At 67.4% G+C, this 42,021-nt stretch carries 31 protein-coding genes and 1 pseudogene; 17 read left to right on the forward strand and 15 right to left on the reverse strand.

The window, feature by feature from the left end:
* The first annotated feature begins 386 nt into the window (after positions 1–386).
* The 3 genes from KBI52_RS13965 to KBI52_RS13975 all read left to right on the forward strand — a co-directional run bounded on the left by KBI52_RS13965 (position 387) and on the right by KBI52_RS13975 (position 5,948).
* Positions 387–2,654, forward strand: coding sequence for a PAS domain S-box protein (locus KBI52_RS13965; RefSeq protein WP_210808214.1), 2,268 nt, complete (start codon positions 387–389; stop codon positions 2,652–2,654).
* A 111-nt stretch (positions 2,655–2,765) separates the two neighbouring features.
* Positions 2,766–3,293 (forward strand): hypothetical protein, encoded by a 528-nt coding sequence (locus KBI52_RS13970; protein ID WP_210808216.1) that lies wholly within the window; start codon positions 2,766–2,768, stop codon positions 3,291–3,293.
* A gap of 231 nt (positions 3,294–3,524) precedes the next feature.
* On the forward strand, positions 3,525–5,948 hold the full coding sequence (locus KBI52_RS13975) for a penicillin acylase family protein (RefSeq protein WP_210808218.1): 2,424 nt from the start codon (positions 3,525–3,527) through the stop codon (positions 5,946–5,948).
* Here the strand turns inward: KBI52_RS13975 and KBI52_RS13980 are convergent.
* From KBI52_RS13980 to KBI52_RS13990, 3 genes and pseudogenes are all read right to left on the reverse strand, one after another.
* A pseudogene (locus KBI52_RS13980) lies at positions 5,887–7,387 on the reverse strand (sorbosone dehydrogenase family protein); the annotation flags it as partial. The gene KBI52_RS13975 and the pseudogene KBI52_RS13980 sit on opposite strands and share 62 nt — an antisense overlap.
* A complete protein-coding gene (locus KBI52_RS13985; protein ID WP_173945450.1) occupies positions 7,380–7,844 on the reverse strand; it encodes a DUF2231 domain-containing protein in 465 nt (154 codons plus the stop codon). The gene KBI52_RS13985 and the pseudogene KBI52_RS13980, both read right to left, overlap by 8 nt.
* Positions 7,845–8,136: 292 nt before the next feature.
* On the reverse strand, positions 8,137–9,369 hold the full coding sequence (locus KBI52_RS13990; protein WP_210808222.1) for an argininosuccinate synthase: 1,233 nt from the start codon (positions 9,367–9,369) through the stop codon (positions 8,137–8,139).
* A 225-nt stretch (positions 9,370–9,594) separates the two neighbouring features.
* On the opposite strand from KBI52_RS13990, the gene KBI52_RS13995 reads away from it, so the two are divergent.
* The 13 genes from KBI52_RS13995 (at position 9,595) to KBI52_RS14055 (ending at position 23,423) form a co-directional block, all read left to right on the forward strand.
* The gene (locus KBI52_RS13995) at positions 9,595–10,224 is read left to right on the forward strand and encodes a 2-hydroxychromene-2-carboxylate isomerase (protein ID WP_210808224.1); all 630 of its coding nucleotides are present in this window, start codon (positions 9,595–9,597) and stop codon (positions 10,222–10,224) included.
* Between the two features lie 155 nt (positions 10,225–10,379).
* Complete coding sequence (locus KBI52_RS14000) at positions 10,380–11,690, forward strand: MFS transporter (RefSeq protein WP_210808226.1); 1,311 nt, start codon at positions 10,380–10,382, stop codon at positions 11,688–11,690.
* Between the two features lie 213 nt (positions 11,691–11,903).
* Entirely contained in the window at positions 11,904–13,124 is a 1,221-nt protein-coding gene (locus KBI52_RS14005) for an SMP-30/gluconolactonase/LRE family protein (protein ID WP_210808228.1), read from the forward strand.
* Between the two features lie 325 nt (positions 13,125–13,449).
* Positions 13,450–15,150 (forward strand): 30S ribosomal protein S1, encoded by a 1,701-nt coding sequence (gene rpsA / locus KBI52_RS14010; protein WP_173945446.1) that lies wholly within the window; start codon positions 13,450–13,452, stop codon positions 15,148–15,150.
* A gap of 244 nt (positions 15,151–15,394) precedes the next feature.
* Positions 15,395–16,360, forward strand: coding sequence for a signal peptide peptidase SppA (gene sppA, locus KBI52_RS14015; RefSeq protein WP_173945445.1), 966 nt, complete (start codon positions 15,395–15,397; stop codon positions 16,358–16,360).
* A gap of 26 nt (positions 16,361–16,386) precedes the next feature.
* A complete protein-coding gene (gene ihfB, locus KBI52_RS14020; protein WP_173945444.1) occupies positions 16,387–16,701 on the forward strand; it encodes an integration host factor subunit beta in 315 nt (104 codons plus the stop codon).
* A gap of 54 nt (positions 16,702–16,755) precedes the next feature.
* Positions 16,756–17,109 carry a lipopolysaccharide assembly protein LapA domain-containing protein gene (locus KBI52_RS14025; protein WP_173945443.1) on the forward strand — a complete coding sequence of 118 codons (354 nt, stop codon included), beginning with the start codon at positions 16,756–16,758 and terminating at the stop codon, positions 17,107–17,109.
* 9 nt (positions 17,110–17,118) lie between these two features.
* On the forward strand, positions 17,119–18,069 hold the full coding sequence (locus KBI52_RS14030; protein ID WP_173945442.1) for an ornithine cyclodeaminase family protein: 951 nt from the start codon (positions 17,119–17,121) through the stop codon (positions 18,067–18,069).
* Between the two features lie 5 nt (positions 18,070–18,074).
* Entirely contained in the window at positions 18,075–18,737 is a 663-nt protein-coding gene (locus KBI52_RS14035; protein WP_210808230.1) for a phosphoribosylanthranilate isomerase, read from the forward strand.
* Between the two features lie 55 nt (positions 18,738–18,792).
* Complete coding sequence (trpB, locus tag KBI52_RS14040; protein WP_173945440.1) at positions 18,793–20,043, forward strand: tryptophan synthase subunit beta; 1,251 nt, start codon at positions 18,793–18,795, stop codon at positions 20,041–20,043.
* A gap of 150 nt (positions 20,044–20,193) precedes the next feature.
* The gene (trpA, locus tag KBI52_RS14045; RefSeq protein ID WP_210808232.1) at positions 20,194–21,033 is read left to right on the forward strand and encodes a tryptophan synthase subunit alpha; all 840 of its coding nucleotides are present in this window, start codon (positions 20,194–20,196) and stop codon (positions 21,031–21,033) included.
* Positions 21,034–21,192: 159 nt separating this feature from the next.
* Positions 21,193–22,083 (forward strand): acetyl-CoA carboxylase, carboxyltransferase subunit beta, encoded by an 891-nt coding sequence (accD, locus tag KBI52_RS14050; protein WP_210808234.1) that lies wholly within the window; start codon positions 21,193–21,195, stop codon positions 22,081–22,083.
* 14 nt (positions 22,084–22,097) lie between these two features.
* On the forward strand, positions 22,098–23,423 hold the full coding sequence (locus KBI52_RS14055) for a folylpolyglutamate synthase/dihydrofolate synthase family protein (RefSeq protein ID WP_210808236.1): 1,326 nt from the start codon (positions 22,098–22,100) through the stop codon (positions 23,421–23,423).
* A 103-nt stretch (positions 23,424–23,526) separates the two neighbouring features.
* On the opposite strand, the gene trxA is transcribed toward KBI52_RS14055, so the two are convergent.
* The 12 genes from trxA to KBI52_RS14115 all read right to left on the reverse strand — a co-directional run bounded on the left by trxA (position 23,527) and on the right by KBI52_RS14115 (position 41,283).
* On the reverse strand, positions 23,527–23,847 hold the full coding sequence (gene trxA / locus KBI52_RS14060) for a thioredoxin (protein ID WP_173946795.1): 321 nt from the start codon (positions 23,845–23,847) through the stop codon (positions 23,527–23,529).
* A gap of 102 nt (positions 23,848–23,949) precedes the next feature.
* Complete coding sequence (gene addA, locus KBI52_RS14065; protein WP_210808238.1) at positions 23,950–27,384, reverse strand: double-strand break repair helicase AddA; 3,435 nt, start codon at positions 27,382–27,384, stop codon at positions 23,950–23,952.
* A complete protein-coding gene (gene addB, locus KBI52_RS14070) occupies positions 27,381–30,557 on the reverse strand; it encodes a double-strand break repair protein AddB (RefSeq protein ID WP_210808240.1) in 3,177 nt (1,058 codons plus the stop codon). The genes addA and addB overlap by 4 nt, the downstream gene beginning before the upstream one ends.
* 57 nt (positions 30,558–30,614) lie before the next feature.
* Positions 30,615–31,352, reverse strand: coding sequence for a nucleotidyltransferase family protein (locus KBI52_RS14075; protein WP_371823171.1), 738 nt, complete (start codon positions 31,350–31,352; stop codon positions 30,615–30,617).
* 3 nt (positions 31,353–31,355) lie between these two features.
* Positions 31,356–32,942: a tRNA (adenosine(37)-N6)-threonylcarbamoyltransferase complex ATPase subunit type 1 TsaE gene (gene tsaE / locus KBI52_RS14080; protein WP_173946791.1), complete on the reverse strand. Its 1,587-nt coding sequence runs from the start codon at positions 32,940–32,942 to the stop codon at positions 31,356–31,358.
* A gap of 8 nt (positions 32,943–32,950) precedes the next feature.
* The gene (locus tag KBI52_RS14085; RefSeq protein ID WP_210808242.1) at positions 32,951–35,521 is read right to left on the reverse strand and encodes a PAS domain-containing sensor histidine kinase; all 2,571 of its coding nucleotides are present in this window, start codon (positions 35,519–35,521) and stop codon (positions 32,951–32,953) included.
* A gap of 361 nt (positions 35,522–35,882) precedes the next feature.
* Positions 35,883–37,283 carry an adenosylhomocysteinase gene (gene ahcY, locus KBI52_RS14090; protein WP_210808245.1) on the reverse strand — a complete coding sequence of 467 codons (1,401 nt, stop codon included), beginning with the start codon at positions 37,281–37,283 and terminating at the stop codon, positions 35,883–35,885.
* A 106-nt stretch (positions 37,284–37,389) separates the two neighbouring features.
* Positions 37,390–37,710, reverse strand: a complete 321-nt coding sequence (locus KBI52_RS14095; protein ID WP_173946788.1) for an HPr family phosphocarrier protein — start codon at positions 37,708–37,710, stop codon at positions 37,390–37,392.
* Positions 37,711–37,715: 5 nt separating this feature from the next.
* Entirely contained in the window at positions 37,716–38,117 is a 402-nt protein-coding gene (locus KBI52_RS14100) for a PTS sugar transporter subunit IIA (protein WP_036360951.1), read from the reverse strand.
* A gap of 88 nt (positions 38,118–38,205) precedes the next feature.
* Complete coding sequence (locus KBI52_RS14105) at positions 38,206–38,661, reverse strand: HPr kinase/phosphorylase (protein WP_173946787.1); 456 nt, start codon at positions 38,659–38,661, stop codon at positions 38,206–38,208.
* Entirely contained in the window at positions 38,658–40,505 is a 1,848-nt protein-coding gene (locus KBI52_RS14110) for a sensor histidine kinase (RefSeq protein WP_173946786.1), read from the reverse strand. Before KBI52_RS14110 ends, KBI52_RS14105 begins: the two co-directional genes overlap by 4 nt.
* Before the next feature lie 79 nt (positions 40,506–40,584).
* Positions 40,585–41,283, reverse strand: coding sequence for a response regulator transcription factor (locus KBI52_RS14115; RefSeq protein WP_099509738.1), 699 nt, complete (start codon positions 41,281–41,283; stop codon positions 40,585–40,587).
* 514 nt (positions 41,284–41,797) lie between these two features.
* On the opposite strand from KBI52_RS14115, the gene KBI52_RS14120 reads away from it, so the two are divergent.
* Positions 41,798–42,021: phosphoenolpyruvate carboxykinase (ATP) (locus tag KBI52_RS14120; RefSeq protein WP_210808247.1), on the forward strand; the 224-nt coding region annotated here is incomplete at its 3' end.

Genomic DNA, 42,021 nt, shown 5'->3' on the forward strand with positions numbered 1-42,021 from the left:
CCGCCGTCATGGCCGGGCTTGTCCCGGGCATCCCGATCGGAAGAGCGCCGCGCCTCACCGGATCGGGATCACCGGCACAAGGCCGGTGATGACGAGGAGGGTGTCGGGTCGGGCGGAGGGCGTCAGGACGGGCCGAGGGCGACCCAAGGGCCGCGGGAAGACGGGAGAGGTGCGGGAGCGGGATGGCCGGGACAATGTCTTTGCCGAGGTGCGCAGCCGTCCCGTCCCGTCAAGTTCTCCGCCTCACGGGCCGGAGATCATTGAACGAACGCTTTGACGGCCTAAATGGCAGGGAACTCCCTGCTTCCCGAAAGTCGGCATGTCGGCCAGCCTCATCTTGAACATTTCGCACCGGCCCGCGTCCACGGCTGCGACAGGCAGTCACGATGCACCATAGGCCTGCGCTCAATCTCGACTTCCTGAGCGGAGGCGGCGAGATGGGCGCGCTCATGCGGGCTCACGACTGGACCACGTCGCCCCTGGGTCAGCCGGAAGGCTGGCCGCAGAGCCTCCGGACCGTGGTGAGCCTGATGCTCACCTCCAAGTTCCCCATGTTCGTCGCCTGGGGGCCGCGCCTCGCCTTCCTGTACAACGACGGCTACAGGCCCATCTTCGGGGCGAAGCACCCGCATGCCCTCGGCCTGCCGTTCCGGGAGGTATGGTCGGAAATCTGGCCCGACATCGAGCCGCTGGTCACCAAGGCGCTCGCCGGCGAGGCGACGTTCCACGAGGACCTGCACCTGGTGATGGAGCGCCACGGCTACCCCGAGGATACCTGGTACACCTTCTCCTACTCGCCCGTGCGCGACGAGACGGGCGGCATCGCCGGCATGTTCTGCGCCTGCACGGAGACGACCGGTGAGGTCAAGCTGCGCGCCGCCCTGCGGGCCGAGCAGGACCGGCTGCGCGAACTCTTCCAGCAGGCCCCCGGCTTCATGGCGATGCTGAGCGGGCGCGACCATGTCTTCGAGCTGGCGAACGACGCCTATCTTCAGCTCGTGGGCCACCGTCGCGACATTATCGGCAAGACCGTCCGCGACGTTCTGCCCGAGGTCGCCGGCCAGGGTTTCTTCGAGCTGCTCGACAGGGTCTACACGAGCGGTGAGCCGTTCGTCGGCCGCAACCTTCGGGTCGGCCTCCAGCGGCGGCCTGGAAGCCCCGTCGAGGACCGCTTCGTCGACCTGGTCTACCAGCCGGTCACGGACAGAGACGGCAAGGTCACGGGCATCTTCGCCGAGGGATACGACGTCACCGAGCGGGTTCAGGCCGAGGAAAGCGTCCGCGAGAGCGAGGCGCGGTTCCGCAATCTCGCCGACAATGCCCCGGTGATGGTCTGGGTGACGGAAGTCGACGGGACCTGCTCCTACCTGTCCCGCACCTGGTACGAGTTCACCGGCCAGAGCCCGGAGACCGGGCTGGGTTTCGGCTGGCTCGACGCCGTTCATCCGGACGATCGCGGCTGGTCGGGCGAGATGTTCCGGACCGCCAATGCCCGCCAGGAGCCGTTCCGGCTGGAATACCGGCTCCGCCGGGCCGACGGCACCTATCGCTGGGCCATCGATGCCGCCGCGCCGCGCATCGGCGAGGACGGCACCTTCCTGGGCTATGTGGGCTCGGTGCTCGACATCACCGAGCGCAAGGAGATCGAGGAGCGCCTGCGGGCGAGCGTGGCGGAGTTCCAGACCGTCACCAACGCGGCGCCCGCCCTGGTCTGGGTCGGCGCGGAAGACGGCCGCATCCTCTACATGAACGAGCGCTGGCACGAATTCACCGGGCAGACCACCGAGGAGGCGCTCGGCTACGGCTGGGCCAGCACGATGCATCCCGAGGACGTGGAGCGCGTCCTGCCCTACTGGCAGCGCTGCCGCGAGACGGGTGAGATCTACGAGGGCGAGGCGCGCTATCGTGGCCGGGACGGGGAGTACCGCTGGCACGCCTTCCGGGCCATGCCGCATATCGGCCCGGAGGGCGCCATCGCGAAATGGTTCGGCGTCAGCGTGGACATCCACGAGCGCAAGGAATGGGAGGAGCATCGGGAGCTCCTCATCAACGAGCTGAACCACCGGGTGAAGAACACCCTGGCCATCGTGCAATCGATGGCCGCCCAGAGCCTGCGGCAGCTGAGCGAGGAGAGCCGCCCCAAGCTCCAGGCCTTCGAGGATCGCCTGTTCGCGCTCGCCCGCGCCCATGACGTGCTCACGCGCGAGAACTGGGAAGGCGCGGAGCTCCGGGAGATCATCGACGAGGTGGTCGAGCCCTATCTCCGGCAGAAGACGAGGCACCTCGACATCGAGGGCCCGCGCCTCCGCCTCATCCCGCGGACGGCCCTGGCGATCGCCATGGCGATTCACGAACTCGCCACCAACGCGGCCAAATACGGCGCGCTCTCCGTCCCGTCGGGATGCGTTCACATCACCTGGGCGGTCGAGCCGGGCGAGGTTCCGCGCCTGGTGCTGCAATGGCAGGAGCGCGACGGCCCGCGCGTCACCGCCCCGACCCGCCGCGGCTTCGGCACGCGGCTGATCGAGCGGAGCCTGGCGCAGGACATCGGCGGCGACGTCCGGCTGACCTATGCGCCCACCGGGGTCGTCTGCGTGATGAACGTTCCGTTGACCGAGACGGGCGGGACAGCGGAGCACCATTCAGCCTATTGAGAGCCCGACTGTGCTTGGCCTTCCGGTCGCGGTGCTGCGCCAGGAACCCTGGCGCAGCCTTGCGCGTCACCCTGCGGTGATCGTGCCATACCGATCGCAGGAGACGGGACCATGATCCGTGCCGTATCGGCTGCCTTGGCCCTTGTGGCGTCCATGCTGGCGTCCATGCTGGCGTCCTCCGCCCTGGCGGCAGAATGGGCCGACGACGAGGCGCAGGCCGATGCCTGCGAGCGGACGCTCGCGCTGTTGACGACCGGCAAGGTCGACGAGGCCGTCGATGCGATCTTCCTGGTGGCGCAGCCTTGGGACCCGAGGGCGGTCAGGGCGCGCCAGGAATACGCGAAGCTCGCCGATTCGATGCGCGGCTTCGTGCGCGCCGGCCTCGACGCGGTGCACAGGCAGAACGACTCCACGATCGTGCGCTCCCACCGGAGGGTGTCGCGCCCGACCCTCGGCGAGCGGGTGATTCATGTCGAGCAATGGGAGTTCGACAACGGACGCAAGGTCTATGCGGGCTGCGTGCGCTGGCCCAATGCGGCGCCGGGAAAAGGCTGGGTCACCGAGATGGAATTCGGGCCCGACGAGGCCGAGGTGGTCGAGCGGCTGGGCGAGAAGGTCAGGCGGATGGGCGCCAAATAGCAGAGCCTCGCGGCAGGGTTCGATCGATCCGATGCGCGATGCATTTCCCGCGTGCGCCAAAATAGCGGGGAAGCCCTGTGCGACAAGCTCTCCATCCGGACATCTGCCCCGTCAGGAATGCAATTGTCCGCAGCCCGGCAAAGGACCGAGCATCGCAGGTGATCGATTCCCGACGCCACTCCGATCCTGGAGAAAAAGGGACGGTCGATGTCGCTCAGGGAGGAGAACGCGATGGGAGCTTTGACCGGAACCGCACGCCTGATGCCGTATGTGGGCCTTCTGCTCGCCAGCACGGCCATTCCGGCCGTCGCCGACATGTCGAGCGCCGTCCGGACCACGTCGCAGCAGGTGAAGGGCCTGCAGGCGCCGGCGGAAATCATCGTCGATCACTGGGGCATCCCGCACATCTATACGGCCAACCAGCACGACGCCTTCTTCATGCAGGGCTACAATGCGGCCCGCGACCGGCTCTGGCAGATCGACCTGTGGCGCAAGCGCGGCCTCGGCCTGCTGGCGAAGGATTTCGGCCCCGATTATGCGGACCAGGACCGGGCCGCCCGCATGTTCCTCTATCGCGGCGACATGGACAAGGAATGGGCCGCCTACGGGCCCAACGCCAAGACCTACACGGAAGCCTTCGTGGCCGGCGTGAACGCGTTTGTCCAGGAGGTCCGGGACGGCACGCGGCCGGCGCCGGCGGAGTTCAGGATCGCCGGGACGCAGCCCGATCTGTGGAAGCCCGAGGACGTGGTCCGCATCCGCAGCCACGGCCTGACCCGCAACGTGGCCTCCGAGGTGCGGCGCGCGCAGGTCGCCTGCGCGGCCGGCCTCGACGCCGACCGCCTGCGCACCAAGTTCGAGCCCGAGTGGCAGACGAAGGTCCCGGCCGGCCTCGACCCGTGCTCCATCCCCAAGGACGTGCTGAAGGATTACGAGCTCGGCACCAAGGACGTCTCGTTCGTGGCCCCGCAGAAGAAGGCCTCCCTGGACACCCATGAGGACTTCCTCAACGAGGCGATGGCCAACATCGACCGGATCGGGTCGAACAACTGGGTCGTGTCGGGCTCCCGGACGGCCACGGGCCGGCCGATCCTGGCGAACGATCCGCACCGCGCCCACGGGGTGCCGTCCCTCCGCTACATCGTGCATCTGAACGCGCCCGGCATGTCGGTGATCGGTGCCGGCGAGCCGGCGCTGCCGGGCGTCTCCATCGGGCATAACGGGAAGATCGCCTTCGGGTTGACGATCTTCGCCATCGACCAGGAGGACCTCTACGTCTACGAGCTCAACCCGGCCAATGCCAACCAGTACAGGTTCCGCGACGGCTGGGAGGACATGAGGGTCGTGCGCGAGACCATCGAGGTGAAGGGCGAGCAGCCGCGCAATGTCGATCTGCTCTTCACGCGCCACGGGCCGGTTCTGTCGAAGGACGATGCCGGCCAGCGGGCCTTCGCCATGCGGTCGGTCTGGTTCGATCCCGGCACCTCGGCCTATTTCGGCTCGTCGGACTACATGACGGCGCAGGACTGGAACGGCTTCCTCGAGGCCATGAACCGCTGGGGCGCTCCGTCCGAGAACCAGGTCTACGCGGACACGGACGGCAATATCGGCTGGGTCCCGGGCGGCCTTACGCCGAAGCGCGTGAGCTATGACGGCCTGATGCCCGTGCCGGGCGACGGGCGCTACGAGTGGGAGGGCTTCATCCCCCTGTCCGACCTGCCCAAGGAGTACAACCCGGCCCAGGGCTTCTTCGCGACCGCCAACCAGAACAACCTGCCGCCGGATTACCCGGTCAACGAGCGACGGATCGGTTTCGACCAATGGGCCGATCCGGCGCGGTTCGAGCGCATCACGGAGGTGCTGAAGGCGAAGCCGAAATTCACCCTGGCCGACGCCATGGACCTGCAGAACGACGACACGAGCATGCTCGGCCGCAGGCTCGTCGCGCTGGTGAAGCCGCTCCGGTCCGAGGACCCGAAGCAGCGGGCCGCGCTCGAGCTGCTGCAGACCTGGGACGCCCGGGAGACGGCCGACAGCGCCGGCGCGGCGCTGTTCGAGGTCTGGACCAGCAAGCATCTCGGCCGCGCCACGGTGGCCGCGACCACGCCCGAGGCGGCGCGCGCCATCATCGGCAACGGCAGCCTCTCGGCGGTGGTCGACTACCTGGAGAAGCCCGACCAGGCTCTCGGGGCCGATCAGGCGGCGGCCCGGGACAGGGTTCTGCTCCAGAGCCTCACGGCGGCGGCCGACGAGGTCGGCAAGCTTCTCGGCGACGACATGGCGCAATGGAAGTGGGGCAACCTGCACCAGGCCGAGTTCAGCCACGCCCTGAAGCCGCTGGCCGACAAGGCCACCCAGGCGCAGATGACCGTCGGGCCGCTGGTGATGGGCGGCGGCAACAACGTGCCGCACGCGGCGGGCTACAGCACGTCCACGTTCAAGGTGACGTCCGGGGCCTCGTTCCGCATGGTGCTCGACGTGGGCAACTGGGACGCCAGCCGGGCCATCAACACGCCCGGCCAGTCGGGCAACCCCTACAGCCCGCATTACCGCGATCTCGCGCCACTCTGGGCAACCGGCGATTACGTGCCGCTGGTCTATTCCCGGGACGCGGTGGAGAAGGCCGCGAGCGAGCGCCTCCAGCTGACGCCTTAGGGTCCGGATTGCCAGGCTTGTGGGCTCTGAGAAGGACCGGCGCGCAGCCGGTCCTTTTTGACGACGATCCGCTCTTGCCGTTACTGGCTCGGAGCCGGGGCGCTCGCCGCCACGCGCCACACGACGTTGCCCGTGTCGTCGGCGACCAGGAGGGCGCCGGTCCCGTCGATGGTCACGCCCACGGGTCGGCCGCGGGCCTGGTCGCCCTCGATGAACCCGGTGACCACGTCCTGCGCCTTGCCGGACGGGCGGCCGTTCTCGAACGGCACGTAGACCACCTTGTAGCCGTTGAACGCGGTGCGGTTCCAGCTCCCATGCTCGCCGATGAACGCGCCTCTCCGGTAGGGCTCCGGCAGGGTGGAATTCATCGCGAAGGTCAGGCCGAGCGCCGCCACGTGGCTCGAGAGCGCGTAATCGGGCTTCACCGCCTTCTGCACCATGTCCGGGCGCGGCGGGTGCACGCGCTCGTCCACGTGGCTGCCGAAATAGCTCCACGGCCAGCCGTAGAAGGCGTTCTCCTGCACGGAGGTCAGGTAGTCCGGCACGAGGTTCGGGCCGAGCTCGTCGCGTTCGTTCACCACCGTCCAGAGAACGCCGGTCTCGGGATGGAACGTCAACCCGTTGGGATTGCGCAGGCCCGACGCGAAGACGCGGGACAGGCCGGTGGCGCGGTCCACCTGCCAGATGGCGGCCCGGCCCTTCTCGGCCTCGAGCCCGCGCTCGCCCGCATTCGAGTTGGAGCCCACCGACGCGTAGAGGAACCGGCCGTCGGGGCTCAGGGCCAGGTCCTTGGTCCAATGATGGTTGATCGGCCCGCCGGGCAACGGCGCCAGCACCCGGGGGGCGGCCGTGATCGCGGTCTCGCCGAGCCGGTAGGGATAGGCCAGGATCGCGTCGGCGGCGGCCACGTAGAGAATGTCCTCGTGCCAGACCACCCCGAAGGGCGAGTTCAGTCCCTTCAGCAGATCGTGGCGCTCGTCGACCGTGCCGTCGCGGTTGGTGTCGCGCAACAGCGTGATCAGGTTGCTCTCCTTCTTCGGCCCGCCGCTGTCGCCCTTGGCGATGGCCATGATCCATTGCCGGATGTAGTCCTTGGGCCGCGACAGCGGCTTGCCCTCCGGCGCCCGCGACTGGACGACGAGCACGTCGCCGTTCGGCAGGGTGCGCACCAGGCGCGGGCTGACCAGGTCCCGGGCGTAGGCCGTCACGGTCATCCCCTGGGGCGCCTTCGGCGCCTGTCCGTCCTTCCAGCCGACCACCTCGGCGACCTTCAGGTCGGGCAAGAGCTCCGTGCTGGGCTCCGGCAGGACCGGGTCGGGGCCGATCTGGCTCGCGACATCGAAGGATCCGTTGCCGTCGTTGCAGCCGGCGAGCGCCAGAACCAGGAGGCACGGTCCCGCGAGCGCGGAAACGGGCCGGACGCGGAATCGATCAGTCATAGGCGTGCTCTCCCAGGGCAGGTCCATAGGCGAACGACGTGCTGAGCCAGAGCGTGACGAGCAGGGCCAGCACCGTCAGGGCCGACAGGGTCAGGCCCCAGGGCACGACCGCCGTCCAGCCGTCGGCCGCATGGGCCAGGTTGTTGAAGAAGGCCAGGAGCAGGACCACGAGGGTGCCGATGGCGGCCGGCCAGCCGAACCGCACGGCCCGGGTCCGGAAGCGGACCAGATAATAGAGCGCCCCGAAGACGGCCGCCGCCACCCCGACGGTGATCCCCGCGAGCAGGAGCCAGGCGGAGAACTCCACCCACATCAGGTTCGACGTGCGCCAATAGGCGATGTCGGCGGCGAGCGCGAGGATGAAGCACGCAACGGGAAACGACGCCAGCAATCTCTGGATCGTATGCCCGGCAACCGCCGCTCGCGACGGCCGGGACGGAACATGGAACGACGGCATCGGGCCTCCCTCGCGCGATGAGACTTTTATCTCTACGGCTGAGTTTCCCTTAAGTTCCCCGCTCTCCCCAAAGGGCACTCTCACATCAACGCGACAGGACGGGGATTGGCTGCACGCGGACGCCGACACCCTCGCACCTCATGGCCGGGCTCATCATCGGGATCATCGGCACTGGGCCGGTGATGACGTCGAGGCGAGATGACGGACGGATTGTCGTGAAGCAACGCGGTGTCGGAAATGAAAATGGCCGGGACAGGCCCGGCCATTTTGCAGCATCCCGTCGTCTCGTCGCTTACAGCCCGAGCTTCTTCTTGCGCTGGGCCAGCGTGCGCAGGCGCAGAGCGTTGAGCTTGATGAAGCCGGCGGCGTCGCGGTGGTCGTAGGCGACGGCGCCTTCCTCGAAGGTGACGAGGTCCTGGTCGTAGAGCGTGTAGGGGCTCTGGCGGCCGATGATGTGGACGCCGCCCTTGTAAAGCTTGAGCGTCACCTCGCCGGTGACGAATTCCTGGCTCCTGTCGATGAGGGCCTGGAGCATCTCGCGCTCGGGCGAGAACCAGAAGCCGTTATAGATGAGCTCGGCGTATTTCGGCATCAGCTCGTCCTTCAGGTGCGCGGCGCCGCGGTCGAGGGTGATCGACTCGATGCCGCGATGGGCGAGGTGAAGGATCGTGCCGCCCGGGGTCTCATACATGCCGCGGCTCTTCATGCCGACGAAGCGGTTCTCGACCAGATCGAGGCGGCCGATGCCGTTGATCTTGCCGAGCTCGTTGAGCTTCGCGAGAAGATCGGCCGGGCCCAGCTTCTGGCCGTCGATGGCGACCGGGTCGCCTTTCTGGAACTCGATGCGGATCACGGTCGGCTTGTCGGGGGCGGATTCGGGATCATTGGTGCGCGAATAGACGTAGTCCGGCACGTCGAGCGCGGGATCCTCAAGCACCTTGCCCTCGGAGGAGGCGTGCAGGAGGTTGGCGTCGACGGAGAACGGGGCCTCGCCGCGCTTGTCCTTGGCGATCGGGATCTGATGCTGCTCGGCGAAGGCGATGAGCTGCTCGCGGGAACGCAGATCCCATTCGCGCCAGGGAGCGATCACGGTCACGTCGGGCTTGAGGGCGTAATAGCCGAGTTCGAAGCGCACCTGGTCGTTGCCCTTCCCGGTGGCCCCGTGGGACACGGCGTCCGCGCCCACCTTCTCGGCGATCTCGATCTGCTTCTTGGCGATCAGAGGCCGGGCGATGGAGGTGCCGAGCAGGTACAGGCCCTCGTACTGGGCATTGGCGCGGAACATCGGGAACACGTAGTCGCGCACGAACTCGTCGCGCAGGTCCTCGATGAAGATGTTTTCCGGCTTGATCCCTAAGAGCTCGGCTTTCTTGCGGGCGGGCTCCAGCTCCTCGCCCTGGCCGAGATCGGCGGTGAAGGTCACCACCTCGCAGCCATAGGTGGTCTGCAGCCACTTGAGGATGATGGAGGTGTCGAGGCCGCCGGAATAGGCGAGCACGACCTTGTTCACGCGCTTCTCAGCCATAGCAAAGGTTCCGATGATAAGGGTGCTCGCGACTTAGAACATCGGGCCTCAAAGGGAAAGCTCCTTGTTGGTCGGGGAAGGCGGTATGTGTCCGTTGCATTCCTGACCGGAAAGCCAGGGGCTGCCATAACTTCAGGGAATGCGATAGGCCGGATCCGGGAGCGAAAAGCCGGCTCCGGGAGGCGGCCCGTTCTTCCTCCAGGCATCCGGCAGTGAAAGGCGTCCATGATCCGTCAGCCGCAGCTCGAATTCTGGTACGAATTCGCCTCCACCTATTCCTATCTCGCGGCCATGCGCATCGAAAAGGCCGCCGCGGAGGCCGGCGTCGGGCTCCTGTGGCGCCCGTTCCTGCTGGGCCCCGTCTTCAAGGCTCAGGGCCTCGAGACCTCGCCCTTCGCGGCCTATCCGGTCAAGGGGCGCTACATGTGGCGGGACATGGAGCGGGAGGCGGCTCGGTACGGGCTGCCCTTCTACCGTCCCAAGACTTTTCCCCAGAACGGGCTCCTGGCGGCGCGCGTCGCGCTGGTCGGCGTCGAGCCCGGCTGGACGCCGGCCTTCACGAAGGCCGTGTACACGATGGAATTCGCCGAGGGCGGGAACATTGCCGATCCGCAGGATGTTATGGGCGTCCTGACCGGCCTGAACCTCGATGCCGAAGCCGTCCTGGCGGAAGCGCAGGGGGAGACCAACAAGATGCGCCTGCGCCGGATGGGCGACGAGGTGCAGTCCCGCGGCCTCTTCGGGGCTCCGACCTTCTTCACCGAGGATGGGGAGATGTTCTGGGGCAATGACCGGCTCGAACAGGCCCTCGACTGGGCGGTCGCCCAGGCCCGGCGCTCGGACTGGCCGGTTTGACCCACGGTCAAGCCGGCTCTATGTCGACCCTAACGAGATAAGGCCGCAGCGAGACGCCAATCGCCGGCACCGTCCGACAATCCTTCCATCCTCACCGCAAAGCCATGCGCTCCTTCGCCAGGAGTGCATGCCCCCGTTGGAAAACGAGACGCATGATGTTGATGAAAAACAGTGTCGCCGACCAGAAAGGCCGCCTCAAATCGATCCTCGGCGGATCGGCCGGCAACATGGTCGAGTGGTACGACTGGTACGTCTATTCCGCCTTCACGCTCTATTTCGCCCCGATCTTCTTTCCCAAGGGCGACCAGACCGCCCAGCTCCTGAACGCCGCCGCGGTCTTCGCGGTCGGGTTCCTCATGCGCCCCATCGGGGCCTGGATCATGGGCATCTATGCGGACCGGAAGGGCCGCAAGGCCGGCCTCACCCTGTCGGTGACGCTCATGTGCACGGGCTCGCTGATGATCGCCGTCACGCCCGGCTACGAGCGGATCGGCGTGTTCGCCCCGATCGTCCTGGTCCTGGCGCGCCTGCTCCAGGGCATCAGCGTCGGCGGCGAGTACGGCGCCAGCGCCACCTATCTCAGCGAGATGGCGGGCAAGAGCCGGCGCGGCTTCTTCTCCAGCTTCCAGTACGTGACGCTGATCTCGGGCCAGCTGATCGCCCTCGCCGTGCTGCTGGTCCTGCAGCAGGTGATGACCGAGCCGGCGCTCGAAGCCTGGGGCTGGCGCATCCCGTTCGCCATCGGGGGCGTGCTCGCGGTGATCGTGTTCTATCTCCGCCGCGGCCTGGCCGAGACGGAATCCTACAAGAACGCGCAGGGCGCGCAGGCGAACGACGCGAAGGCGCCCCGCTCCAGCGGCCTCGCGCTCTTCACCAAATATCCGCGCGAGGCTTTGACGGTGATCGCGCTCACCGCCGGCGGCACGCTCGCCTTCTATGCCTACACGACCTACCTGCAGAAGTTCCTGGTCAACACCTCGGGCTTCTCCCGCGAGGCGGCGAGCCAGATCACGGCCGCGGCCTTGTTCGTCTTCATGCTGCTCCAGCCGGCGGCCGGCGCCCTGTCGGACCGGATCGGCCGCAAGCCCCTGATGGTGGGCTTCGGCATCCTGGGCGTGCTGTTCACCTACCTGATCTTCTCGACGCTCGCCGGCACGAAGGACCCCTATGTGGCCTTCGCCCTCAGCCTGGCGGCCCTCGTGATCGTCACCGGCTACACGTCGATCAACGCGGTGGTGAAGGCCGAGATGTTCCCGGCCCATATCCGGGCGCTGGGCGTCGCGCTGCCCTATGCCATCGCCAACACGGTCTTCGGCGGCACGGCCGAATACGTGGCGCTCTGGTTCAAGCAAGCTGGGATCGAATACGGCTTCTTCTGGTACGTGACCGCCATGGTCGCCATCTCGCTCGTCGTGTATCTGCGCATGCGGGACACCCGCCAGCACAGCCTGATCCACGAGGATTGAGGGCCGGCTCCCCGGCGTCGGTCGTTCCCGTTCACACCCCCGCTTCCCCGAAGCGGGGGTGATTCGTTTCAGGCCCCGCCTGTCGCGGCGGGCTTGTCGATCCCTCCAAAGAGCAGTTTCAGCTTGGCGGAAATATGAGATTCTAATCCCCAAGCGAGACTCGCGGTCGGGCTGACCCGTGGGCGACAAGAACGCCGACAGAGGGAGGTATCCATGACTTCGCAACGCCATGCACCGGGCGGGGACCGTGCTGTCCTGTCCAGACGCAGTCTCATCACGGCCATGGGGGCAGGGGCCTTGGCAGTGAGCTCAGGCCGCGCCCTGGCTCAGGCTCCCGCCCAGCCGCCCAGCACGGTGACCAATCCCCCGCGCGATTTCAGCCCCAGGGGCGCGCCGACGACCTATTTCACCGACCCGGACGTGATCACGGTCGATCCGCTCTTCAACCAATACGCCCAGCCCAACAGCGCCATCACCCGCCTGTGGACGGGAACGCTCTGGGCCGAGGGGCCGGCCTGGAACGCCCAGGGGCGCTATCTCGTCTGGAGCGACATTCCCAACAACCGTCAGATGCGCTGGCTGGAGGACGACGGCCGCGTGAGCGTGTTCCGCATGCCGTCGAACAACTCCAACGGCAACAGCTTCGACTTCCAGGGCCGCCAGCTCTCCTGCGAGCATCTCACCCGGCGGGTCGTCCGCTACGAGCTCGACGGCTCCATCACGGTGCTGGCCGATTCCTTCGAGGGCAAGCGCCTGAACTCGCCCAACGACGTGGTGGCCCATCCCGACGGCAGCTACTGGTTCACGGACCCGCCCTATGGCGGACAGCTCTACGAGGGCGCACCCGACGTGCAGGGCGGGCCGAGCAATGCGGGCGGGCGGCTCAACCCCAAGCTGGGCCAGCCCGTCGGCATCGGCACGGTGCGGCGCGAGCTGCCGACGAACTGCTACCGGGTCGACCCGAGCGGCCGCGTCGACCTCGTGGTCACGGAGGACCAGGTGCCCGACCCGAACGGGCTGTGCTTCTCGCCCGACTACAAGAGGCTCTACGTGGCGAGCACCGGCAAGGGCCCGGGCGACACGGGGCCGGGCGGCAAGGGCGACATCCATGTCTTCGACGTGGGCACCGACAACCGGCTCTCCAACCGCCGGCTGTTCTCCGACTGCATGATCGACGGGGTGAAATGCGGGCCGGACGGCCTGCGCTGCGACGTGGACGGGAATCTCTGGGCCTCGAGCAATGCCGGCCGGGCGGTCGGCTACAACGGAGTCACCGTCTGGACGCCGGAGGGCAAGCTCATCGGTCGCATCCGCCTGCCCGAGGTCTGCGGCAACATCTGCTTCGGCGGGCCCAAGCGCAACCGGCTGTTCATGGCGGCGAGCCAGTCGCTCTACGCGGTCTACCTGAACACGCAGGGGGCCGGGCCGGGCTGAGGGCCGGGCCGCTGCCGCGGGGATTCTCGCAAATCCTTGAAAGCCTTGTGATCCGGGGCCACATGGGATAAAAGAACCCCCATCCGACAGGACATTGACGGTTTATCAAGCGTAGGGCGCGTGTTCCGCGCCCTTGTGGCGTCCCGAAAAGTCTTGCCGGACCAAGCGTTTCCATCCGTCGATGATACGCCGGCCCGCTCAGGAGAGCGGCATGCCCTGGACATGGCCCTAAAAGGGGCGTCCTCGGGCAGCGGCGGCTGGAAACGGCCCGTTAACACGAGCCGCCGGCGTTGCCCCTTTGAACGAGGGCCATTCAGGAGAACCTATGTCTGCAGCTTTGCAACAGCCGAGCCGTGAAGATTTCGCGGCCCTGCTCGAAGAATCCTTCCGCACCTCCGAGATCAGCGAAGGCTCGGTCGTGAAGGGCAAGGTGGTCGCGATCGAAAAGGACGTCGCGGTCATCGATATCGGGGCCAAGACCGAAGGTCGCGTCGCCCTGAAAGAATTTGCCGGCCCGAACCGCGACCAGACGGTCGTCGTCGGTGACGAGGTCGAGGTCTATGTCGAGCGCATCGAGAATGCGCTGGGCGAGGCCGTCATCTCCCGTGACAAGGCCCGCCGCGAAGAGTCGTGGGTGAAGCTCGAGAAGGCCTTCGAGGCTGGCGAGCGCGTCAACGGCACGATCTTCAACCAGGTGAAGGGCGGCTACACGGTCGACCTCGACGGCGCCGTGGCGTTCCTGCCCCGCTCGCAGGTCGACATCCGCCCGGTGCGCGACGTCACCCCGCTCATGGGCGTGGCCCAGCCGTTCCAGATCCTCAAGATGGATCGCCGCCGCGGCAACATCGTCGTGTCGCGCCGTACGGTTCTCGAGGAGAGCCGCGCCGAGCAGCGTTCCGAGCTCGTGGCCAACCTCGAAGAGGGTCAGGTCATCGACGGCGTGGTCAAGAACATCACCGAGTACGGTGCGTTCGTTGACCTCGGCGGCATCGACGGCCTGCTGCACGTCACCGACATGGCATGGCGCCGCGTCAATCATCCGTCCGAGGTCGTAACCATCGGCCAGACGGTGAAGGTGAAGATCATCAAGATCAACCACGAGACGCACCGCATCTCGCTGGGCATCAAGCAGCTGCTGGCCGATCCGTGGGAGGGCATCGCCGCCCGCTATCCGGTCGGCGCCAAGCTGAAGGGCCGCGTCACGAACATCACCGACTACGGTGCGTTCGTCGAGCTCGAGCCTGGCATCGAAGGCCTGATCCACGTGTCGGAGATGTCCTGGACGAAGAAGAACGTCCACCCGGGCAAGATCATCTCCACCTCCCAGGAGGTCGAGGTCGTGATCCTCGAGGTTGACCAGGTGAAGCGCCGCATCTCGCTGGGCCTGAAGCAGACGCTCCAGAACCCGTGGGAGGCCTTCGCCGAGAAGCACCCGGTCGGCACCGAAGTCGAAGGCGAGGTCAAGAACAAGACCGAGTTCGGTCTGTTCATCGGTCTCGAGAACGACGTCGACGGCATGGTCCACCTTTCGGATCTCGACTGGAACCGTCCGGGCGAGCAGGTCATCGACGACTTCAAGAAGGGCGACGTCGTGCGCGCTCAGGTTCTCGACGTGGACGTCGAGAAGGAGCGCATCTCGCTCGGCATCAAGCAGCTTGCGGGCGATCCCTTCGCCGAAGCCGGCGAGATCAAGAAGGGCCAGATCGTCACCTGCGAGGTTCTCGAGGTGAAGGACGGCGGCCTGGAGGTGAAGATCGTCGACACCGACCTCACCACCTTCATCAAGCGCAACGAGCTCGCTCGTGACCGCGCCGACCAGCGCCCCGAGCGCTTCGCCGCCGGCGAGAAGCTCGATGCCCGTGTCACGCAGTTCGACCGCAAGGCCCGCCGCGTCACCGTCTCCATCAAGGCCCTCGAGGTCGCCGAGGAGAAGGAGGCCATGGCCCAGTACGGCTCGACCGATTCGGGCGCGTCGCTCGGCGACATCCTGGGTGCCGCCCTCAAGGCCCGCACCGACAAGAAGTAATCGGGCTCCGCACGTCGGAGACTGATGGATCCCCGGGCTCCGGCCCGGGGATTTTCATTTCCGCAAGCCCGCGCGAGTCATCGCGCGGGTTTTTTGTTGGCCATCTTCCTTTCCGCCCTATCTGCTTGCGCGCGGGCGCATTTTCGGCTGCAGCGGATTCGGGCTAGCCACCTGGAAATTGCGTCCAAACCGCTCTAGGGTGCTGCCCTTCTCATCCGACTTGGAACCAGCAAGAGACCAATCGATGTCCATCGATGCCGAAGCCATCGCCGACCGCCGCCGTCTGCGCCGCAAGCTGTCCTTCTGGCGCGTCGCCGGCTTTTCCGGCCTGATCGCCGCCGTGGCCGCCCTCGGCTACGCTGCCGCCGACCGGGCGGGATACGGGGCGATCCAGAACCAGATCGCGCGGATCTCCGTCGACGGCGTGATCACCGGCAACCAGCGCCTGGCCGACCTCATGCAGCGCGTGGGCGATTCGAGCGCGGTCTCCGGCGTCGTGATCTCCATCAACAGCCCCGGCGGCACCACGACGGGCTCCGAGGAGCTCTACCGCAACATCCGCCGGCTCAGCGAGAAGAAGCCCGTTGTCACCTTCGTGGACGGCACGGCCGCGTCGGGCGGCTACATCACGGCGATCGCCACCGACTACATCGTCGCCCGCGAGACATCGCTCGTCGGCTCCATCGGGGTGCTGTTCCAGTATCCCGACCTGTCAGGCCTCATGGGCCAAGTCGGCGTGAAGCTCGAGGAGGTGAAATCCTCGCCGCTCAAGGCGGAGCCGAGCCCGTTCAAGCCGACCTCGCCCGAGGCCCGCGCGGCCATGCAGGCGGTGGTCAACGACACCTACGACTGGTTCAAGGCCTTGGTGCGCGAGCGCCGCCGGCTCAACGAGGGCGAGCTCGCTGCAGCCTCCACCGGCCAGGTCTTCAGCGGCCGTCAGGGCGTGCCCATGAAGCTCGTCGACAGGATCGGCGGCGAGCGCGATGCTGTCGTCTGGATGGAGCAGAACAAGGGCGTGGCCAAGGATCTGCCGATTCGCGACTGGAAGCCGAGCAGCGACCGGGATCTGTCCTTCTTCGCCATGAGCGCAACGGTAGCCGACCTCTTCGGATTCGAGCGCGTGGCCGATGCGCTCCGCCGGACATCGTCCCATGCCGAGATTGCGCAACTTGACGGCCTTCTGGCTGTCTGGCAACCTTCGGAAAAATAAAGCAACGTCAAAGATATAGCCACTCCATGATCAAATCCGAACTGGTGCTCAAGATCGCCGAGCAGAACCCGCATCTCTATCAGCGCGACGTCGAGAAGATCGTGAACGCCATCCTCGATACGATCGGCGACGCCCTCGCCAGGGGCGACCGGGTCGAGCTGCGCGGCTTCGGCGCGTTCTCGGTGAAGAAGCGCGATGCCCGCACGGGCCGCAACCCGCGCACGGGTGCAGCCGTTTCCATCTCCGAAAAGGTCGTTCCCGTCTTCAAGACGGGCAAGGAAATGCGGCAGCGGCTCAATGCTCCGGCCCCGAAGGTGCTCAAGGCCGCGGCCGCGCAGTGAGTTCTGCCCACGGTCCTTGCCCATGATTCTTGAAGTCATTCCTGAGAGGTGTTCGTGATTCGCTTCCTGAAGGCGCTCATTCTCCTGCCGGTGGCCATCCTGGTCGTTCTGCTCGCGGTCGCAAACCGCGCGCCGGTCACGCTGTCGCTCGATCCATTCTCGCAGGAGGCGCCTGAATTCGCCACGCAGCTGCCCCTGTTCGCCGTGATCTTCGCGGCCGTCATGCTGGGCGTGGTCATCGGCGGCACCGCGAGCTGGCTTGCCCAGGGCAAGAACCGTCGCAAGGGACGTCAGTCGCGCCGCGAAGCGCGCCAGCTGCGCTATGAGACCGAGCGGCTCAAGTCGCAGGGCGCTTCGGGCAACACGCTGCCGGCCACGGTGTCCTCGTCCCCCAGCCCCAGGTTCTAAGACAATTCCATGCGCGTCGTATCCTCCGCCGAGATCGATCGGGTCCTGTCCTTTCCTGCCCTGATCGAGGCCCTCGCTGAGGCCTTTCGCGGCGACATGGTCACGCCCGTGCGCCATCACCACGAGATCGAGCGTCCCGGCGCCCACGGTACGCTCCTGCTCATGCCGTCCTGGACCGGACCTGCCATGCAGGACGGGTTCGTTGGCGTGAAGATCGTATCGGTCTTTCCCGAGAACGGCGCCCGGGGCCTGCCCAGCGTGATGGGCTCCTATCTCCTGATGGACGGCGCCACCGGCGAGCCTGTCTCCGTGCTCGACGGAGCCCGCCTGACGGTCTGGCGCACCGCCGCCGCCTCGGCGCTGGCGGCCCGCCACCTGGCGCGCGAGGATGCCAGCCGCATGGTGATGGTCGGGGCAGGCGCCCTGGCGCCGTTCCTGATCCGCGCCCATATGAGCCAGCGCCCCATCCGCGAGGTGGCGCTCTGGAACCACAACGGCGCCAAGGCCAGGAGCCTTGCCGACGAGCTCGCCCGCGAGGGACTGCCCGTCACCGCCGTGACGGATCTGGAAGCCGCCGTGCGGCAGGCCGACCTCGTCTCCTGCGCGACGCTCTCGACCGCCCCCATCGTCAAGGGAGCCTGGCTGAAGGAGGGCGCGCATCTCGATCTCGTGGGCGCGTTCAATCTGAAGATGCGGGAGGCGGACGACGAGGCTCTGCGTCGCGCGCAGGTCTATATCGACACGCCGGCCGCCAAGGTCGAGGGCGGCGACGTGGCCGTGTCGCTTCAGGGCGGCACCATCCCTGACAGCCATATCCGCGGCACCCTGACGGATCTGTGCCGGAGCGCGCCTCCTCGCGACCGCGAGGCCGTCACGGCCTTCAAGTCGGTGGGTGCGGCGCTGGAGGATCTGGCTGCGGCGATGCTGGTGTGGCGCTCGCTGAAAAGCGTTGTAAAATAGCCCTTATGGATAACCTGATCAAAATCTGCGGGCTCTCGACGCCCGAAACCCTCGATGTCGCCCTCGGAGCAGGCGCCGACATGGTCGGCTTCGTGCGCTTCCCGAAGAGCCCCCGCCATGTCAGCCTGGACCTCGGTCACCGTCTCTCCCTTCAGGCCCGGGGCCGCGCCCAGCGCGTGGTGCTGCTGGTCGATCCGACCGACGAGGCCATCGCGCAGGCCATCGAGGCGATCAATCCCGACCTGATCCAGCTGCATGGCGGCGAGAGTCCGGAGCGCGTGGCCGAGATCCGCTCGATGGTCAAACGGCCGGTCATGAAGGCGGTCGGGATCGCGGAGGCGTCGGATCTGCGGGCGCTTCATCCCTATGCCAGCGGCGTCGACCACATCCTTCTCGACGCCAAGCCGCCCCGCACGGCCGAGGCCCTGCCCGGCGGCAACGGGATCTCCTTCGACTGGCGGCTCCTGAACGGGCTTGACCCGAGACTTTCCTTCATGCTGTCAGGAGGGCTCAACCCCGACAACGTGGCGGAGGCGATCCGGCTCACGAAGCCGCAGGCCGTCGACGTGTCGTCCGGGGTGGAAAGCGGTCCGGGCCTCAAGGATCCGGCCAGGATCGAGGCCTTCATCAGGGCCGCCCGGACAGCCTTCGCCGCTGCCCACCCCTAATTCAGGCGGCACGTCCTTCCGGCGTGCCTTCAAGACCTTCAAGGCAGGACAGGCCGTGTCAGCTCAAGCCCAACCCAACTCCTTCCGCACCGGTCCCGACGAGCGCGGGCATTTCGGCCAGTTCGGCGGCCGCTTCGTGGCCGAGACCCTGATGCCGAACATTCTCGAACTGGAGAAGGCCTACGAGGAGGCCCGGAACGACCCGGCCTTCCACGCCGACATGGCGAGCTACTCGACCCATTATATCGGCCGCCCGAGCCCGCTCTATTTCGCCGAGCGCATGACCGAGCATCTTCGCGAGGTTTCTGCGGCCTCCGGCCGCTCGGGCGGGGCGAAGATCTACTTCAAGCGCGAGGAGCTCAACCACACCGGCGCCCACAAGGTGAACAACGTGCTGGGCCAGATCCTTCTCGCCCGCCGCATGGGCAAGAAGCGCATCATCGCCGAGACCGGCGCCGGCCAGCACGGGGTCGCCACCGCGACGCTGTGCGCGCGCTTCGGCCTCGACTGCGTGGTCTATATGGGCGCCGTCGACGTGGAGCGGCAGAAGCCCAACGTGTTCCGCATGAACATGCTCGGCGCCAAGGTGGTGCCCGTGCAGTCCGGCACCCGTACCCTCAAGGACGCCATGAACGAGGCGCTGCGCGACTGGGTCACCAATGTGTCCGACACCTTCTACTGCATCGGCACGGTGGCGGGTCCGCATCCCTATCCGGCCATGGTGCGGGACTTCCAGTGCGTCATCGGCAACGAGACCCGCGAGCAGATGATGGAGGCGGAGGGGCGCCTGCCGGATTCGCTCGTCGCCTGCATCGGCGGCGGCTCCAACGCCATCGGGCTGTTCCACCCGTTCCTCGACGACAAGGACATCGAGATCTACGGCGTCGAGGCGGCGGGCCACGGCCTCGACAAGCTGCACGCGGCCTCGCTCTCCGGCGGCCGCCCGGGCGTTCTCCACGGCAACCGCACCTACCTGCTCATGGATCACGACGGACAGATCCAGGACGCCCATTCCATCTCGGCCGGCCTCGACTATCCCGGCATCGGCCCGGAGCACGCCTGGCTCCACGAAATGGGCCGGGTGAAATACATTTCCGCCACGGACGAGGAGGCCCTGGAGGCCTTCCAGCTCTGCTCGCGGCTCGAGGGCATCCTGCCCGCGCTCGAGCCCAGCCATGCGCTTGCCAAGGTCGCGGAGCTGGCGCCGCAGAAGCCCAAGGATCACCTGATGGTGGTCAACATCAGCGGCCGCGGCGACAAGGACCTGTTCCAGATCGCCGAGCATCTTGGCAACCAGATCGTCTGAGCGGAACCTCAGTGTCGCCCCGGCGGCCCCCAGGGCCGGGAAGGGGATCCATGACGGAGCGTTCGGTTGGATTCCCTTTCCCTCCGCGACGCTTCGGCCGGGAATGACACGCGTGTTCATTCTCATCGCACCATGCTAAAGACCCCGCCCATGACCCAACGCATCGACGCCCGTTTCGAACAATGCCGCCAGGAGGGCCGCGCCGCCCTCGTCACCTATGTGATGGCCGGCGATCCGGATCCGGAAACCTCGCTCCAGATCCTGAAGAGCCTGCCCAAGGCCGGGGCCGACATCGTCGAGTTCGGGCTGCCCTTCACCGATCCGATGGCCGACGGCCCGGCCATCCAGGCGGCGGGCCTGCGGGCCCTGAAGGTGGGCCAGGACACGGTCAAGACCCTCGACCTGATCCGGCGCTTCCGGGCCGAGGATCAGGACACGCCGGTGATCCTCATGGGCTATTTCAACCCGATCTTCGTCTACGGCGTCGACCGCTTCCTGGCCGACGCCAGGGCAGCGGGCGTCGACGGCTTGATCGTCGTCGACCTGCCGCCGGAGGAGGACGACGAGCTGTGCCTGCCGGCGCTCGAGGCCGGGCTCGCCTTCATCCGTCTGGCCACCCCGACGACCGACGACCGGCGCCTGCCGGCGGTTCTCCAGAACACGGCGGGCTTCGTCTATTACGTCTCGATCACCGGCATCACCGGCGCGGCGACCCCGGATTTCGGCAAGGTCGCCACGGCCGTGGAGCGGATCAAGCGCCATACGCCCCTGCCGGTGGTGGTGGGCTTCGGGGTCAAGAGCGGCGCGCATGCGGCGGCGGTCGCCCAGGGGGCGGACGGCGTCGTGGTGGGCTCGGCCCTCATCGACGCGCTGAAGGGCACCCTGGATTCCGAGGGTCGCGCTACGGCAGGCAGCATCGACGCGGTCACGAAGCTGGTGAAGGAACTGAGCGACGGTGTGCGCTCGGTGGCAAAGCGCGCGGCGGCCTAATACATAGAGAGACGGCCCCCGCCCCGAGGAGCAGCGCAGCTGCCTCCCGAAGCAGGGGCCGGAGAGCTCCGGAGATGCTCCGATCCTGCGAGACGGTCACCGTCGTGGCCTCATCGGGGTGAGGGCGTTCAGGAAGCTCCTGACAGAGAAGGATCAGCAATGAACTGGATTTCCGAAGTCGTCCGTCCGAAGATCAAGACGCTCTTCAAGCGCGAGACGCCGGACAATCTCTGGATCAAGTGCCCGGAGACCGGGCAGGTGGTGTTCCACAAGGACGTGGAGGCGAACCAGTGGGTGATCCCGGGCTCCAACCACCACATGCGCATCTCGGCCACCCAGCGCCTGCAGCTCATGTTCGACGGGGCCACCTGGCTCGACGTGGCCGTTCCGGAAGTGCCGGTTGATCCGCTCAAGTTCCGTGACGAGAAGCGCTACATCGACCGCCTGAAGGACGCCCGCACCAAGACCGGCCAGCAGGACGCGTTCAAGGTCGGATTCGGCCGGGTCGAGGAACTGCCGATGACCATCGCGGTGCAGGATTTCGGCTTCATGGGCGGTTCGCTCGGCATGGCGGCCGGCGAGGCCTTCATCAAAGGTGCCGAGACGGCCCTCGACAAGAAGACCCCTTTCGTGCTCTTCGCCGGCTCCGGCGGCGCGCGCATGCAGGAGGGCATCCTGTCCCTCATGCAGATGCCCCGCACCACGGTGGCGATCCGCCGCCTGCGCGACGCGAAGCTGCCCTACATCGTCGTTCTCACCAACCCGACCACGGGCGGCGTGACGGCCTCCTACGCGATGCTCGGCGACGTGCACCTGGCCGAGCCGGGCGCCCTCATCGGCTTCGCCGGCCCGCGCGTGATCGAGCAGACCATCCGCGAGAAGCTGCCCGACGGCTTCCAGCGCTCCGAATACCTGAAGGAGCACGGCATGGTGGATGCGGTCGTGCACCGGCACGACCTGAAGGCGACGGTCGCACGCCTGTCGCGCCTCTTCACCAAGGCGCCGGCTTCCGCGCCCGAGACCGTGACCGTTGCGGCTGCCGCCGAATAAGTGAGACCAGGGCGATGGAATCCTCCGATGCGCTGATCGCGCGCTTTCTCGCCCTGCACCCGAAGACCATCGATCTCTCGCTCGGGCGCATCCAGCGGCTCCTGGCCCAGCTCGGCCATCCGGAGCGCCGCCTGCCGCCGGTGATCCATGTGGCGGGCACCAACGGCAAGGGCTCGACCATCGCGTTCATGCGGGCGATCCTGGAGAGCGCCGGGCTCGCCATCCATGTCTACACCTCGCCCCATCTCGTGCGCTTCCACGAGCGCATCCGGCTCGGACGCTTTGGGGGCGGGCGCTATGTGAGCGAGGAGCGGCTCGTCGAAGCCTTCCGGCGCTGCGAGGCGGTGAATGCGGGCGAGCCGATCACGGTGTTCGAGATCACGACCGCGGCGGCCCTGCTGATCTTCTCCGAGGAGCCGGCCGACGTGCTCCTGCTGGAGGTCGGCCTGGGTGGCCGGTTCGATGCCACCAATGTCGTCGACCGGCCGGCGGCCGCCGTGGTCACGCCCATCGGGCACGACCATGCGGAATATCTCGGCACGACACTCCAGGCCATCGCCGGTGAGAAGGCCGGCATCTTCAAGCGCGGCTGCCCGGCCGTCATCGCCCCTCAGGATTATCTGGAAGCCGACCAGACCCTGCGCGACGCGGCCGAGCGCATCGGAGCATCCCCGCTTCTCGTCGGCCAGCAGGATTTTTCCGTGCACGAGGAGGGTGGCCGGCTCGTCTACCAGGACGAGAAGGGCCTTCTGGACCTGCCGCGTCCGAAACTCATCGGACGCCACCAGTTCACCAATGCCGGCACGGCCGTTGCGGCTCTGCGGGCGGCCGGCTTCGAGCAGTTCGAAACGCAGGCCTTCGAGGCGGGGCTCACCCGGGCGGAATGGCCGGGCCGCCTGCAGCGCCTCAACCGGGGCCGCCTGCCGGCGATCGCCCCGGAGGGCTGCGAGCTCTGGCTCGACGGCGGGCACAACCCCGACGGCGGCCGGGTGCTCGCCGCCGCCATGGCGGACCGGAGCGAGCGCTCGGACGCGCCGCTCGTGCTGATCACCGGGATGCTCGGCACGAAGGATTCCCAGGCCTTCTTCAAGAATTTCTCCGGGCTCGCCCGCGAGGTGATCGCCGTGCCGATCGCCGGCCAGATCGCCGCGCGCCCGGCCGACGAGGTCGCGGCCATCGCGGGAAGCGTCGGGCTCACCACCTCGACGGCACCGAGCGTGGAATCGGCACTCGCCTCGCTGCACAACTACGTCTGGGATCACCCGCCCCGGGTGCTGATCTGCGGCTCGCTGTATCTGGCCGGCGAGGTGCTGGCGGCGAACGGGACGCTGCCGGAATAGATCTCACGTCGACATCGGCCGCCGTGCGTCCTCCGGGGAGGACAGGTGCAACAAAGAAAAAGGGGCCTCTCGGCCCCTTCCATTCCTCAAAACCTCAATGGTCTTAGGCCGAAGCCTGGATCCAGCGGGAGAGCTCGCCCTTGGGGGCGGCGCCGACCTTCTGGGCGACGACCTTGCCGTCCTTGAACACCATCAGAGCCGGGATCGACCGGATGCCGAGCTGGGAGGAGATCTGCGGGTTCTCGTCCACGTTGAGCTTGGCGATCTTCACCTTGCCGGCCATCTCGTCGGAAATCTCCTCCAGGGCCGGACCGATCATGCGGCAGGGACCGCACCATTCCGCCCAGAAATCGACCACCACGGGCTCGGAGGATTGCAGGACATCCTGCGCGAAGCTTGAGTCGGTCACCTTTACGGTCGCCATACCATCACCTTTGACGTTGAACGCGACTCGGGATCCGAGCCGCTCGACTATAGGGCCAAGGTAGGAACCCGGCCTGAGGGAATCAAGCAAGGGCCACGGCCCTCACGCCGCTTTGATGAGGGTAAGTGCCGATTCCAGATCGGGTTCCATGAGCTCATGGACGACCGGCCCTGCGGTCCAGACCAGGAAGGTGCGGATGCGCCGGCCCGGATAGATGGCGGCGAGGAGCGTCCGGTAAAGCGCGAGCTGCGCCACGTACGATCGCGGCGGCGGCTGGCCGGCCTTGGGCGGCCGCGCCGTGGTCTTGAAATCGGCCACCAGCACCTCCGTGTCGAGGACGGCCAGACGGTCGATCTGGCCCGACACCAGGATGTCGCCCCCGGGCGTCGCCACCCGCCCGGCAATCGGCGCCTCGGCGCGGGAGCCCTTGCCGAACAGGGGCTTGAGATCCGGATGGTCAAGCACCGCCAGGGCATTGGCCAGGATCGAGTCCCGCAGGTCGGACGAAAGGCGCGGGGCGCGCGCTTTCACGTAAGCCCGCGCCATGCTCTCCCGGTGCTCCAGCGCGAGGCCCGGCAGGCGCTCCAGCAGGGCATGCACGAGGGTGCCGCGCAGGCGTGCTTCGGGCGCATAGGGGCCGTCGCCCGGCCGCGTCATGCGGTCGGCGGCGCCGAGCGCGCTGGAGGGGCGGATCGGCGGCAGCGCCTCTGGCTCCGGCATGGCCCTGGTGGTCAGCCAGTCGGGCACGGCGATGGGGTCGAGCGGCGCGACGTCCGTCTCGGCCGCCAGGGTGCGGGCCAGCGGCGAGCCCTCCCGCCACACGGAGATCGGCCCGTAGGGCGCCTCGTCCAGCTCCAGGCCGCCGGCCTTTTCGACGAGCCCGTGGCGGATCATCTCGCACCAGGCTTCCTGGGGCGATTCTTTCTTGCCCGTCAGATACGGGGCGATCACCAGCCGGTCCTTGGCGCGGGTCATGGCCACGTAGAGCAGGCGGTTATGCTCCTCGCGACCTTTGGCGTGCAGCAATTCGCGCGCCTGCGCCATCGTGGTCGAATCGGAGTTCTTGCCCGGCGACCAGACCGGAATCCTGTCGCCCGACGGGGTCTGCAGCTGCAGCAGCGCCGGATCCCGACCCAGGACCTCGCAGCCGTCGATGAGCACCACGATGGGGGCTTCCAGCCCCTTCGCACCGTGCACGGTCATGACGCGCACTTCGTTGTTCACGGAATCCAGATCGCGCTTGATGGTGTGGGAGGCGGATTCGAACCGGTTGAGGAACACGGTGAGCGAGGGCGTTTCCGTCATCTCGGACTGATGCGCGAAGCACAGGAAGGCATCGATGGCGTCGCCCGCCTCGCTGCCCAGGCGCGCCACGAGGAGCGAGCGGCCGCCACGCGGACCGAGCAGGGTGGCGAAGAAGCCGAACGGGCCGTGGATGCGCGCGAGTTCACGCCATGCGGTGAGCGCCTCACAGCCTCGCCTTGCCCTCCCGTCGTCGGCCTCCGCGTGGCGTTCCAGGGCGGCGTGAAGCGACTCCTCGTCGGCGCGATCGGCCGCGATGCGAATGAGGTCGTCGTCGGTCAGACCGACGAGCGGTGATTTCAGCGCGGTGGCGAGCGTGAGGTCGTCGTCGGGCAGGAGCGCGGCGCGCCCCGCGGCCACGAGATCGAGCACGGCGATGTGCTCGCCGATGTTGAGCCGGTCCGCGCCCGCCACTGGCACGCCCGCTTCTTTCAGGGCGCGGATCCCGGCCTCGAAGGCGGCGCCGCGCTTCCTCACCAGCACGAGAACGTCGCCGGCCGTCCAGACGCGGCCCATCTCGTCGCCCTTGGTGGTCCAGCACTTCACCGCCTGTGCGATGCGGCGCGCCACCACCACGGGCGGGGATTGCTGCTCGGGTTCGTCGATGGGCAGCACCCAGGCCTCGGGTTCCTCCTCTTCGGCCGGCGTTTCGACCGGCCACAGCTCCACGAGACCCGGCGCATGCGGCCGCGCGCTCTCGTGCACGGTGCCGACGGCCCGGTCCCCGAAGGACAGGCCCTTGAAATGCCTCTCGACCGCGAAGGTGGCGTCGACCGCCGAGAGCACGGCCCTGGCCGAGCGGAACGACATGGTGAGCGACACGTCCTCGAAGTGGAGCTCGGCCTGCTTCACCTTCTGCGACCAGCTCCGGCGAGTGGTTTCGAATTCCTGCGGGGCGGCGCCCTGAAAACCGTAGATCGACTGCTTCGGATCACCCACGGCGAAGAGCGTGCGCACGCGGTGGCCCGCGGCGCCCGCGCCTGCGGTGAAATCCTCGGTGATCCGGCGCAGGATCTCCCATTGCTCCGGGTTCGTGTCCTGCGCCTCGTCGATCAGCACGTGGTCGATGCCGCGATCGAGCTTGTAGAGCACCCAGGCGGTGTCGCCGCGGGAGAGCAGCGCCAGCGTCTTGTCGATGAGATCCTGGAAGTCGAGGGCGCCGAGCCGCATCTTCGCCTGCTCGACGCGCGCGTGGATCTCGGCCGCGAGCGTGAACAGGGCGGCGGTCCGCTCGACCGCGCGTGCGGCCTTGCGCTTGTCGATCAGCGAGCACACCCGCTCCTGCTCGCGCAGCAGCGCGTCCTTCAAGCTCTCGCCGACGTCCTTGGTGAGGAAGGCCGAGCCCTTGCGCGGCGTTCCCTCGTTGGTGAGGAAGACCGACAGATACTTCTCGAGCTTTTCCGAGACATCCTTCGCCTCGGCGGCCGCAATGAGGGCGTCGGCCCGCTTCTGGTCGGTCGCCTTGCCGGCGCGCAGTTCCTGTGCGATGGCCGGCCAGTCCTCGGGCTTCAGGCCGCCTTCGAGCATCGTGCGCTCGATGGATGCGAGCGTCTCGTCCGGACTCACATCGAGCGCGTGGCGCAGCCGCATCGGTCCTGTCTGATCGTGCAGGAAGGTCTTGCACTTCAGGGCCGCGTTGATCGCCGAGGCGAGCGCGTCGCCGACCGCATCGACACTGATGATGTCGAGCGCTTCGGCGAGTTCCGGGAAATTGCCGCTCGCCGCGTCGGCCATCACGTTGGCGGTGGCCTGCGCCAGCATCTCGTCGGTCTGGCTCTCGTCGAGCACGGCGAAGCGCGCCGGCACGTTGGCCTCGAAGGGCACGAGATGCAGGAGCCGCTCGCAGAAGGCGTGGATGGTGTCGATCTTGAGGCCGCCCGGCGTTTCGACCGCGCGGGCGAAGAGCGTGCGCGCGAGCCTGATCTGCTGACGCGTCGGCTTCTCGCCCTCCAGTTCCGTCAGCTCCCGGACGAGGCTCTCCTCGTCGAGCGTCACCCAGCGCCCGAGGCGTTCGAACACGCGGATCGCCATGTTGGCGGCCGCCGCCTTGGTGAAGGTGAGGCACAGGATACGGCCCGGCAGGGAGCCGGCGAGCAGCAGGCGCACGACGCGATCGGTGAGCACCTTGGTCTTGCCCGCGCCCGCATTGGCCGACACCCAGGCCGAGGCGCGCGGGTTGGCGGCGCGGCGCTGCGCGTCCTTGGTGTAGTCCGGAATGACGAGATCGTTGCTCATTCGGATCCCTCTCCGCCGCCCGCGCTCGCCAGCGACCATTCCTTCACGCGTGCCAGATGGTCGTAGTCCGAGAAGCGGCGCGCATATTTCGGGAACGGCCGCGAGACGTAAGCCGCCTCGCCCTTGGCGTAGCGCACGATCATGCCCTCGAACCGGCGGCGATGCTCCTCGACGATCTCCGCAACCGGTCGCGTTTCCTTGCCCGAGGGGCCGATCTCACGCGGCTTGATCGGCTCGCGTCCGCCGGTGGTGTGGATGTAGACGAGATCGGGCGTTTCCTTGGCCATGGGCAGGCCCTTGAACGCCCCCTTCATCAGCATCATGGCCTCGAGCGTCAGCTGCGGCGAGAAGCCGGCATAGACCTCCTTCACGCCGGGCGGCTGGCCGGTCTTGAAGTCGACGATGGTGAAGCCGCCGTCACGGCGATGCTCGATGCGGTCGGCGCGGGCGCGCAGGCTGAAGATCGTGCCGTCCGGCAGCCCGATCGACAACCGGCCCGAGCGTTCCGCGTAGACGTCGACGAGGCCCGGGCGGCGCGCCTGCTCCCACACCACGAACTCCGTGGCGAGCCGCGTGAAGCGCGGCCACCATTCCGCATAGAGCTCCGGGTAGGCCTCGGCGATGCCGGCGAACGCATCCGACCCGAGGGCGAGCAGATCCTCCAGCGCGTGCGCGGGAACGGCCTTCGGATATCTCTCGGCGAATTGACCGAGCACGTCGTGAATGATCGTGCCGCGCTCCGCCGCGCTCGGCGTGACGGCGATCGCCTCGAGGGCGTCGAGCTTGAGGATGTGGCGCGCGAAGATCGAATAGGGGTCGCGCACCAGGGTCTCGATCTCGGTAACGCTCAAGGCGCGTGGGAACAGGGACGGGTCGGGCCTGGGCCGCGGGCGCGGCAGGGGCGGGGCGGGCTCCGGCGTATCGAGGGTCCGCGCGAGGCGGCGGTAGGACTCGCCTGCCTTGATCATGCGCTCCCACACGTCCTTGCCGCTGAACGCCTTGAGCCGTTGCAGGAAGCGCGAGGGCACCATGGGCGAGCCGTCGCGCTTATGGGCGCGCGTGATCACCACGTCGCGCGTGCCGAGCGCCTGCACGAAATCGTGCGCGGTCTGGCCGATGCGCCGCTCCGGCGGCATCAGGCCGACGCGCGAGCGCATGGGACGGTTGAGAAACGCATCGGTCACCGTGCGCGGCGGCCAGGAGCCCTCGTCCAATCCGCCGAGCACCACGCGGTCGACGGAGAGAAGGCGCGCTTCGAGAAGGCCTAAAATCTTCAGGCGGCGATGGGTGGCGCGGGGCGAGGGGCTCAAGGAGCGCTGCTTGGCGAGCGCCGTGAAGAAGGCCGGATAATCCACGAAGCGCCCGCTCAGCGGATGGCCCTCCTCGGCGCGGATGTCGGAATGCTCCAGATCGTCGAAGAGCGCCGCGAGCGCCTCGTTCGAGGTTTCGTCGTCCTGCTCGTCGGGCGCATCGTCGGGGCCGGTCCAGAGCAGATCGACGGCCCGCCGGTGATGCTCCACCAGGGACATGAGGTCGAGCCGGCCCTCGCCGTGCACGGCGGGCGTGAAGGTGGCGAAGGCGACGCCGAGGCGCTGCAGCAGGTCGTCGGCGAGCTCCCAATCGGCATCTGTGAGGCGCTGGCGCGGACGTGGTGTGCGATGACCGCTCTCGGCGCGGCGGGTGGCGAGGGCTGCGCGCATGCCCTCGATGCCGAGCGCCGGGGCGGGCCCGCGCAGCACGCCGATCTCGAGCACGCTCGCGGCCCGCTCGACCGTCTCGCGCGCCACACCGAGACGCACCATCGGATGGGCGAGCAGCGCCAGGAGGCGCACGGGCCGCAGGTCGTCGGAGGCTGCTTCCGCGGCCAGACGGGCGAGCCGTCCTGCCGGCGTGTCGGACAGCGGAATGCCGGCGGAATCCTCCACGCTCAGGCCCCAGCGGGCGAGCTCGGCGGTGACGCGCGCCGCGAGCGCGCGATCGGGCGTCACGAGGGCGGCGGTCCTGTGCGGATGGGCCATGGTCTCGCGCAGCGCGATGGCGATGGCGAGCGCTTCCTCGCGCTCGTCCATGGCCTCGATGATGGCGAGGCCCTCGCAGCCGCCCGCGCTCAGGGCGACACGGGCCTCGGGGGCGATCAGCGACCAGCGGTCGGTGGTGTCGGCCGGGCGCAGGGCCTCCGAGAGCAGATGGTTGCGGGCTCTCGCAGCCTCCGGCACATCGCCGAGGACCGTGACGTCGGCGCGCGGAACGCGCAGATGCCGGTCGAGGAGGCGGCGGAGCGACGCCTGCGGGTGTCCATGGACCGGATCGGTCTCGTCGTCGCCGGTGCCTCCGATGGTGGACCAGCTCTCCCCGTCGAGATCGGTGTCGAGGCCGGGCAGCACGATGGCTCCCCGGGGCAGGCGCGCGATCACGCCCATCAGATGCGCGGTCGCCGGCACCGATCCCGTCGATCCGGCCACGATGATGGGATGCGCCGGCCGCTCGCGGGTGAGGCGCCGCGCCTCGGCGTCGAGCAGCGCGTTGCGCCGCTGCGCCGGATCGCTTGCCTGGCGCTCGGCGAGGATCCTGGGCCAGTTCTCGCTGGCGATCTGCACGAAATGGCGGGTGATCTCGAAATACTTCGAATAGTCGGAATCCACCGCCAGTTCGAGAGCATGCCAGTCGATGCCCTCGGTGGTGAAGGCATCCATGAGGGTCTCGAGGTCGCCCGCGAGGTTCACCGCATCGGCCGGCGAGGCCGGCACCATGAAGGGCACCTCGGGGCCGAGCTGCAGCAGCGCGCGGTCCACCTCCGCCGACCAGCGCTGCACGAGGCGCGTGAGGATGAGCCGGCGCTCCAGGGGCGGGATCGGCGGCTTGAGGCTCGCGGCCTCCTGCAGGGGCGTGCCCTCGAGGCCCGTCAGCTCGAACTCGGCCTCATCCGTTTCGCCCAAGGGGACGATGTGCGGCAGAAGCTGCGCCGTGCCGTCGCCGCGCTCGGCGAGCAGCGCGATCAGCGCCCGGGTGGCGCGGCGGTTGGGAACGTAGATCGTGATGTCCGCAAGGGCGGCAGGATCGTCGGCGAGAGGCCCGACGAGGCGCCCGTCGACCAGTGCATCCACCAGGGTCGGCAGGAAGGCGCAACCCGGAGGGATGGAAAAGACGCGCGGCGAAGTCCTCGAATCATGCATACCCGGGTCGGAAAACCGGATCCCACTTTTCCGGGTCATACGCGACACTTCAGAACCTCATCGCTTGCTGGCGGCAAGGCACCTTTCGGCCTCGATAATCGCCTGAGGCTCCCCAACATGCAGCCATTGCCCCTCCATGCACAAGCCGTAGAGGCGGTCCTTGGCGATGGCGCGGTCGTAGAAGGCATTGGCCGAGAACGCCCCTTCGGGCGTTCCGTGGACGAGTTCGGGCTTCACGATGGCCACGCCCGCATAGGCGAAAGGCGCGCCCGGATCCGTCCCGCGGCGGCGCAGACGACCGTCCTCATCCATGTGGAAATCGCCCGGGCCGTCGAATCCAATGCTTGTGGATAACGGCGCCACGAGCATGAGGATGTCCATCCTGTCCGGATCCCAGGCCTTCACGAGGCGCTTCAGATTCGGCTCGTCCCCCTCGATCCAGAGCGAATCGGAATTGAACGTGATGAACGGCCCGTCGCCCAGAAGCGGCAGGGCCTTCTTCACGCCGCCGCCGGTTTCCAGCAGGGCCGCGCGCTCGTCCGAGATGAGGATGCGCGGCACCGTGCGGGTGCCGACATGCGCCTCGAGCATGTCGGCGAAATGGTGCACGTTCACCACCACCGTGTCCATTCCCGCCTCGTGCAGCCGGTCGAGGGCGAAGTCGATCAGGCTCTGTCCCGCCACCTTCACGAGGGGCTTGGGCAGGGTGGCGGTGATCGGCAGCATGCGCTTGCCCAGGCCTGCGGCGAGGACGATGGCTGTGTGCGGCGCGCGGACGGTCTGGGGCAAGGAAATGACTCAGGCTTCGGGAGGGACGTCATCCCCATAGGGGACGAGCCGCGGCAGATAGTTTTCATACCAGCCCTTGAGCTTCCCCAGGGCCGGATGGGCGAGGTTGCGGATGAGGTAGGCCTCGATCCGCGGCAGGTGCTTGAGGTAATGCGGCTTGCCGTCGCGCCGGTCGAGGCGGGCGAAGATGCCGAGGATCTTGGTCGCGCGCTGGCCCGCCATGATGGCATAGGCCCGGGCGAAGGCGGACACGTCGAAGGCCGGGTCGGCGGCCTTCCGGTCGCGGGCATAGAGGCCGATGAGCTTCAGCTCCAGTTCCGGCGGCACCGTCACGCGCGCATCCTGCAGGAGCGACGCCACATCGTAGGCGGGCGAGCCCAGGACCGCGTCCTGGAAGTCGATCAGCCCGACGCGCTGGAGGCCTGCGCGGTCGGGAAGCCAGATCAGGTTGGGCGAATGGTAGTCGCGCAGGGTCCAGGTGACCGGGGCGGAGAGAACCTCGCCCAGGGTCTCGGTCCAGAGATTGACGAACTCGGCCCGCGCCGAACCCGAGAGCTGCGTGCCGATGATGTGCGGCACGTACCAGTCGAGCAGCAGCTCCACTTCGATCAGGAGCGCTTCGAGATCGTAGGGCGGGATCGGGTGATCGATGCCGCCCGCCACAGGCAGCACCTGTGGCAGGGTCTGGCCATGGAGCTGCGCCAGAATCCGCGTCGCCTCCGCGTAGCGCTCCGGAATCGGCCCGCTCTCGTTCGTGACGGGCTCGGAGCCGAGATCCTCGATGAGGAGCAGGCCCGCCTCCAGATCCTCGCCGTAGATGTAAGGCGCGCTGAAGCCCAGGGCTCGCAGGCCCTTGTCGACGGCCACGAAGGCGTTCACGCTCTCGGCAAGCTTCGCGATGGTCGTGTAGGGCTTGCCGCGCCGCACGGCCGGTCCGACCGGGCGCGGGGGAGAGATCATCAGCAGCGCCGTCTCGCCGGAGGGCTTCACCAGGCGCTCGTAGGATCGGATCACCGAGGCGTCGCCCGTCATGGGATGGCGTGCGGCATCGCTCCAGCCGCAACGCTCCACCAGGTTGCGATAGGCCTTCATGCGCTGAAGCCGGGACGCGAAGGCGCCCGTTCCGGTCAGCATGGCGAGCCTGCCCCGGCCCTGGCCTCCCGGGGCGAAATCGAGACGGATGTCGAGATGCTCGGGCTTGAGCGCATCGTCGGCGCGCTCCGGCCATTCCACGAGCGCGATGGCGTTCTCCGTCATCTCGTCCCAGCCCAGCTCCGTCAGTTCGTAGCCGCCGGAGAGACGGTAGAAATCCGCATGGACGATGGGGCAGCGCGGGCCGTCATAGACCTGCATCAGGGTGAAGGTGGGGCTCGGGACCTCGAGTTCCGGCTCGTCCGCGAGGGTCCGCACCAGGGCGCGCGCCAACGTGGTCTTGCCGGCGCCGAGCCCTCCCGAGAGGGTCACCAGATCGCCGGGCTTGAGCTCTTCGGCCAGGATCCGCGCGAAGCGCTCCGTCGACTCGTGGTCGGGGAGCGTCACCATCCAGGCGGCCTGCAAAACATCCTGTTCGGGCATCAGGGCCAGTCCATTCGCCATCGCTGTTCCTACTCGGCTGCGATCGGTGTTAGCGCAGATTGCGCGGAACGGCCATCGGACGGCGTCTCGTGCCGGTCGTTCGGGAAGATGCACGTGATGGTGGTGCCGACGCCCGGGGCGGACGATACCTCGATGCGCCCGCCATGCAGCTCCACGAAGGAGCGCACGATCGACAGGCCCAGGCCCACGCCGCGATGGCGCGTTCCCAGCGTGTGGCTCTCGAACCGCTCAAAGATGCGCGCCTTGATCTCGGGCGGGATGCCGCGGCCCTGATCCTTCACGTCGAAGATCACCTCGCCGCCACGCTTGCGCGCCGAGACCCGGATGGTCTGACCGGGCGACGAGAAGCCGACTGCGTTGGACAGAAGGTTGAACAGGATCTGCCGCACGCGCTTGCCGTCGGCCACGAAGGTGCCGATGTCATCAGGCGTATCGACCATCACCGTGAGAGAGGATTCCGCGAGCCGGTCCTCCAGTCCGCGCATGGCGGCCTCGATGGTGGAGCGGATGTCGACGATCTCAGGGCTGAGCTCCAGGGAGCCCGTGTCGATGGACGCGAGATCGAGAATGTCGTTGAGGATTGCGAGCAGCGCCGCCGACGAGCGCATGATGTGGTCGGCATAATCGCGCTGACGCGGATTGAGCGCGCCCACCGTCTCGTCGCCGAGAAGCTGCGTGAAGCCGATGATGTTGGTGAGCGGCGAACGCAGCTCGTAGGACACGTGATGCACGAACTCGTCGCGCAGGCGCGAGGCGCGTTCGAGCGCGTCGTTGCGCTCGGTCAGCGCACGCTCCACGTTCACGCTCGCCGTCACGTCGGTGAAGCTGAGCAACGTCGCGCCGTCGGGCAGGGGCTGCGCGGTGCAGTCGAGAGCCGAGCCGTCATGGCGCTCGATGCGGCAGGTGAGGCCCATGCGCATGTCCGCGAGGCCCGCCACGGCGCCACGGATGTCGATCCACGGCTCGTCCTGCGAGGTCAGCATGCGGCAGGTCTTGATGATCGTATCGATATGCGGATTCTCGCCCGTCATCTCGAGCGGCAGGTTCCACATCTCGGCGAAGGCGCGGTTATGCAGCTTGAGGCGCCCGTCGGAACCGAACACGGCGACGCCTTCCTTGAGCGTGTCGAGGGTTTCGGACTGGACGCGGGTCAGCGAATGCACCTGAGAGGCCAGCTCGAAGCGCTCGCTGACGTCGTCGAAGAGATAGGTCACGCCGCCCTGCGGATTGGGGTTGATGACCACGCGCAGGGTGCGCCTGTCGGGCAGGTGCCACCAGGTCTCCTGCTGCTCGACCGAGCGGTAGCCCTGCAGAAAATCGGCCTTCCAGGCGCGGAAATCCGCCTGCTCGGGCAGCTTGCGGCCGGCGCGCAGGCGGTCGAGAACCTCGCCGTCCGTCGGCCGCGACGCGAGAAAGGCCTGATCGAGGCCCCAGAGCTGCTGATAGGCCGCGTTGCTGAAGATCAGGGTCTGCGTTCCGTCGAAGATCGCGACGGCCGTCGGCAGCTGATCCAGGGTTCGCACATGGGCATCCATCTGGCGCTGCAGATCCGTGCGGACCGCTTCGAGTTCCGACACGTCCACGGCGATGCCCGCGCTGCCGCCGGACGTGGGGCGCTCGATCACGTCGAGAACGGCCCGGTGGCCTGCCACCACGGCGGTCACGCGGCCCGAGAAGGTGGTGCCCGACTGGCGCTGGCGCCGCGCCTCATCCCGGGTGATCGCTCCAAGAAGCTCGAGGGAGCGCGCGATGGCGTCGTCGAGGTCCTTGGCCTCCACCGACCGCAGATAGGCCTGGTTGGCCCAGAGGAGCTTGTCGTGCTGATCGCGGATCCAGAGCGGGTAGGCGACGTCGTCGAGAAGCATCGTCATGGCGCGCAGGTCGCTGCGTGCGGTCGCCAGTTGGTTCTGGGCCGTCATGAGTTCGGCCCGGTCGCCCGTCACGTCCCGCAGGCGCAGGATCGCCCGTCCGCCGATGGTGCGGCCTTCCACGTCGACGAAGCGGCGGCCCGCCGTGCACCGGCCGGTGAGGCGGAAGCCCTGGCCGCGCTGCTTGAGCTGCTCGAGGGCGATGTCCACGGCGGCCGCATCGGCAGGCGCGAGCCAGGTGCCGAACGCCAGGGCGCGCTGGGCCGGGGCATTGTCGCCCACGATGGAGGGATCGCCCTGGAAGCGCGGTTCGCCGTCGCGGCCGTGCCAGCTCACCAGGAGCTGACGTTCCGACCCCATGAGAAGGGCCGCGAGATCGTCCGCACCCCGGAGGGCGTCGAGCTCGTTGCGCAGACGGCGCTCCATCCGGGCGGAGCGCTTCTGCTCGCGCATGAGCAGGAGGGCGGTGGTGGTCGAGAAGGCGACAAGGCCCATGAAGAGGCCGAAATAGGCCGCGTTGTGAAGGTCGAAGCTGTGCAGGAAGCCCAGAAGGTCCGAGGCGCCTTCCGCGATGGGGAGCAGCAGGCCGTTGGCGAGGGCCGCCGGGGCGGTGCCTGCCAAGAGCATCAGGGACAGGGGAACGCGGGCGGCGCCGACGAGAGAGCCCCTCCCGTCCTTCACACCGTCGTGACGCTCCCTTTGGCCGGCCATGCCGCGCTGCCCTTTCTTCATTGGCGGCCCGACATTCAGGCCAAGTTGGATCGAGCCCCGGCTGCGCTTTTCTGCGCCGCAGAGGTCAACCGTCTACGCATGAACGGAACTGCCGGCGCAGGTTCGAAGCCACAGCACAGCCGGTCGATTCGCGTTCACTCTAGACTACCCCTGACTCCGCCAGGAAGGGGGTTAACACCGGCTTAAACTTCCTTTGGAGAACCTGTGCGCAATTCGTCGAACCATATTGCATTTGAGACACACACATGCCGGTGCGACACTCTGTCGATTCGTCAGCCGTCGACAAAAGAAAAAGCCCGGCCGAAGCCGGGCTTTCGATTGTGGGCCGGAAGACGGCCGATCAGTAGCGGTAGTGATCCGGCTTGAACGGGCCCTTCTCGGAGACGCCGATATAGGACGCCTGGTCGGGGCGAAGCTTGGTGAGCTTCACGCCGATCTTCTCCAGGTGCAGCGACGCGACCTTCTCGTCCAGGTGCTTCGGCAGGGTGTAGACCTTCTTCTCGTACTTGCCCTGCTGGCCGAAGAGCTCGATCTGGGCCAGCGTCTGGTTGGTGAAGGAGGCCGACATCACGAAGGACGGATGTCCCATAGCGTTGCCGAGGTTCACGAGGCGGCCTTCCGAGAGCAGGATGATGCGGTGTCCGTCGGGGAACGTGATCTCGTCGACCTGCGGCTTGATGTTGGTCCAGGTGAGGTTCTTCAGGCCGGCGACCTGGATCTCGTTGTCGAAGTGGCCGATGTTGCAGACGATCGCCCGGTCCTTCATCGCCCTCATGTGATCAAGGGTGATGACGTCCTTGTTGCCGGTGGCGGTGACGAAGATGTCGGCGCGCGGAGCCGCGTCCTCCATGGTCGTGACCTCGTAGCCCTCCATGGCGGCCTGGAGAGCGCAGATCGGGTCGACTTCCGACACGAGCACGCGGCAGCCGGCCTGGCGCAGGGAGGCGGCGGAGCCCTTGCCCACGTCGCCGAAGCCCGCCACCATGGCGACCTTGCCGGCCATCATCACGTCCGTGCCGCGGCGGATGCCGTCGACCAGCGACTCGCGGCAGCCGTAAAGGTTGTCGAACTTGGACTTGGTCACCGAGTCGTTGACGTTGATCGCCGGGAAGAGGAGCTTGCCCTCCTTCTCCATGATGTAGAGGCGGTGAACGCCCGTGGTGGTCTCCTCCGACACGCCCTTGATCGCATTGGCGATCTCGGCGAACCAGCCCTTCGGCTTCTCGGCGAGGAGACGCCGGATGAGCGCGAAGAACACCTCTTCCTCTTCCGAGCCCGGCTTGTCCAGGAAGGTGGTGTCGCCCTGCTCGGCGCGCAGGCCGAGATGGACCAGCATGGTGGCATCGCCGCCGTCGTCGAGGATCATGTTCGGGACGCCGCCGCCGTGCCAGTCGAACAGCTTGGCGGTGTAGTCCCAGTACTCCTTCAGGCTCTCGCCCTTGTAGGCGAAGACCGGGATGCCGGCGGCCGCGATGGCGGCGGCGGCGTGGTCCTGGGTCGAATAGATGTTGCAGGACACCCAGCGGATATCCGCGCCGAGAGCCTTCAGGGTCTCGATCAGCACGGCGGTCTGAATGGTCATGTGGAGCGAACCGGCGATGCGCGCGCCCTTCAGGGGCTGCTTCGGGCCGTATTCCTCGCGAATGGCCATCAGGCCCGGCATCTCGGTCTCGGCGATCGAGATCTCCTTGCGGCCGAAATCGGCAAGGCTGATGTCTCTGACGATGTAATCCTGTGCCATGATGGCCTCTCTCTTGCGCCTGTTCGGTTGAATTGGCGCAGTCTCTAGCAGAGCTCGCGGGGAGAGGCAATCAAGATATAAAGATGTCTTTATATGTCTGCTTCGATCACTCGTCTTCGCCGAACCGGTTGGCGAGCAGGTCGTCGATGGCCTGGAGGCAGAGGGCGGCGTCCTCGCCCTTGGCCGTGACGGTGATCGAGGTGCCCTGGGCGGCCGCCAGGGTCAGCAGTCCCATGATCGAGCGCCCGCCCACGGTCTCGCCGCAGCGGGTCACGGTGACGTCGGAATTGAAGCGCTCGACGGTCTGAACGAACTTGGCAGAGGCGCGGGCGTGCAGGCCCCGGCGGTTGATGATGGGAAGCTCCCGGACCTCGGCTCCATCCGGCACGGCGGCAGGCGGGCAGTCCTGATCGAAGGGCCGGTCCATGAAGCTTACTTTCCGGAGAGGACGCGCGAGGCGATGTTGATGTACTTGCGCCCCGCCTCCTGGGCATGGGAGACCGCGTCGGACAGGGGCTCCTCATCCCGGACGGAAGCCAGCTTGATCAGCATGGGCAGATTGATGCCCGCGACCACCTCGACGGAGCCCCCGTTCATGCAGGAGAGGGCCAGGTTCGACGGCGTGCCGCCGAACATGTCCGTCAGAACCACGACTCCCTGTCCCGAGTTGACCCGGCACACGGCGGCCATGATGTCCTTGCGCCGTGTCTCCATGTCGTCGTCGGGGCCGATCGTGATCGTTTCGAGCTGCTCTTGGGGCCCCACGACATGCTCAAGCGCCGCTTTGAATTCCGTCGCGAGCTGCCCGTGGGTGACGAGCACCATTCCAATCATAATGTTACAAGTCCGAACGCTCCGAGAGCGGAGCCGCTATTTTGTGCACCGCGAAGCCAAGCGCAAGAGCATTGAGAGGAAAAGTTCATCACAGTGTCACGACCGTGTCGCGCAGACCACTCAGGCAGCCCATGGCGACGTCTGCGGAGATTGCCCCGGCCTGCATCCGGATGCGAGGGACCATGACGCCGCACAAGACGACATGCCCGTCCTCCACGTCGGGATAGCGGGCCGGATCCTCTGAGAGATCGACCACCAGGCGAATGACGGCCGCGGGCTCGAAGGCCTGCCGGACGATGCCCAGACCGAAGACCTCGATGCTGCCGCCGAGTGGATCCACGGGCCGCGCCAGCAGGCGGCCATGGAGTGCCTCAAGGCGCGTGCGGTCGTCGCTGACCAGCCGGCCGAACCGGCCGGCCCTGAGGGCGAGCGACACCACCTCGCGGGCGAGCGTCGACTTGCCCGATCCCGACGGGCCCCGGATCAGGAGCCCGGCCTCGCCGACCAGCACGCAGCCGGCGTGGATCGTCTGCGCCTCGCTCACGGGGCTTTCTTCCCGGGATCGCGCCTGGCCCTGTCCTTCCTCTCCTGCTCCTTCTTGGCCTTCACGCCTTCGACCGGAAGACGGATCACGAAGCGGGCGCCCAGGCGCTCGGGCTCGCCGTCCTCGTCGGGAGGACCGAGCCGGTTCTCGGCCCGGATCGTTCCGCGATGGGCCTCGATGATCTGGCGCGAGATGGACAGGCCGAGGCCGGAATTCTGGCCGAAGCCCTGCTCGGGGCGGTCCGTGTAGAAGCGCTCGAAGATCCGGTCGAGAGCATCGGGCTCGATGCCGGGGCCGCTGTCCTCCACCAGGATTTCCACCTGGTTTCTGCGGCGGCGCATGGAGACCTTCACGGGCTCGTCGGGCGGCGAGAAGGAGCGGGCGTTGTCGATCAGGTTGTTGAAGACCTGACCCAGGCGGCTGTCGTGGCCGAGGACGAGGAACGCGTCGCGGCCCTGTGCCTGCCGGTCGATGCTCAGGGTGATGAGCGGGTCGTGCCCCTGGCGGCGCTCGTTGGCGACCGACACCACCGCGTCCAGAAGGCGGACCATGTCCACGGGCTCCGCGTCGGCGCGGGCGAGCTCCGCATCGAGGCGCGAGGCGTCCGAGATGTCGCTGATCAGCCGGTCGAGGCGCTTCACGTCGTGCTGAATGATCGACAGGAGGCGCTGACGGGACTCGTCGTTGCGGGCGAGCGGCAGGGTCTCGACGGCGCTGCGCAGGGAGGTCAGCGGGTTCTTCAGCTCGTGGGCCACGTCCGCCGCAAAGCTCTCGATGGCGTCGATGCGGTTGTAGAGCGCCTTGGTCATGTCCCGCAGGGCGCCCGAGAGGTGGCCGATTTCGTCCGCGCGGCCGGTGAAGTCGGGGATCTCCTGGCGGGACTTCGTGCCCCAGCGCACCCGCTCGGCGGCTTCCGCCAGCCGCCGGACCGGACCGGCGATCGCGCCGGCGAGGAAGAGCGACAGGACGATCATCACCACGGCCGCCACCAGGAACACCTGGAGCAGCGCGAAGCGCTCGGACGCGATGATGGCGTCGATGTCGCCTTCCTGGGTCGACAGGAGGAGCGCGCCCTGGATCGTGCGGAAGCGCTGGATCGGCACGGCCACCGACACGATGGTCTCGCCGCGGTTGTTGACGCGCACCACGCTCGATTGCTGGCCGGCGAAGGCCTGCTGGACTTCCGGAAGGGACTTGCCGTTGGCGGGGCCGACTTCCTCCAGAACGGGCCGCACGGTGCGCCGGAACATCTTGCGGAGGCTGTTCCACGTCCGCTCGATGAAGCTTGTCGTGTTCTCCACATTGGCGACCGGCGGCAGATCCATGCGCAGGATGTCGCCGCGGGAATAGAACGACCTGGAATCGAGCAGGAGCGCGCCTTCGCGGTCGAAGATGCGGGCGCGGGTCTTGGTCGGCGTCACCAGCCGGCGCAGCAGGGGGGCGACGCGCTCCGGATTGATGGAGAATTCCAGGGCCGAGAAGGATTCGTCGGTGAAGCGTTCGGTCTCGCCGGCCTGCATCTGCAGGAGTTGATCCGGATCGATGGTGATGGTGTTGGTCTCCACCGTCGCGGAGCTTGCGATCGCCCCGGCGATGATCTCGCCCTGGGTGAGAAGGCTCTGGACCCGGGCTTCGATCAGGCCCTCGCGGAACTGGTTGAGATACAGGAAGCCGATCAGCAGGGCCACGAGCCCGGCCAGATTGAGCACGACGATCCGGCGCGTCAGGCTCGACGAGCCGCGCTGCACGATCATGCGGCCGAAATGCTTCAGCCGGGCCAGGGCCCCCTGGGGAGCGGGCGGATCGTCGAACGCCGCCTCGGCGTGGATGGGGTCAGCCTTCATGCCACTCGTTCAAGGCACGGTCCGGGTTTGCGTCAACCGGACCATGGCCGTCTTTCCAGGTTGCTTGCGCGTCAAGGCGTCAGGCTTCCTTGAAGCGGTAGCCCACGCCGTAGAGGGTCTCGATCATTTCGAAACTCTGGTCAACCGACTTGAACTTCTTGCGCAGGCGCTTGATGTGGCTGTCGATGGTGCGGTCGTCCACATAGACCTGATCGTCATAGGCCGCATCCATCAGGGCGTTGCGGCTTTTCACCACTCCGGGGCGCGTGGCGAGCGCCTGCAGGATCAGGAATTCCGTCACCGTGAGGGTGACCGGCTCGCCCTTCCAGGTGCAGGCGTGGCGCTCGGGATCCATCTTGAGCTGGCCCCGCTCGAGAGCCTTCGGATCGGCCTCCTTGGGGGCAGTCTGGTCCTTGGGCGCGAAGCGCCGCAGAACGGCCTTCACGCGCTCGACGAGGAGGCGCTGGGAGAAAGGCTTCCGGATGAAGTCGTCGGCGCCCATCTTGAGGCCGAACAGCTCGTCGATTTCCTCGTCCTTGGAGGTCAGGAAGATCACCGGCAGGTCCGATTTCTGCCGCAGGCGGCGCAGGAGCTCCATCCCGTCCATGCGCGGCATCTTGATGTCGAAGATCGCCAGGTCCGGCGGCGCATGCTTGAGCCCGTCGAGGGCCGAGGCCCCATCCGTATAGGTCTGAATGCGATAGCCCTCCGCTTCGAGGGCGATGGAAACAGAGGTCAGGATGTTGCGATCGTCATCGACAAGGGCGATCGTTGGCATGAACTCTTCCTTAGCTTGGCACGGACGATTGTCAGCGTTCTGACTCGTCTGACAACGCAGAGGGTCCTAAAACGTCCCAACTGCGCCTTTCTCGTGGCATAAATATGGTTTCGCCCCGTCTGTGACCAGGGGCGGTCCAGATAGTGGTGCTTAAGGGCGGTGGGTTCAACCGTCGATGAATGGGCGGTTACGATTTGGACAGGTTGGCCAAGCGGCCACCGTGCCGTAGCGGCAAGGGCCTGGAGCCCGGCGGGAAAACTCCCTCATCATACGAAAGAATTCCAAAAGTGCTTTGAAATTCGAGGGATTACGACGGATGGAGGTCTGGTTCCTGGGAAAATAGAATGCGATGAAACAACCTGAGTTGACGGCACCGTCAGCTGACCTAAAGAAGGTTCCATGTTCAAGCGAGACGGCAAAGTTTTGCCTGGATTGTTTGGCCCACCCCATGTGACGGTCATCGGACGGCGGCTGTTCCGGCTGCGCGGCGACCGCCAACCAGGAGAAGTCTTCCGTGGAAAATATCGGCGTGTTCAACAGCGCACAGGGGGCTGAGGTCTCCGGCCTCCGCAACCTCAAACGGGTCTACTGGAACCTCGAGGCGCCCGCGCTCTACGAGCAGTCCCTGACCCGCGGCGAGACCCGGCTCGTGCAGGGCGGGGCGCTCTTGGCGGACACCGGCGTGCATACGGGCCGCTCGCCCAAGGACAAGTTCGTGGTGCGCGACGAGACCACGGA

This window comes from Microvirga sp. HBU67558 (assembly GCF_018069605.1).
GTDB lineage: Bacteria > Pseudomonadota > Alphaproteobacteria > Rhizobiales > Beijerinckiaceae > Microvirga > Microvirga terrae.

What these genes read in the sequence shown, in the direction of transcription:
- KBI52_RS13965 (WP_210808214.1), top strand. Translation starts at nt 387, where the DNA reads ATGCACCATAGGCCTGCGCTCAATCTCGACTTCCTGAGCGGAGGCGGC.
- KBI52_RS13970 (WP_210808216.1), top strand. Translation starts at nt 2,766, where the DNA reads ATGATCCGTGCCGTATCGGCTGCCTTGGCCCTTGTGGCGTCCATGCTG.
- KBI52_RS13975 (WP_210808218.1), top strand. Translation starts at nt 3,525, where the DNA reads ATGGGAGCTTTGACCGGAACCGCACGCCTGATGCCGTATGTGGGCCTT.
- KBI52_RS13985 (WP_173945450.1), bottom strand. Translation starts at nt 7,844, where the DNA reads ATGCCGTCGTTCCATGTTCCGTCCCGGCCGTCGCGAGCGGCGGTTGCC.
- KBI52_RS13990 (WP_210808222.1), bottom strand. Translation starts at nt 9,369, where the DNA reads ATGGCTGAGAAGCGCGTGAACAAGGTCGTGCTCGCCTATTCCGGCGGC.
- KBI52_RS13995 (WP_210808224.1), top strand. Translation starts at nt 9,595, where the DNA reads ATGATCCGTCAGCCGCAGCTCGAATTCTGGTACGAATTCGCCTCCACC.
- KBI52_RS14000 (WP_210808226.1), top strand. Translation starts at nt 10,380, where the DNA reads ATGTTGATGAAAAACAGTGTCGCCGACCAGAAAGGCCGCCTCAAATCG.
- KBI52_RS14005 (WP_210808228.1), top strand. Translation starts at nt 11,904, where the DNA reads ATGACTTCGCAACGCCATGCACCGGGCGGGGACCGTGCTGTCCTGTCC.
- rpsA (WP_173945446.1), top strand. Translation starts at nt 13,450, where the DNA reads ATGTCTGCAGCTTTGCAACAGCCGAGCCGTGAAGATTTCGCGGCCCTG.
- sppA (WP_173945445.1), top strand. Translation starts at nt 15,395, where the DNA reads ATGTCCATCGATGCCGAAGCCATCGCCGACCGCCGCCGTCTGCGCCGC.
- ihfB (WP_173945444.1), top strand. Translation starts at nt 16,387, where the DNA reads ATGATCAAATCCGAACTGGTGCTCAAGATCGCCGAGCAGAACCCGCAT.
- KBI52_RS14030 (WP_173945442.1), top strand. Translation starts at nt 17,119, where the DNA reads ATGCGCGTCGTATCCTCCGCCGAGATCGATCGGGTCCTGTCCTTTCCT.
- KBI52_RS14035 (WP_210808230.1), top strand. Translation starts at nt 18,075, where the DNA reads ATGGATAACCTGATCAAAATCTGCGGGCTCTCGACGCCCGAAACCCTC.
- trpA (WP_210808232.1), top strand. Translation starts at nt 20,194, where the DNA reads ATGACCCAACGCATCGACGCCCGTTTCGAACAATGCCGCCAGGAGGGC.
- accD (WP_210808234.1), top strand. Translation starts at nt 21,193, where the DNA reads ATGAACTGGATTTCCGAAGTCGTCCGTCCGAAGATCAAGACGCTCTTC.
- KBI52_RS14055 (WP_210808236.1), top strand. Translation starts at nt 22,098, where the DNA reads ATGGAATCCTCCGATGCGCTGATCGCGCGCTTTCTCGCCCTGCACCCG.
- trxA (WP_173946795.1), bottom strand. Translation starts at nt 23,847, where the DNA reads ATGGCGACCGTAAAGGTGACCGACTCAAGCTTCGCGCAGGATGTCCTG.
- addA (WP_210808238.1), bottom strand. Translation starts at nt 27,384, where the DNA reads ATGAGCAACGATCTCGTCATTCCGGACTACACCAAGGACGCGCAGCGC.
- addB (WP_210808240.1), bottom strand. Translation starts at nt 30,557, where the DNA reads ATGCATGATTCGAGGACTTCGCCGCGCGTCTTTTCCATCCCTCCGGGT.
- tsaE (WP_173946791.1), bottom strand. Translation starts at nt 32,942, where the DNA reads ATGGCGAATGGACTGGCCCTGATGCCCGAACAGGATGTTTTGCAGGCC.
- KBI52_RS14085 (WP_210808242.1), bottom strand. Translation starts at nt 35,521, where the DNA reads ATGGCCGGCCAAAGGGAGCGTCACGACGGTGTGAAGGACGGGAGGGGC.
- ahcY (WP_210808245.1), bottom strand. Translation starts at nt 37,283, where the DNA reads ATGGCACAGGATTACATCGTCAGAGACATCAGCCTTGCCGATTTCGGC.
- KBI52_RS14095 (WP_173946788.1), bottom strand. Translation starts at nt 37,710, where the DNA reads ATGGACCGGCCCTTCGATCAGGACTGCCCGCCTGCCGCCGTGCCGGAT.
- KBI52_RS14100 (WP_036360951.1), bottom strand. Translation starts at nt 38,117, where the DNA reads ATGATTGGAATGGTGCTCGTCACCCACGGGCAGCTCGCGACGGAATTC.
- KBI52_RS14110 (WP_173946786.1), bottom strand. Translation starts at nt 40,505, where the DNA reads ATGAAGGCTGACCCCATCCACGCCGAGGCGGCGTTCGACGATCCGCCC.
- KBI52_RS14115 (WP_099509738.1), bottom strand. Translation starts at nt 41,283, where the DNA reads ATGCCAACGATCGCCCTTGTCGATGACGATCGCAACATCCTGACCTCT.